At 66.9% G+C, this 56,601-nt stretch carries 57 protein-coding genes (1 of these 57 only partly in view); 34 read left to right on the forward strand and 23 right to left on the reverse strand.

Features of this window, described 5'->3' with window-relative positions; genetic code table 11:
• Nucleotides 1-2: 2 nt before the first annotated feature.
• Nucleotides 3-1,439 carry a DUF2029 domain-containing protein gene (locus tag NLI89_RS10315; RefSeq protein ID WP_254686985.1) on the forward strand — a complete coding sequence of 479 codons (1,437 nt, stop codon included), beginning with the start codon at nt 3-5 and terminating at the stop codon, nt 1,437-1,439.
• Here NLI89_RS10315 and NLI89_RS10320 read toward each other — a convergent pair.
• From NLI89_RS10320 to NLI89_RS10330, 3 genes are read right to left on the reverse strand one after another with little or no spacing between them, the layout of a single operon-like run.
• Complete coding sequence (locus NLI89_RS10320) at nt 1,381-2,565, reverse strand: glycosyltransferase (protein ID WP_254686986.1); 1,185 nt, start codon at nt 2,563-2,565, stop codon at nt 1,381-1,383. The two genes, NLI89_RS10315 and NLI89_RS10320, sit on opposite strands and share 59 nt — an antisense overlap.
• 10 nt (nt 2,566-2,575) lie before the next feature.
• The gene (locus NLI89_RS10325) at nt 2,576-3,085 is read right to left on the reverse strand and encodes a DUF2141 domain-containing protein (protein WP_254686987.1); all 510 of its coding nucleotides are present in this window, start codon (nt 3,083-3,085) and stop codon (nt 2,576-2,578) included.
• A complete protein-coding gene (locus NLI89_RS10330; RefSeq protein ID WP_254686988.1) occupies nt 3,082-4,014 on the reverse strand; it encodes a hypothetical protein in 933 nt (310 codons plus the stop codon). Before NLI89_RS10330 ends, NLI89_RS10325 begins: the two co-directional genes overlap by 4 nt.
• A gap of 160 nt (nt 4,015-4,174) precedes the next feature.
• On the opposite strand from NLI89_RS10330, the gene NLI89_RS10335 reads away from it, so the two are divergent.
• Nucleotides 4,175-5,239 (forward strand): glycosyltransferase, encoded by a 1,065-nt coding sequence (locus NLI89_RS10335; RefSeq protein ID WP_254686989.1) that lies wholly within the window; start codon nt 4,175-4,177, stop codon nt 5,237-5,239.
• Between the two features lie 175 nt (nt 5,240-5,414).
• Here the strand turns inward: NLI89_RS10335 and NLI89_RS10340 are convergent, their stop codons facing one another.
• The 5 genes from NLI89_RS10340 to pyrE all read right to left on the reverse strand — a co-directional run bounded on the left by NLI89_RS10340 (nt 5,415) and on the right by pyrE (nt 9,376).
• Nucleotides 5,415-6,446 carry an AI-2E family transporter gene (locus NLI89_RS10340; RefSeq protein WP_254687068.1) on the reverse strand — a complete coding sequence of 344 codons (1,032 nt, stop codon included), beginning with the start codon at nt 6,444-6,446 and terminating at the stop codon, nt 5,415-5,417.
• A 43-nt stretch (nt 6,447-6,489) separates the two neighbouring features.
• A complete protein-coding gene (lepB, locus tag NLI89_RS10345; protein ID WP_254686990.1) occupies nt 6,490-7,485 on the reverse strand; it encodes a signal peptidase I in 996 nt (331 codons plus the stop codon).
• Nucleotides 7,482-7,916 carry a holo-ACP synthase gene (gene acpS, locus NLI89_RS10350; RefSeq protein WP_254686991.1) on the reverse strand — a complete coding sequence of 145 codons (435 nt, stop codon included), beginning with the start codon at nt 7,914-7,916 and terminating at the stop codon, nt 7,482-7,484. The genes lepB and acpS overlap by 4 nt, the downstream gene beginning before the upstream one ends.
• 138 nt (nt 7,917-8,054) lie before the next feature.
• Nucleotides 8,055-8,795, reverse strand: coding sequence for a pyridoxine 5'-phosphate synthase (locus NLI89_RS10355; RefSeq protein ID WP_187503908.1), 741 nt, complete (start codon nt 8,793-8,795; stop codon nt 8,055-8,057).
• Nucleotides 8,792-9,376, reverse strand: a complete 585-nt coding sequence (gene pyrE / locus NLI89_RS10360) for an orotate phosphoribosyltransferase (RefSeq protein ID WP_254686992.1) — start codon at nt 9,374-9,376, stop codon at nt 8,792-8,794. Before pyrE ends, NLI89_RS10355 begins: the two co-directional genes overlap by 4 nt.
• A gap of 375 nt (nt 9,377-9,751) precedes the next feature.
• On the opposite strand from pyrE, the gene coxB reads away from it, so the two are divergent.
• The 11 genes from coxB (at nt 9,752) to NLI89_RS10415 (ending at nt 20,925) form a co-directional block, all read left to right on the forward strand.
• Complete coding sequence (coxB, locus tag NLI89_RS10365; protein WP_254686993.1) at nt 9,752-10,894, forward strand: cytochrome c oxidase subunit II; 1,143 nt, start codon at nt 9,752-9,754, stop codon at nt 10,892-10,894.
• A 1-nt stretch (nt 10,895) separates the two neighbouring features.
• Nucleotides 10,896-12,560, forward strand: coding sequence for a cytochrome c oxidase subunit I (gene ctaD, locus NLI89_RS10370; protein WP_254686994.1), 1,665 nt, complete (start codon nt 10,896-10,898; stop codon nt 12,558-12,560).
• 495 nt (nt 12,561-13,055) lie between these two features.
• Nucleotides 13,056-14,498: a hypothetical protein gene (locus NLI89_RS10375; protein ID WP_254686995.1), complete on the forward strand. Its 1,443-nt coding sequence runs from the start codon at nt 13,056-13,058 to the stop codon at nt 14,496-14,498.
• A gap of 59 nt (nt 14,499-14,557) precedes the next feature.
• Complete coding sequence (locus NLI89_RS10380; protein ID WP_187503904.1) at nt 14,558-15,457, forward strand: heme o synthase; 900 nt, start codon at nt 14,558-14,560, stop codon at nt 15,455-15,457.
• Nucleotides 15,454-15,603 (forward strand): hypothetical protein, encoded by a 150-nt coding sequence (locus tag NLI89_RS10385; protein ID WP_187503903.1) that lies wholly within the window; start codon nt 15,454-15,456, stop codon nt 15,601-15,603. The genes NLI89_RS10380 and NLI89_RS10385 overlap by 4 nt, the downstream gene beginning before the upstream one ends.
• Nucleotides 15,603-16,154: a cytochrome c oxidase assembly protein gene (locus tag NLI89_RS10390; RefSeq protein WP_254686996.1), complete on the forward strand. Its 552-nt coding sequence runs from the start codon at nt 15,603-15,605 to the stop codon at nt 16,152-16,154. The genes NLI89_RS10385 and NLI89_RS10390 overlap by 1 nt, the downstream gene beginning before the upstream one ends.
• Nucleotides 16,155-16,184: 30 nt before the next feature.
• Nucleotides 16,185-17,111: a cytochrome c oxidase subunit 3 gene (locus tag NLI89_RS10395; RefSeq protein ID WP_248523923.1), complete on the forward strand. Its 927-nt coding sequence runs from the start codon at nt 16,185-16,187 to the stop codon at nt 17,109-17,111.
• Nucleotides 17,112-17,408: 297 nt separating this feature from the next.
• Nucleotides 17,409-17,789: a DUF983 domain-containing protein gene (locus NLI89_RS10400; RefSeq protein ID WP_254686997.1), complete on the forward strand. Its 381-nt coding sequence runs from the start codon at nt 17,409-17,411 to the stop codon at nt 17,787-17,789.
• On the forward strand, nt 17,786-18,388 hold the full coding sequence (locus NLI89_RS10405; RefSeq protein WP_254686998.1) for an SURF1 family cytochrome oxidase biogenesis protein: 603 nt from the start codon (nt 17,786-17,788) through the stop codon (nt 18,386-18,388). Before NLI89_RS10400 ends, NLI89_RS10405 begins: the two co-directional genes overlap by 4 nt.
• Nucleotides 18,389-18,658: 270 nt before the next feature.
• Nucleotides 18,659-20,059 (forward strand): threonine synthase, encoded by a 1,401-nt coding sequence (thrC, locus tag NLI89_RS10410; RefSeq protein ID WP_254686999.1) that lies wholly within the window; start codon nt 18,659-18,661, stop codon nt 20,057-20,059.
• A complete protein-coding gene (locus NLI89_RS10415) occupies nt 20,056-20,925 on the forward strand; it encodes a class I SAM-dependent methyltransferase (protein ID WP_254687000.1) in 870 nt (289 codons plus the stop codon). Before thrC ends, NLI89_RS10415 begins: the two co-directional genes overlap by 4 nt.
• Before the next feature lie 114 nt (nt 20,926-21,039).
• Here the strand turns inward: NLI89_RS10415 and NLI89_RS10420 are convergent, their stop codons facing one another.
• From NLI89_RS10420 to rpsD, 3 genes are all read right to left on the reverse strand, one after another.
• Nucleotides 21,040-22,014 (reverse strand): agmatine deiminase family protein, encoded by a 975-nt coding sequence (locus NLI89_RS10420; protein WP_254687001.1) that lies wholly within the window; start codon nt 22,012-22,014, stop codon nt 21,040-21,042.
• A complete protein-coding gene (locus NLI89_RS10425; protein WP_254687002.1) occupies nt 22,015-23,646 on the reverse strand; it encodes a M28 family peptidase in 1,632 nt (543 codons plus the stop codon). It abuts the gene before it with no gap.
• A 188-nt stretch (nt 23,647-23,834) separates the two neighbouring features.
• Entirely contained in the window at nt 23,835-24,449 is a 615-nt protein-coding gene (gene rpsD / locus NLI89_RS10430; RefSeq protein ID WP_056017869.1) for a 30S ribosomal protein S4, read from the reverse strand.
• A gap of 178 nt (nt 24,450-24,627) precedes the next feature.
• On the opposite strand from rpsD, the gene NLI89_RS10435 reads away from it, so the two are divergent.
• Complete coding sequence (locus tag NLI89_RS10435) at nt 24,628-24,927, forward strand: chorismate mutase (protein ID WP_254687003.1); 300 nt, start codon at nt 24,628-24,630, stop codon at nt 24,925-24,927.
• Between the two features lie 143 nt (nt 24,928-25,070).
• Here NLI89_RS10435 and NLI89_RS10440 read toward each other — a convergent pair whose 3' ends face one another.
• The 5 genes from NLI89_RS10440 to rpiB all read right to left on the reverse strand — a co-directional run bounded on the left by NLI89_RS10440 (nt 25,071) and on the right by rpiB (nt 28,768).
• Nucleotides 25,071-26,156, reverse strand: a complete 1,086-nt coding sequence (locus NLI89_RS10440; RefSeq protein ID WP_254687004.1) for a TrmH family RNA methyltransferase — start codon at nt 26,154-26,156, stop codon at nt 25,071-25,073.
• Nucleotides 26,157-26,365: 209 nt separating this feature from the next.
• Nucleotides 26,366-26,830 carry a transcriptional regulator NrdR gene (gene nrdR, locus NLI89_RS10445; protein ID WP_254687005.1) on the reverse strand — a complete coding sequence of 155 codons (465 nt, stop codon included), beginning with the start codon at nt 26,828-26,830 and terminating at the stop codon, nt 26,366-26,368.
• Complete coding sequence (locus NLI89_RS10450) at nt 26,831-27,010, reverse strand: hypothetical protein (RefSeq protein ID WP_187504643.1); 180 nt, start codon at nt 27,008-27,010, stop codon at nt 26,831-26,833.
• A 4-nt stretch (nt 27,011-27,014) separates the two neighbouring features.
• Entirely contained in the window at nt 27,015-28,337 is a 1,323-nt protein-coding gene (locus NLI89_RS10455; protein ID WP_254687006.1) for a serine hydroxymethyltransferase, read from the reverse strand.
• Nucleotides 28,334-28,768: a ribose 5-phosphate isomerase B gene (rpiB, locus tag NLI89_RS10460; RefSeq protein WP_254687007.1), complete on the reverse strand. Its 435-nt coding sequence runs from the start codon at nt 28,766-28,768 to the stop codon at nt 28,334-28,336. The genes NLI89_RS10455 and rpiB overlap by 4 nt, the downstream gene beginning before the upstream one ends.
• 252 nt (nt 28,769-29,020) lie before the next feature.
• Here rpiB and NLI89_RS10465 point away from each other — a divergent pair, with 252 nt between their 5' ends.
• From NLI89_RS10465 to NLI89_RS10485, 5 genes are read left to right on the forward strand one after another with little or no spacing between them, the layout of a single operon-like run.
• A complete protein-coding gene (locus NLI89_RS10465; RefSeq protein ID WP_254687008.1) occupies nt 29,021-29,437 on the forward strand; it encodes a hypothetical protein in 417 nt (138 codons plus the stop codon).
• Nucleotides 29,438-29,447: 10 nt separating this feature from the next.
• On the forward strand, nt 29,448-30,017 hold the full coding sequence (locus NLI89_RS10470; RefSeq protein WP_187504640.1) for a sigma-70 family RNA polymerase sigma factor: 570 nt from the start codon (nt 29,448-29,450) through the stop codon (nt 30,015-30,017).
• Complete coding sequence (locus NLI89_RS10475) at nt 30,010-30,762, forward strand: anti-sigma factor (protein WP_254687009.1); 753 nt, start codon at nt 30,010-30,012, stop codon at nt 30,760-30,762. Before NLI89_RS10470 ends, NLI89_RS10475 begins: the two co-directional genes overlap by 8 nt.
• Nucleotides 30,762-31,238 carry a DUF3429 domain-containing protein gene (locus NLI89_RS10480; protein WP_254687010.1) on the forward strand — a complete coding sequence of 159 codons (477 nt, stop codon included), beginning with the start codon at nt 30,762-30,764 and terminating at the stop codon, nt 31,236-31,238. Before NLI89_RS10475 ends, NLI89_RS10480 begins: the two co-directional genes overlap by 1 nt.
• A gap of 51 nt (nt 31,239-31,289) precedes the next feature.
• Nucleotides 31,290-31,847, forward strand: coding sequence for a Uma2 family endonuclease (locus NLI89_RS10485; protein WP_254687011.1), 558 nt, complete (start codon nt 31,290-31,292; stop codon nt 31,845-31,847).
• Nucleotides 31,848-31,877: 30 nt separating this feature from the next.
• On the opposite strand, the gene hemA is transcribed toward NLI89_RS10485, so the two are convergent.
• Both hemA and murI read right to left on the reverse strand, forming a co-directional pair.
• Nucleotides 31,878-33,140 carry a 5-aminolevulinate synthase gene (gene hemA / locus NLI89_RS10490; RefSeq protein ID WP_254687069.1) on the reverse strand — a complete coding sequence of 421 codons (1,263 nt, stop codon included), beginning with the start codon at nt 33,138-33,140 and terminating at the stop codon, nt 31,878-31,880.
• Between the two features lie 136 nt (nt 33,141-33,276).
• Complete coding sequence (gene murI, locus NLI89_RS10495; protein WP_254687012.1) at nt 33,277-34,065, reverse strand: glutamate racemase; 789 nt, start codon at nt 34,063-34,065, stop codon at nt 33,277-33,279.
• 270 nt (nt 34,066-34,335) lie between these two features.
• Between murI and plsY the strand changes: the two genes are divergently transcribed.
• Both plsY and dprA read left to right on the forward strand, forming a co-directional pair.
• Complete coding sequence (plsY, locus tag NLI89_RS10500) at nt 34,336-34,953, forward strand: glycerol-3-phosphate 1-O-acyltransferase PlsY (protein ID WP_254687013.1); 618 nt, start codon at nt 34,336-34,338, stop codon at nt 34,951-34,953.
• Complete coding sequence (gene dprA, locus NLI89_RS10505) at nt 34,946-36,037, forward strand: DNA-processing protein DprA (RefSeq protein ID WP_254687014.1); 1,092 nt, start codon at nt 34,946-34,948, stop codon at nt 36,035-36,037. The genes plsY and dprA overlap by 8 nt, the downstream gene beginning before the upstream one ends.
• 27 nt (nt 36,038-36,064) lie before the next feature.
• On the opposite strand, the gene NLI89_RS10510 is transcribed toward dprA, so the two are convergent.
• Complete coding sequence (locus tag NLI89_RS10510; protein ID WP_254687015.1) at nt 36,065-36,331, reverse strand: hypothetical protein; 267 nt, start codon at nt 36,329-36,331, stop codon at nt 36,065-36,067.
• 442 nt (nt 36,332-36,773) lie between these two features.
• Between NLI89_RS10510 and topA the strand changes: the two genes are divergently transcribed.
• Nucleotides 36,774-39,377, forward strand: coding sequence for a type I DNA topoisomerase (topA, locus tag NLI89_RS10515; RefSeq protein WP_254687016.1), 2,604 nt, complete (start codon nt 36,774-36,776; stop codon nt 39,375-39,377).
• Between the two features lie 145 nt (nt 39,378-39,522).
• Here topA and NLI89_RS10520 read toward each other — a convergent pair whose 3' ends face one another.
• Nucleotides 39,523-39,819: a hypothetical protein gene (locus NLI89_RS10520; protein ID WP_254687017.1), complete on the reverse strand. Its 297-nt coding sequence runs from the start codon at nt 39,817-39,819 to the stop codon at nt 39,523-39,525.
• A gap of 77 nt (nt 39,820-39,896) precedes the next feature.
• The gene (gene panC, locus NLI89_RS10525; RefSeq protein WP_254687018.1) at nt 39,897-40,736 is read right to left on the reverse strand and encodes a pantoate--beta-alanine ligase; all 840 of its coding nucleotides are present in this window, start codon (nt 40,734-40,736) and stop codon (nt 39,897-39,899) included.
• 81 nt (nt 40,737-40,817) lie between these two features.
• Between panC and NLI89_RS10530 the strand changes: the two genes are divergently transcribed.
• From NLI89_RS10530 to NLI89_RS10565, 8 genes are all read left to right on the forward strand, one after another.
• On the forward strand, nt 40,818-41,654 hold the full coding sequence (locus NLI89_RS10530; protein ID WP_254687070.1) for a division plane positioning ATPase MipZ: 837 nt from the start codon (nt 40,818-40,820) through the stop codon (nt 41,652-41,654).
• Entirely contained in the window at nt 41,641-41,919 is a 279-nt protein-coding gene (locus NLI89_RS10535; protein ID WP_254687019.1) for a DnaJ domain-containing protein, read from the forward strand. Before NLI89_RS10530 ends, NLI89_RS10535 begins: the two co-directional genes overlap by 14 nt.
• Nucleotides 41,920-42,030: 111 nt before the next feature.
• Nucleotides 42,031-43,410 carry a phosphoglucomutase/phosphomannomutase PgmG gene (pgmG, locus tag NLI89_RS10540; protein ID WP_254687020.1) on the forward strand — a complete coding sequence of 460 codons (1,380 nt, stop codon included), beginning with the start codon at nt 42,031-42,033 and terminating at the stop codon, nt 43,408-43,410.
• A gap of 347 nt (nt 43,411-43,757) precedes the next feature.
• The gene (locus NLI89_RS10545; RefSeq protein WP_254687021.1) at nt 43,758-44,207 is read left to right on the forward strand and encodes a PH domain-containing protein; all 450 of its coding nucleotides are present in this window, start codon (nt 43,758-43,760) and stop codon (nt 44,205-44,207) included.
• A gap of 27 nt (nt 44,208-44,234) precedes the next feature.
• On the forward strand, nt 44,235-45,014 hold the full coding sequence (locus NLI89_RS10550) for an exonuclease domain-containing protein (RefSeq protein ID WP_254687022.1): 780 nt from the start codon (nt 44,235-44,237) through the stop codon (nt 45,012-45,014).
• Nucleotides 45,015-45,223: 209 nt separating this feature from the next.
• Nucleotides 45,224-46,732: a sensor histidine kinase gene (locus NLI89_RS10555; RefSeq protein WP_254687023.1), complete on the forward strand. Its 1,509-nt coding sequence runs from the start codon at nt 45,224-45,226 to the stop codon at nt 46,730-46,732.
• The gene (locus NLI89_RS10560) at nt 46,729-47,169 is read left to right on the forward strand and encodes a response regulator (RefSeq protein WP_254687024.1); all 441 of its coding nucleotides are present in this window, start codon (nt 46,729-46,731) and stop codon (nt 47,167-47,169) included. The genes NLI89_RS10555 and NLI89_RS10560 overlap by 4 nt, the downstream gene beginning before the upstream one ends.
• Nucleotides 47,166-48,197: a sensor histidine kinase gene (locus tag NLI89_RS10565; RefSeq protein ID WP_254687025.1), complete on the forward strand. Its 1,032-nt coding sequence runs from the start codon at nt 47,166-47,168 to the stop codon at nt 48,195-48,197. The genes NLI89_RS10560 and NLI89_RS10565 overlap by 4 nt, the downstream gene beginning before the upstream one ends.
• A gap of 133 nt (nt 48,198-48,330) precedes the next feature.
• On the opposite strand, the gene NLI89_RS10570 is transcribed toward NLI89_RS10565, so the two are convergent.
• Nucleotides 48,331-48,822: a TetR/AcrR family transcriptional regulator gene (locus tag NLI89_RS10570; RefSeq protein ID WP_254687026.1), complete on the reverse strand. Its 492-nt coding sequence runs from the start codon at nt 48,820-48,822 to the stop codon at nt 48,331-48,333.
• A 212-nt stretch (nt 48,823-49,034) separates the two neighbouring features.
• Between NLI89_RS10570 and NLI89_RS10575 the strand changes: the two genes are divergently transcribed.
• The 3 genes from NLI89_RS10575 to NLI89_RS10585 are packed head-to-tail and all read left to right on the forward strand — an operon-like array spanning nt 49,035 to nt 54,978.
• Complete coding sequence (locus NLI89_RS10575) at nt 49,035-50,249, forward strand: efflux RND transporter periplasmic adaptor subunit (protein WP_254687027.1); 1,215 nt, start codon at nt 49,035-49,037, stop codon at nt 50,247-50,249.
• A gap of 6 nt (nt 50,250-50,255) precedes the next feature.
• Nucleotides 50,256-53,468 carry an efflux RND transporter permease subunit gene (locus NLI89_RS10580; RefSeq protein WP_254687028.1) on the forward strand — a complete coding sequence of 1,071 codons (3,213 nt, stop codon included), beginning with the start codon at nt 50,256-50,258 and terminating at the stop codon, nt 53,466-53,468.
• Between the two features lie 4 nt (nt 53,469-53,472).
• A complete protein-coding gene (locus NLI89_RS10585; protein WP_254687029.1) occupies nt 53,473-54,978 on the forward strand; it encodes an efflux transporter outer membrane subunit in 1,506 nt (501 codons plus the stop codon).
• Nucleotides 54,979-55,129: 151 nt separating this feature from the next.
• Here NLI89_RS10585 and NLI89_RS10590 read toward each other — a convergent pair whose 3' ends face one another.
• A complete protein-coding gene (locus NLI89_RS10590; RefSeq protein WP_254687071.1) occupies nt 55,130-55,753 on the reverse strand; it encodes an NADPH-dependent FMN reductase in 624 nt (207 codons plus the stop codon).
• Between the two features lie 247 nt (nt 55,754-56,000).
• On the opposite strand from NLI89_RS10590, the gene NLI89_RS10595 reads away from it, so the two are divergent.
• Nucleotides 56,001-56,601 carry the 5' end (the start) of a transglycosylase domain-containing protein gene (locus NLI89_RS10595; protein WP_254687030.1) on the forward strand. The gene runs 1,559 nt beyond the window's last position, so only the first 601 of its 2,160 coding nucleotides appear in the window; it begins with the start codon at nt 56,001-56,003; its stop codon lies beyond the right edge, outside the window.

Consider the following 56,601-nt stretch of genomic DNA (forward strand, 5'->3'; position numbering starts at 1 on the left):
TGATGTACCCGGCGCTACTCGCAGCGCTAGCCACCCTCTTCGTCACCCTCGCCCTCCTCCGCCCGGTAGACCACGACGAATCCCAATACGTCGCCGCCGCAGCGCTCACCGCACAAGGTCTCATCCCCTACCGGGACTTCGCCTACCTCCAGACCCCGCTCCAGCCCTATCTCTTCGCACCCGTCGCACTCCTCGCCGGCCCTTGGACATGGCCCTCCCTCCGCATCCTCAACGCCCTGCTCGGCGTCGTGACGATAGCCTGCGTCCACACCGCCGCCCGGACCCTCGGCGCGAAACCCAAGGCCGCGCTCGCCTGCGCGGCGCTGTTCGCAACCTGCGACATCCTCCTCTTCAGCATAGGCACCGCGCGCAACGATGCGCTCCCCGCCGCCCTGCTCGCGGCCGCCCTCCCCCTGATCGTCCGCCCCGCCACGACACGCGCCACCGCCGCGCTCGCCGGCCTCCTCCTCGCCAGCGCCGCCGCCGCGAAGATATCCTACGCATTCCCCGCACTCGCCTACGGCGTCTACGCGCTGGTCGACCGCCGCCATCGCCCCGTCGCGGTCCTGCTCGGCACGCTCCCGGTCGTCGCCTTCGTCGCCTGGACCTATGCCACCAGCCCGGCCGGGTTCGTGTTCGGCACTTTCACTTTCCCGGCGCGCGGCCCCGCCGAATATTACGCGCTGCGCCCGTGGAAGATGTCGCTGCCCGCAAAGGCGATCGACACGCTCAAGTTCCTCGCCCTCGGCGCAGCCCTGCCCGCGCTCGCGCTGGTCGCGCGCGACGCATGGCGACGCCGCACGGTGGGGCTGCTCGACTGGCTGATTATCGCCGGGCTGATCGCCGCACTCCTGCCGTTCCCGACCTGGCGGCAATATCTGCTGCCAGCCCTGCCCGCATTGTTCGTCCGCCTGTCGGTGATCCCGCTCCCGAGCCGCGCGTGGCGGATCGCCGTCGCGATCTTCGCCACCGCCGGCCTCGCCCCCTCGGTCGCGGCCTTGGCGGACTCGGACGGCCTCTCGCTGACCCAAGCCCAGCGCGAAGGCCGAGCGGTCGGCCGCACGCTCGACTACCACGGAGTCGAAGGCCCGATCGCGACGCTATCCCCGCAAATCCTACCCGCGGCGAATCGCTTGCCGGACCCCGCCTTCGCCACCGGCCCGTTCTATTTCCGCAGCACGACCCTGCTCGACGCATCCCAGGAAGACGCGCTCCACCTGATCTCGCGAGCACGCGTAAAACTCGACGGATCGACGATCCTCACCGGCGGCGAAGGCCCTGCGACCAGCGGCGACGCCAGCCTCGACCGCGCGCTCGCCACTGCCGCGCGCGACGCCGGCTACGACGCGATCCCGATCCCCGGCACGCGCTTCACTGCGTTCAGGCCGCCAGCCCGCGCCCCTGCTTCGCCGCGACCAGTCCCGCATAATAGTCCATGAGCTCGACCGCATGCTCGCGGTCGCTGCGCACATGCCGCGGCGCCACCGCCGCCGCGCGCCGCAGCATCGCCGGATCCCGCGCGAACAACCGCCCGATCGCCGCCGCCGCACTCTCCGCATCGCGCGCCGCATAAAGCTCGCTGGCGTGGCGGTCCGCGACTTCCGCGCAGCCGCCCGTATCCGGCACGATCAGCGGCAGGCCCGACGCCATCGCCTCCGACGCGACCAGCCCGAACGGCTCCGCCTCCGACCCGTGGATCAGCGCATCGCAGCTCGCCATGATCCGCGCGAGCCGCTCGCGGTCATAGACGGGCGCGAACATCCGGATGTGCGGCGAGCCGCCGATCCGCCGCTGGATCGCCTTGGTCTGCGCACCGGTGCCGATCAGGATCAGCCCGACCGGCAGGGTCGCCCCCGCGCATGCAACCGCATCGACCACCAGCGGCCAGCGCTTTTCGCCGTGATGCCGCCCGAGCCCGAGCAACAGCATGCCGTCCTCGGGCAAGCCGCACTGCCGCAGCAACGCCGCGCGCAGCCGCGTATCGCGCAGGTCGGGCGAGAAATGCCCTCGCTCGATCCCCAGCGGCATCGCCGCATCGATGCGGACGCCGCGCGCGCGCAACCGCTTTTCCAGCGCCGGGCCGTTGGTGACGACGACGTCGTATTTCGCAAGGAAGCGGTTCATGTACCGGCTGTACCAGGCAAACCCACGCTCGATCTGGTCGTGGCTGGCGACCCCCGCGAACCAGCGCTGCGCATAGGCGGCAATGTTGTCGTTGTGCATGAAGAACGCCTTTACCGCGCGTCCCTGCCAGTCGCCGACGAACCACGCCGGCCGCCACGGCGAGCAACACTCGACCACGTCCGGATCGAGTTCGTCGAGCACGCGGTGGATCGCGCGCTCGTCCCAGAACAGCCCGTAGTTCCGATCGAACGGCATCCCCGGCGACTTGAGATAGAGGATCCGCCCGCCGCCCGGCCGCTCCTCGACGCGGTCTTCCCTGCCCGGCGCGACGACGATCAGTTCGTGGCCCATGTCCGCCATGATGCCCATCTTCCGGTCGACATAGGTCCGCACCCCGCCGCCGGTCGGCGAGTAGAACTCGTTGACGTCGACGATCCTCATCGGAGCATCTTCATGGCGTGACAGGCCCGAACCCGCCGAGCCCCCGCAGATATTGCGCGGTGATATGGACGGTCGTCACGCCAGCCCCCACCTCGACCAGCGCCTGCTCGACCTTGGGGCGCGATCGCCCGAGCTTCCGGTTGCTCGCGAACCCGGCGCCGTCGGCCCAGAAGCTGAACTTGTTCTTCCCGTCGCGATTATGCGTCAGCAACAGCGCATAGCGACCCGGCTGCGGCACCCGGATGCACATCGTCGTCGGCCCGGCCGCGGGCGTCGGCACGACCACGCGGCGAAACGTCTTACCCGCGGCGATCAGGACGTGATCGTCCTGGAGGAAACCCGCCTCGTCGCCGGGATAGAGTTCGAGCTTCAGTTCGCCGGTACGATCCTTCAGCCCGGTGATCTCGACCGCGATCGCGGGGCCCCCTCCGGGCCGACACGCGGCCGCATCGCTGCCGAGCAGCTGGGCGCCCGCCGGGCTTGCCAGCAACAATGTTCCGGCAATCGCGTATCGGATCATGCGCGACTCCTATCGGCAATGGCGTGCGCGCCGAACGCGACGATCAGCGCGACATGCACCAGCAGCGTCAGCGCGGCGGTGAACGCGATCAATTCCGACAGCGCCTGATCCTGCCCGATCAACAGGATCGCGGCGTTGGCGAACAGCAGATCCTTGTTCGGGACCAGCGGCAGGCGCGACACCAGCAGGCGACCGGCGGCGAGGAACAGCCACATGCCGACCGGCACGCTCGGCAACGCGAAATGCCAGGCGAACGCGATCAGCACCGATCCGCACAGCAACCGGATGCAGTGGATCCCGAACACCCACCACAATTTCGCGCGCGGCAGGGAGAACACGCGGCGCGAGAAAATCAGGAACGGCAGCGAGATCGCCAGCGTCACGCCCGCCGACGCAAGCACCGTCCGGAACTGGTCGGAGGTCAGCAGATGCCGGCCGAGCGGCAGCGCAATCGCCACCAGCAGCAGGGTGACCGCGTTGCCTGCGATCGCCGACAATATGGTGACGTCCTTCACCGCGCCGAACGGCGACGCCACCATCCGCGCCTTGGCCCGCGCCCAGGCGTAGAAATACGCGTCGCCCGAATAGCCGAACACCACTTCGTTCGCGATCCGCTTCTTGATCAGCGCGACGAGGCCACCGAGCGGGATGCCCCACAGGCGGCGGAAAATCACGTAGTCCCCGGTCGGCGGCGACATGTAGAGCAGGCCGAAGCACAGATAGAAGCGCGGGTCCTGCGGCACCGAGCGCGTAAGTCCGGCGAGGCCGTGCCCGAGCAGTTCGCGCCCCAGCCCGACGATCATCGCGAGCGTCAGCACAGCACCGATGATCGCCGGCCAGCGGCTGCCGATCGTCTTCAGCGGTTCGAGCCCCGCGCGTGCGATATCCGCATAGCCGTCGCGATCGGCAGTTTTCGCACGGAAGTTCAATCGCCGGTCCTCAAACCATTGTCCTCAAGCCATTCCGTCGCCCAACGCTCCTTCGAGGTGGCGCGGTCCAATAGCCGCCCGTCGGCGCGCATGCACGTAAAGTCGGTTTCATTCGATCGCGATCTCCGCTTTACCCATCGCGCATCATGATGACCCCCATATGTCACTCCTGAGCGGACCACCGACCGCGCGGCACATCCTGACCTATGCCGAGGACCTGCGTGGCGGCGGAGTCGAGCGCGCGCAACTACGGCTCGCGCGTGGCTGGCTGGCGGCGGGGCGGCGGGTGACGCTGGCGATCGAGGATATCGCCGGGCCGCTCGCGGCGGAACTGCCGGAGGGGCTGGAGATTATCGCGCCGTCGCGGTTGCTGGCATTGCCGGGGGTGGTGCGGCGTTTATCGCCGGACATCATCTTCTGCCCGGGCAATTTCTATACCGGGATCGCGGCCTGGACCCGGCTGCGGCTCGGCAAGGCCTGTCCGCCGATCGTCGCCAAGATGTCCAACGCGCCCGCCCGGGCGGATCATGGCCGGCTGATGCACGCTGCGCATCAGGTCTGGCTGGCGCGGCACAGGAGTTTCCTCGATCATCTCGTGGCGATGACGCCCGCGACGGCGGAGGCGGCTGCGCGGGCGACGCAGATGGTCGGGCGGACGAGCGTCATTCCGAACCCGCCGGCGGTGGCGATCCCCGGCGCGCTACCTGATCTGCCGGCGCGTTTCATTCTCGGCGTCGGGCGGCTCGAACCGCAGAAGCGCTGGGACCGGCTGATCGCCGCGCTGCCGCTGTTGGCGGACCGGACGATACCGCTGGTTGTCCTCGGCGAAGGGAGCGAGCGGGGGGCGATCGAGGCGCAGATTCTCGCGCTGGGTTTGGGGAACCGTGTTCGCCTGCTCGGCCACAGCACCGACCCGCTGCCGGTCATGGCCCGCGCTAAGGTGGTCGTGCTGACCTCAGACTATGAAGGTGTGCCCGGCGTGTTGCGCGAGGCGCTGTCGGTTGGGACGCCGGTGGTCTCGACCGATTCGAGCGCGGCGGTGGCGGAGATCATCGACCGCCCGGATCGCGGTACGATCGTCGCGCGAGACGATGCGGCGGGACTGATCGCAGCGTTGGATGCATGGCTAGCGCCATCTGCGCCACGGTCGGAGCCGGTACCGCAACCAGGTGCGGACTCGGCGGAGCGCTACCTTGCTCTATTCGACCAGCTGGTACGGCGGTAACTTCCTAGCCTATCTCGGCCCACCCCATTGTGGGTCTCCGCCCTCACGTCCCGTCATCCCCGCGGACGCGGGGACCCATATCCTCAGGGGTTTGCCAGTATGGGTCCCCGCTTCCGCGGGGATGACGGGGGTGGGCGATGAACCTGGATTGAGAGGGAGGGGCCGCTAAATCGAGTCAGGCCGTAGCCTCACCAACCGCCTCGGCCTTCTCCTCTTCCCGCTTCGACCGCCGCTCCAGGGCCGTCTTCAGCATCGCGGTCATCGGATCGGCCAGCGCCAGCCCCAATATCCCGAACAGCGCGCTCGCCAGGATCTGCGCGCCCAACGTCAGCGCCGGGGGCAGATCCACCGTGCGCTTGGCGACCATCGGCACGATCACGTATCCGTCGATCGTCTGCACCACGAGGTACGTGCCAATCGCCCAATACCCGGTATCGACGCCCGCGCTGAACCCGACTGCGACCATCAGCACGCCGGTCACGATCGCGCCGACGTTCGGGATGAACGCCAGGATGCCCGCGATGATGCCGAGCAACATTGCCATCGGCACGCCACCGATCGTCAGCGCGACACCCGTCGCGACACCCTCGACCGCCATGCCCAGCAGGCGCCCGGCGAGCAGCTTGCGCAGCGTGTCGCCCATCTTGACCAGCGTCTTCGCGAACTCGGGGCGCAGGTCGATCGGCACCATCCACTGGAGCCCGCGCGAATAGGTCCCCGGGTCCATCGCGATGAACAGCCCGAGGATCAGGATCATGAACATGCTGGTCAGCGCGCCGATCGCGGTGCCAACCCACGACGTCACCCGCCCGACCGAGCCGAGCGCCTGCTTGACGATGCCGTTCACATCCGACGCGCCCGGCATCAGCCCTTGCGCGGTCAGATAGCCGGTGAAGCGATTGGCCTGCGATTCCAGCGTCGAGCGCAGCTGGGTCACCTGTTCGGTCACCTGCACGCCGGTCAGGACGAAGGTGCCGACCAGGAACGCGAACGTCAGCAGCACGACGATCAGCAACCGCCAGCCGCGCCCGATCGGCAGCACCCGCCCGAGCAGCCGCACGCCCCCGTCGAGCAAAGCCGCGAACACGACGCCGGCAAAGATGATCAGCAACGGCTGGACCAGCACGATCAGCAACGCGATCACGCAGGCGAGCCCGAGCCAGATGACCGCGCGCTTCAGTTCCTTGCGCAGGAACGGATCGCGCATCTCGACCGGACTGCGTTCGGTGACGGCTTTGTCGTCGGCCACCTCAGCTGGCCTTGGCGGGATGCAGCGAGGTGCCGGCGCGATCCGGGCGCAGCGATCCCCACCAGGTCAGCGGATTGAACGTCGCATCGCCGTCGAGGCTGAAGGTGATGAACTCCGCACGCCCGCCGAGATTCTCGTACGGTACCGGCCCGCCGAGGCCGAGCTGGCTCAGCGCGAACCGGCTGTCGGCGGAGCGATCGCGATTGTCGCCCATCAGGAAGACGTGGTTCGCGGGGATCGTGATCTCCGCGAAATTGTCGCCCTGGCTGTCCGATTCGAGATCGATCGTCTCGTAGCGGCGACCGTTCGGCAGAGTCTCGGTATAGGTCGGCAGACGGCACATTGCGCGACCGTCGGGCAGCGTCTCGCGCGCGCCGGGATAGTCGATCTCGCTGCACGGGCTGTTGGTGTCGACCGGGATCAGCGTGTCATGCAAAGGGCCCCGCTTCACCGCCACGCCGTTGAGGAACACGATCCCGCCGCGCACGGCCAGCTTGTCGCCGGGCAGGCCGATGACGCGCTTGATATAGTCGTTGTGCGTGCCCGGCGGCGTCACGATCACCACGTCGCCGCGCGTCGGCAGCGAGCCGAACAACCGGCCGTGGATGAACGGCAGCGACACGCTCCAGCTGTCTTCCTGCTGGCGCAGCACCACGCCCTTGAAGATCGCGACCGGGTTCGGGATCGTCGGCGAGACGAACGACCAGCCATAGGCGAACTTGGTCACCACCAGCCGGTCGCCGATGCGTAGGCCCGGCAGCATCGATTCGCTGGGGATGTAGAAGGGCTTGGCGATGAAGCTGTGGAAGCCGAGCACGACCAGGACCAGCCAGAATATGCCCTTAACCTCGCCCCACCAGTCGGTGCCGCGGCGGCGGGTCGTTTCCGGCGTGGTGCTGGCCGATGGCGCGGGATCGACCGCGCTGGTCTGCGCTAGGGGGGCCTGCGCGAGGGGCTTTTCCTGGAACTCGTTGCCGTCCAACGCCGCGTCCTTCATCGATTCATATCCAGGCTCGTGTCCGGGGATATCAGAGGTATAGCTTCGATGATCACGAAGGCCTGCGCCCACGGATGATCATCCGTCATCGTCAAATGCACGCGCGCGGCGTGGCCTTCGGGGGTCAACGCGTCAAGCCTCGCTTTGGCGCCCCCGGTCAGCGCCAGCGTCGGCGCGCCGCTCGGGGCGTTGACCACGCCGATATCGCGCATGAACACGCCCGCGCGAAACCCCGTGCCGACCGCCTTCGAGAACGCCTCCTTCGCCGCGAACCGCTTCGCCAGCGTGCCGGCCTTAGTGAAAGGCCGCCGCGCCGCCTTCGCCCGCTCGACATCGGTAAACACGCGCTGCTCGAACCGATCCCCGAACCGCTCGACCGACGCGGCAATGCGCTCGATGTTACACAGGTCGGACCCGAGCCCGATAATCATCGCGACGCCTGGAGTCGGAAGACAGAGTTGGTTCTCGCGAAGGCGCAAAGGCGCGAAGAGAACAAGAAGGGAAGCCAACCGGGGGTTCTCTCCTTTCTCTTCGCGCCTTCGCGCCTTCGCGTGAACAAAATCTGAAAGCTACCGCGCCGCATCCATAGCCTCGCGCATCAGCCGAACCGCTTCGCCAAGCCCGACGAACAGCGCCTCGCCGACCAGGAAATGCCCAATGTTCAGTTCCCGAACCTGGCGAATAGCCGCAATCGGGGCGACGTTGTCGTAGGTCAGCCCATGCCCCGCATGCACCTCGATGCCGTTCTTCGCCGCCAGTGCCGCTGCATCGGTCAGTCGGCGCAGTTCCGCCGTCTGCGCCTCGCCCGACAGTTCCGCATACAGCCCGGTGTGCAGTTCGATCACGGGGACCTTGAGCCGCACCGCCGCCTCGATCTGGCGCGCGTCCGGCTCGATGAACAGCGACACGCGGATGCCCGCCCCGGCCAGTGCGTCGACCAGCCGCGCCATCCGGTCGTAATGCCCGGCGACGTCGAGCCCGCCCTCGGTGGTCAGCTCCTCGCGCTTCTCCGGCACGATGCACGCGGCGTGCGGCTTGTGGCGGAGCGCGATGCCGAGCATCTCGTCGGTCGCCGCCATCTCAAGGTTCAGCGGGATCGTCAGCTCGGCCGACAACCGTGCGATATCGTCATCCGTAATGTGCCGGCGATCCTCGCGCAGGTGCGCGGTAATCCCGTCCGCCCCCGCCGCCGCCGCGACCAGCGCCGCGCGCACCGGATCGGGATAGCCAGCCCCGCGCGCATTCCGCACGGTCGCGACATGGTCGATGTTGACGCCAAGGCGCAGGTGGTCGTTGCCAGGGGGGCTCATGCCGCCGCCCTGCTGCCGGGCTTGATCGCCGGGATCGCGGCCAGTTCGGGTGGCAGCGCATCCGCCGGATAGGTCGGCACGTCGAGCCGGATCAGCGGGAAGAATGGCACGCCTAGGTCCGCCGTCCCGTTCGAGCGATCGACCAAAGCCGCCGCCGCGACCGTCACGCCGCCCGCGCGCCCGATCGCCGCGATCGCCTCGCGCGACGACAGCCCGGTGGTGACGACGTCCTCCATCATCAGCACGCGCTGGCCGGGCGCGAGCCGGAACCCGCGGCGCAGTTCGAACACGCCGTCGGGCCGTTCGAGGAATACCGCCTCGACACCAAGCGCGCGGCCCATTTCGTGGCCGGCGATTACGCCGCCCATCGCCGGCGAGACGACGATATCGATCTCCTCCCGCAACTCGGCCGGGATCGCCGCGACCAACGCCTCCGAAAGCCGAGCACCGCGGGCGGGGTCCATCAACACGCGCGCGCATTGCAGGTAGCGCGAACTGCGCAGCCCCGAGGACAGGATGAAATGCCCTTCGAGCAGCGCCTCGGCAGCACGGAATTCGGCGAGCACGTCGTCTTCGGTCATCGCGGGTCATCGCTCCAAAAGGTCTGCCCGCGCTGATACGGGCGCACGAAACCGCGTGCAACGAGAACCGGCGCACAAGTACACCTACGCTCCCCACCCACTCCGTCACCCCGGACTCGTTCCGGGGTCCACCGTTCCGCAAACCCAATCCTCTCGAGCTTGCGGAACGGTGGATGCCGGAACAAGCCCGGCATGACGGAGTGTCTGGATCGGGCCAGCCGGCGCGCGAGGTGAGACAATGCTTGAGGCGAGCCCCCCCGCTGGGTATAGCTCTTCGCAAATGATAAGCAGACATCCGCGCGTCCGTGATATCGGGTTCGCTATAAACCGGGGTCAAGAATAACGATGCGCAAGATGGGGATGAGAGGATTTGCGATGGCAGCGGGGCTCGCACTGGCGAGTCTCGGTGGTGTCGCCGGGCATGCGGCCCAGCCGACGCCAGCAGCACCCGCACCACAGGCCGCCGCCGCTCCGGCCGGCGTGTCCAACACCGCGCCGACCACATCGGCCGCGACGCCGACCGCCAACCCGTCCAGCCCCGAACTCGCGATGGACGGTGCGCCGGCGATGACGGCCAAGCCGATGATCGGCCAGCCGACCGACGGCCTGTTCGGTCTTCAGCCCCAAGTGACCAAGAACGGTCAGTTCGCGCACTGGATGCACAATTCGATCCTGGTGCCGACCATCACGATCATCTCGCTGTTCGTCCTCGCGCTGCTGTTCTGGGTGTCGTTCCGCTACCGCAAGGCACGCAATCCGGTCGCGTCGAAGACGTCGCACAACACCGTCATCGAGATCATCTGGACGCTCGCGCCGGTCGTGATCCTGGTGCTGATCGCGGTCCCCTCGATCGGTCTGCTCCAGGCGCAGTTCAAGCCCGCCCCGTCCGGCGCCGTGACGCTCAAGGCGATCGGCAACCAATGGTATTGGACCTATCAATACCCGGACAATGGCGGCTTCGAGATCACCGCCAACATGCTGAAGGAAAAGGGTGAGGTCGCCGCCGGCGAACGCGCGCGGACCGATGCCGACGGCCCGGCGCTGCTCGCGACCGACAACCGCATCGTCCTGCCCGTGGGCGTGCCGATCCGCCTGATCACCACCTCGAACGACGTGATCCACAGCTGGGCGGTGCCTGCGTTCTGGATCAAGCTCGACGCGATCCCGGGGCGCCTGAACGAGACCAGCTTCACGATCGACAAGCCCGGCCTGTATTTCGGCCAGTGCTCGGAACTGTGCGGCGCGCGCCATGGCTATATGCCGATCGCGGTCGAGGCCGTTCCGCCCGCCGAATACGCGGCCTGGGTCCGCGCCAAGGGCGGCACGATGCCGACCCCCGGCAAGGCATCCGACAAGGTCATCCCGCAGCCCGGCGCCGACGGCTCCGCGGCGAAGGTCGAGGAGGCCGCGGAAACCGCCAACGCCACCGGCCCGGTCGAGAACGTGACCACCGCAGCCCCCGCGACGACGCAGGGCGCCACCTCAAACCCGGCCGGCGCCGGCAACGCGGGACTGTAAGATGACCGACACCGCTCTCAATCCGTCGGCGTTCGTAAGCCACGAAGCGCACGACCATCACCACGATACCGATCACAAGCCGGGCTTCTTCGCGCGTTGGTTCATGTCGACCAACCACAAGGATATCGGCACGCTGTACCTGATCTTCGCGATCGTCGCGGGGATCATCGGCGGCTCGGTCTCGGGGCTCATGCGCGCCGAACTCGCGCATCCCGGCATCCAGTATCTCCAGGGCTGGGCATCGATGCTCCACGGCGGCAGCGCCAGCCTGGACGAATCGCTCCATCTCTGGAACGTGCTGATCACCGCGCACGGCCTGATCATGGTGTTCTTCATGGTCATGCCGGCGATGGTCGGCGGATTCGGCAACTGGTTCGTGCCGATCATGATCGGCGCGCCGGACATGGCGTTCCCGCGCATGAACAACGTGTCGTTCTGGCTGCTGATCCCCGCCTTCACGCTGCTGCTGGCCTCGCCGTTCTTCGGTGGTGCGGGTAATGGCTGGACGCTCTACGCGCCGCTCTCGACATATGGCGAGCCCGGGCCGTCGACCGACATGGCGATCCTCGCGCTGCATCTGGCCGGCGCGTCGTCGATCCTCGGCGCGATCAACTTCATCACGACGATCTTCAACATGCGCGCGCCCGGCATGACGCTGCACAAGATGCCGCTGTTCGTGTGGTCGATGCTCGTCACCGCGTTCCTGCTGCTGCTGGCGCTGCCGGTGCTCGCAGCCGCGATCACCATGCTGCTGACCGATCGTAACTTCCGCACGACGTTCTTCGATCCGGCCGGCGGCGGCGACCCCGTCCTGTACCAGCATCTGTTCTGGTTCTTCGGCCATCCCGAAGTCTACATCATGATCCTGCCGGGCTTCGGCATCGTCAGCCAGATCATCTCGACGTTCAGCCGGAAGCCGGTCTTCGGCTATCTCGGCATGGCGTATGCGATGGTCGCGATCGGCGTGGTCGGGTTCGTCGTGTGGGCGCACCACATGTTCACCACCGGCCTGAGCGTGAACACTAAGATGTACTTCACCGCGGCGACGATGGTTATCGCGGTGCCGACCGGCATCAAGATCTTCTCGTGGATCGCGACGATGTGGGGCGGCTCGCTCACCTTCAAGACGCCAATGGTGTGGTCGATCGGGTTCATCTTCATGTTCACCGTCGGCGGCGTGACCGGCGTGGTGCTCGCCAATGGCGGCATCGACGATTACATGCAGGACACCTACTACGTGGTGGCGCATTTCCACTATGTTCTGTCGCTGGGTGCGGTGTTCTCGCTGTTCGCCGGGTTCTACTATTGGTTCCCGAAGATGTCGGGCAAGATGTACAACGAGTTCCTCGGCCAGCTGCACTTCTGGGTGTTCTTCATCGGCGTGAACGTGATGTTCTTCCCGATGCACTTCCTGGGCCTGCAGGGCATGCCGCGCCGTATCCCGGACTACACGCCGCAGTACGAGCATTGGAACACGGTCGCCTCGGTCGGCTACATGATCATGGCCGCGGGCATGGTGGTGTTCTTCGTCAACCTGATCTGGTCGATGGTCGCGGGCAAGCCGGCGGGCGACAACCCCTGGGGCGACGGCGCGACGACACTGGAGTGGACGATCTCCTCGCCGCCGCCGTACCACCAGTTCGAGACGCTGCCGAAGATCGATTGAGGCGGATCAGGGCTCTCAAGCCCCCGCCCGGCCGGCGCGGCAAAGCCGCGTCCGACGACACGGGATTTACTCCCGTGTCGGGGCCAGCCAGAAACGAAGACGCCTCGGGGAAACCCGGGGCGTTTTTCGTTAAATAGCCGCCTTCAAGTCAGACCCTGTGTCTCCGCGAAGGCGGAGCCACGCCTGGGCTCCCGCCTTCGCGGGAGAACGGGGAGAACGGGGAGCCGGCAGCCCGCACCTGCGTCATTCTACGCCCGTCATCACGCACGCCCGTCATCCCCACCAAACCACCCTACGCCCGTAATCATGCACGCCCGTCACCGCCGCCGTCATCCCAGCTGAAGCTGGGATCTCACCCTGTGACTCCACGCGCTCGCCAAACGGGAGACCCCCGCTTTCGCTGGGGTGACGAAATTGGGTTCGCTCCCATTCACCATTCCAAAGGACAATCGCGTTAACCCCGCCTCCATGCCGAGCGCCACGCCCCCGCCCCCAGTGCGCCCAGACGCGCCACCCGGAATCCCCCGCTCGACCTTCGCCCTCCTCGCCGGCTTCGCCGCGTTCGCATTCACCATCATCGTCCCCACGGCCCTGCGCGACGGCGACACCGGCTGGCACCTCGCGACCGGTGCCTGGATCGTCGCGCATGCCAGCGTCCCGACCGCCGACCCGTTCTCGTTCACCGCCACCGGCCGGCCTTGGGTGGCGCACGAATGGCTGTCCGAACTGGCGATGTATGCGAGTTACCGCGCCGCCGGCTGGAGCGGCCTGATCGTGCTCATAGGCGTCGCGATGGCCGCGCTGTTCGCGCTCGTCGCCTACGAAATCCGCCGCTGGCTAAGCACGCGCGCCAGTATCCTCGCGCTGCTTCTGCTCGTCACCGGCCTGCTCCCGTCGTTGCTGGCACGCCCGCACATCCTCGCGCTGCCGATGTTGGCCGGCTGGCTGATCGTCCTGCTGCGCGCGCGCGAGCGTGACCGACCGCCGCCGTTGGGCTTCGCCTTACTCATGCTGATATGGGCGAACGCGCATGGCAGCTTCGTGTTCGGGCTGGCACTCGTCGGCGTGTTCGCGCTCGAAGCGCTGATCACCGCCGCTCCGTCCCACCGCCGTCGCGTCGTCCTGGGCTGGGGTGCGTTCGGTCTGGCTTGCGCGGTCGCCGCCACCGCGACTCCCGCCAGTTTCGACGGGCTCGTCTTCCCGTTCTACGTCGACCGGCTGAAACTGCTCGCGCATCTCGACGAGTGGCAGCCCGCCGACTTCGCGACATTCTCCGGGTTCGAGGCGATCCTGCTCGCCACCCTCGCCTGCCTGCTCCTCCGGCCGGTGCGCATCCCACCCGTTCGCCTGCTCCTGTTGCTCGGCGTCCTGCACCTCGCCCTGCAACATACCCGCCAGGAAATCGTTCTGGTCGTCGTCGGTATCCTGGTCCTCGCAGAACCGCTCGGCAAAGCCTGGACGACCAAGACAATGCCTTCACCAATGCCCCGTCGCGAGAGCAGATCGATCGGCATCCTGATCCTGCTGCTCGCGATCGGCCTCGCAACCTACCGGATCGCCGTCCCCGTGGTGCGCGACGACAGCGCCGGTATCCCCGCCGCCGCGCTCCGCCATCTGCCGCCGCCGCTCCGCAACCAGCGCGTCTTCAACGAATACAGCTTCGGCGGGTCGCTGATCCTCGCCGGCATCCGGCCCTATATCGACGGCCGGTCGGACATGTACGGAGACCCGTTCACGCTCGACTATTTCAGGATCGCCGGCGGCGACGCCGAACGCTGGCGCGCGGCGAACGCGAGATGGCATTTCGGCTGGACGATCCTGCCGCCACGCTCGCCGCTGGTCGGCTTGCTCGATCACGATCCCGCGTGGCGGCGCGTCTACACGGACGGCACCGCGGTCATCCACCAGCCCGTACCCGCGCATCGGCCAACCCCTTGAGCCGACACGACGCGAAGGGTTTCCGAGGTCCGCCGCAACGCGTATAGCGTACCCGAACCATGACTCCCGTCACCCCTCTCCTGCCACCGGCGCACTGGCGCGATTTTCTTGCGTTGACCAAGCCGCGGGTGATGACGCTCGTCGTCTTCACCGGGCTCTGTGGGATGCTGGCCGCGCCGGTCGGCGTGCATCCGGTGATCGGCTTCACCGCGATCCTCTGCATCGCGCTCGGCGCCGGCGCGGCGGGGGCGCTCAACCAATGGTACGAGTCGGACATCGACGCGGTCATGCGCCGGACGCAGAAGCGCCCGCTGCCCGATGGCCGGATGGACCGCCAGGCCGCGCTCCATTTCGGCGTCGGGCTCGGTGCGTTCTCGGTCCTGTTCATGGGGTTCGCGGTCAACGCCGTTGCCGCCGCGATCCTGACCGTCTCGATCCTGTTCTACGTGCTCGTCTACACCGTCTGGCTGAAGCGCCGCACGCCGCAGAACATCGTCATCGGTGGTGCGGCCGGCGCGTTTCCGCCGCTGATCGGCTGGGCCGCGGCGACCGGCGACATTGCGCTGCTCCCGGTCCTGCTGTTCCTGTTCGTGTTCCTGTGGACGCCCCCGCATTTTTGGGCGCTCGCGCTGTTCATGAAGAGCGATTACGCGGCCGCGGGCGTGCCGATGCTTCCCGTCGTGTCGGGCGAGCGCACCACACGCACGCAGATCGGGCTCTACACGATCCCGATGGCAGCGGTCGCGATCCTGCCCTGGCCGCTCGGGCTGACGGGTGCGATCTACGGCATCGCTGCCGTCCTGCTCACCGGCTGGTTCGCGCTGCTCGCCGTCCGTGTCGCCAAGCGCACCACGCATGCCGACGATGCGATGAAACCGGAGAAGGCCTTGTTCAAATACTCGATCCTGTATCTGTTCGTGATGTTCGGCGCGCTGGTCGTCGACCGGTGGTTCGCATGAGCATCCCCGATCCCCTCCGCGAGGAAGACCTGATCCGCAGCCGCCAGCGCGGTCGTGCGCGCGTCATGGCCGTCCTGCTCGGCGCGTTCGTCATCCTCGTCTTCGCGATCTCGATCGCCAAGATCCGCGCGGGGATGCCGCACTGATGACCGGATGGAAGGCGATGTCGCGCACCAACCGCACCGCGGCGCTGGCCGTGCTCTTCATCTGCTTCATGACCGGGCTCGCCTGGGCCAGCGTGCCGCTCTACCGCCTGTTCTGCTCGGTCACCGGCCTCAACGGCACGACGCAGCGCGGGCTCGTCGCCCCCGGCGCGGTCGACCACAAGATCACCGTCGACTTCGACACCAACGTCAGCCCCAAGCTGCCGTGGAAGTTCGCGCCCGAGAATCGCTCCGACACGATCGACATCGGCGCGCGCGACATGGCGTTCTTCAAGGCCACCAACACCTCGACCAAGCCGCTGACCGGCACCGCGACCTTCAACGTCCAGCCCGCACAGGCCGGCAAGTATTTCACCAAGATCCAGTGTTTCTGCTTCACGCAGCAGACGTTGAAGCCCGGCGAGACCGTGCGGATGCCGGTGATTTTCTTCGTCGATCCGAAGATCCTGACGGACCCGGATGCGGCCGATATCCAGACGATCACGCTGAGCTACACGTTTTACCCGGTGGATTCTGCCAAAACAGCCAGCTAGAACGCTGCGAAAGAACATAGGGGAGTACCGATGGCCGGCGCCAAGAACCATGATTACCATATCCTGCCGCCGAGCGTGTGGCCGCTGGTCGGCTCGTTCTCGGCGCTGATCATGGCGGTGGGCGGCATCATGTGGATGCACGGCGGGCATATCGACAAGCCCAATGGTGGCGGCTGGATCTTCTTCATCGGCCTCGCCGGGCTGCTCTTCACCTTCTACAGCTGGTGGGCGCAGGTCATCCAGGAGGCCCGCGCGGGCGATCATACGCCGGTCGTCCAGCTCCATTTCCGCTACGGCATGATCCTGTTCATCGCCTCCGAGGTGATGTTCTTCGTCGGCTGGTTCTGGGCGTTCTTCGACTTCTCGCTGTTCCCGACCGCGATGACCTATGCCGACGGCAGCGTCACGCGCGCGGTCGAGGGCGGTGCGGCGATCGTCGCGCAGTGGCCGCCGAAGGGCCTGACGGTCATCAACCCGTTCGAACTGCCGCTGCTCAACACGCTGATCCTGCTGACGTCCGGCACCACGGTGACGTGGGCGCATCACGCGCTGATCCACAACCAGCGCGGCGGCGAGAAGACGGGGGCTTGGGGCCTGATCGGCGTCGGCAATCGCGACGGCGTGCTCAAGGGCCTGTGGCTGACGGTGATCCTCGGCGCGCTGTTCAGCGCGATCCAGGCGTATGAGTACGTCCACGCGCCGTTCCCGTTCAAGGGCATCAACTACGGCGCGGCGTTCTTCATGGCGACCGGGTTCCATGGTTTCCACGTGCTGATCGGCACGATCTTCCTGATCGTCTGCCTGGTCCGCGCGTATCGCGGCGACTTCACCCCGAAGCAGCATTTCGGCTTCGAGGCAGCGGCATGGTACTGGCATTTCGTCGACGTCGTGTGGCTGTTCCTGTTCGTCACCGTCTATGTCTGGGGCGGCTGGGGCGCACCCGTCCACGGCGGTTGAGGGTCGATAGGCTAGTTTACGGGCACCACCCCGGCCTCGGCAACCACCCCGGCGGAGGCCGGGGCCCAATTGGGAAGGCTGCAGTAACGAAGCGCTGTCCGCAGTTGGCAACGTCCCCCAATTGGGCCCCGGCCTCCGCCGGGGTGGTGGTGTTTTCGGATGCTGCAGTGACACGAGCGGACGCTCCCACCCTCCCCTTGTTCTCCCGCGAAGGCGGGAGCCCAGTCTGGATCCCCGCCTTCGCGGGGAAACACGCTTCTGGCGTGCTCGGGTCTGACGGACGAGGGAGCTAACCCCATGACCGAAAAATACCCCCTCGCCACCGCCCCCACGATCGCCCAAGTCGCGCTGAAAGGCCTCTGCCCCCGCTGCGGCAAGCCCACGCTCTTCGCCAAATGGTCCAACTTCGCCGATCGCTGCCCGAACTGCGGCCTCGACTTCTCCAAGTTCAACGTCGGCGACGGCCCCGCCGCCTTTCTCACCCTGATCCTCGGCGCGCTCGTCGTGACCCTCGCGATCACGCTGGAACTCAAAGTCCACCCCCCGCTGTGGCTGCACATGCTGATCTGGATCCCCTTCACCGCCGCCGGAGTCGTGCTGTCGCTTCGAGCGGCCAAAGGCGCGCTCATGTCCGCCGAATACCGCAACGCAGCCCGCGAAGGCCGAATCGACCCGTGACCAAGCGCATACCCGTCATTCCGACCATCCTCGTCACGCTCGCGGTCGCGGCGATGATCGGCCTCGGCCTGTGGCAACTGCTCGACCGCCTCCCGAAAAAGGAAGCGTTCCTCGCCCAGCTCGCCGCCAACCCCGCCAAGCCGACCATGGCCTTCCCGCGGCTCCCCGACGAGACGCTCCTGTTCCGCCGCGCGTCGGGCCTCTGTCTCCAGCCGACCGAGATCAAGCTGGCCGGCGCCGGCAAGTCCGGCTTCCGCGCGATCGCCGAGTGCCGCACGGGCGCAGAAGGCCCCGGGATGATCGTCCAGCTCGGTACCTCGCGCGATCCGATGACCAAGGTGAACTGGGCCGGCGGCGAAGTCTCCGGCTATATCAGCCACGCCCCCGACGGCCGCTCGCTGATCGGATCGCTGTTCGATCACACCCCGCAGCGCCTGATGCTCGTCGCGGACACGCCCCAAGCTGGCCTCTCACCAAACGGCAAGCCCGACATCGCCTCGGTCCCAAACAACCACCTCGCCTACGCAGGCCAATGGTTCTTCTTCGCCGCCATAGCCGCGATCATCTACACCATCGCGCTGCGCAGAAGGCCGCGCTGACTCGATCCTCCCCCGCCAGGGGGAGGTGGCTGGCACTTGCCAGACGGAGGGGGAGGTAAGGGTAACCGAGGTTCCGTATCCTCCCCCTCCGTCCCCTTGGGTGCCACCCCCCCCTTGCGGGGGAGGATTGAAATAGGCCGTTCTCCTGCGAACGCAGGAGCCCAGGGTACCGCGCGCATCACTTCGCAACCCTGGATTCCTGCATTCGCAGGAAAACGGAAAGCGCGCGCAGCTTGTCGCCTTCCGCCCCATTCGCTAACCGGCTTGGCCATGCGTTACATCAGCACCCGCGGCTCGGCGCCCATCCTCGATTTTGAAGCGGCGACGCTCGCCGGCCTAGCGTCCGATGGCGGCCTCTACCTTCCCGAGGCGTGGCCGACGATGACCCGCGACGAGATCGCCGCGCTCGCCGGGCTGTCGTACGTCGATACCGCGATCGCAGTGATGGCCCCGTTCGTCGGTGACGCGATGACCCGCGAGGAACTCAAGGCGCTCTGCGACCAGGCCTATGGCCGCTTCTCGCACGCTGCCGTGACACCGCTGGTCCAGCTCGACCATGACCAGTGGCTGCTCGAACTCTTCCACGGCCCGACGCTCGCGTTCAAGGACGTCGCGCTCCAGCTGCTGGGGCTCTTCTTCGAACGCTTCCTCGCCGGCACGGACAAGCGCCTGACGATCGTCGGCGCGACCAGCGGCGACACCGGCTCGGCGGCGATCGACGCGGTCGCGGGGCGCGCGGGCATCGACATCTTCATGCTCCACCCGGTCGGCCGCATCTCCGACGTGCAGCGCCGCCAGATGACGACGGTGCTGAGCCCCAACGTCTACAACATCGCCATCGAAGGGAGCTTCGACGATGCCCAGGCGCTGGTGAAGGCGATGTTCAACGACCCCGCATTCTCGGACCGGTTCGCGCTGTCCGCGGTCAATTCGATCAACTGGGCGCGGCTGATGGCGCAGGTGGTGTACTTCTTCTACGCCGCCGTCCGCCTCGGCGCGCCTGACCGCGAGGTCGCGTTCGCGGTGCCGACCGGCAATTTCGGCGACGTGTTCGCCGGCTATGTCGCGGCGAAGATGGGGCTGCCCGTCGCCAAGCTGGTCGTCGCGACCAACGTCAACGACATCCTCCACCGCGCGCTCAGCACCGGCGACTATTCGAAGGGCGGCGTCCAGCAGACCCCGACCCCGTCGATGGATATCCAGGTCAGCTCGAACTTCGAGCGCCTGTTGTTCGACCTCGGCGACCGCGACGGCGCCGCACTGGCCGCGCAGATGGCAGGCTTCGAATCCTCGGGGGCGATGCGCCTCACCAACGCGCAATCGCAGGGCGCCGCCGCACTGTTCCAGAGCGAGCGCGTCGACCTCGACGACATGACGCTGGCGATGCGCTGGGCGCACGAGCGCGCCGGGCAGGTGATCGACCCGCATACCGCGATCGGCCTTGCCGCCGCCCTGCGCACCGACGTCCCCGCCGGCGTGCCGATCGTGACCTTGGCCACCGCGCACCCCGCCAAGTTCGGCGACGCGGTCGAGCGCGCCACGGGCGTTCGTCCCTCGCTTCCCGCGCGCGTCGGCGACCTGTTCGACCGCGAGGAGCGCTACGCGACTCTGCCGGCGACGTTCGATGCGATCACGGCGTACATCGCCGAGCGCGCGAAGCCGTCGGCATGAATTTGCATACCCTCATCGGCGAACCCTGGGCGGATTACGGCCTGATCGATTCCGGCCACGGCAAGAAGCTCGAACGCTATGGCCGTTTCCGCTTCATCCGCCCCGAGCCGCAGGCGATGTGGGCGCCCGCCTCGACCGACTGGCAGGCGCAGGGCGAGTTCGTCCCCGGCTCCGACGAGGACGGCGGCGGTCGCTGGGAGTTTTCCGAACCCGTCCCCCGCGAAGGCTGGACGCTCAGGTGGAACGAGGTGTCGTACACCGCGCAGACCACCCCGTTCCGCCACCTCGGCTTCTTCCCCGACATGGCGCCGGTGTGGAGCTGGATGCGCGAGCGCGTCGCGGGGCTCGATTCGCCCGAATGCATGAACCTGTTCGGCTATACCGGCGTCGGCACGCTGGCGATGGCGACCAAGGGCGTCCGCATGGTGCACGTCGATGCGTCCAAGAAATCGGTCGAGGCGGCCAAGGCCAACGCGAAATTGTCGGGCATGGCCGACGCGCCGATCCGCTGGATGACCGACGATGCGGCGAAGTTCGTTGCGCGCGAGGTGCGCCGCGGGCGGCGGTATGACGGGATCCTGCTCGATCCGCCGAAATACGGGCGTGGGCCGGAGGGCGAGGTCTGGCGGCTCGAGGAAGACCTCCCCAAGCTGATCGCCGACTGCCGCAAGCTGCTCGACGAGAATTCGCGCTTCCTCTTCCTCACAGTCTACGCAGTGCGGATGTCCGCGCTGGCGATCGGCGAATTGCTGAACCAGGTGTTCGCGGATCTGCCGGGCAAGGTCGAAGTCGGCGAACTCGGCGTCCGCGAAGAGGCGCGCGGCCTGACGCTCCCGACGGCAATCTGGGCCCGCTGGAGCCGGTGATACAGGCATCCCCCTCCCTGGAAGGGAGGGGGTAGGGGTAGGTCGGCCCATTGGCTGATCCAGGCACCCGCCCCAGGCCGACCCACCCCCGACCCCTCCCTTCTAGGGGGGGAATCAGCCCGGAATCTGCTGCGAGATGCAGTGGAAGCTCCCGCCCCCCGTCAGGATATGGTCCGCGCGCTGCCCGACCACCTCGCGGTCCGGGAACAGCGCCTGAATCGCCTCCACCGCCGCCTGGTCGTTCTCCGCGCCATATAACGGCACCACCACCGCCGCATTGCCGATATAGAAGTTCATATAGCTCGCCGGGACGACCTCCTCGTCGCGCAGCACGCGCCCCGGCGACGGGATCGTGACCACCTCCAGCCCGGCCGCCTGCGCATCGCGCGCCGCGTTCTGGTACACCTGCCAGTTCGGATCGTTGTCGGTCGCCTTCGGGATCGCCACGCGCCCCTCGCCGACGAACCGCGCGAGGTTGTCGACATGCCCGTCGGTATGATCGTTGACCAGACCGTCGCCCAGCCACACCACGCGGGTATAGCCTAGATCGGACGCTAGCCGCGCCTCGATCTCCGCCTTGCTCAGCGACGGATTACGGTTGCGGTTGAGCAGGCACTGCTGCGTCGTCACGACCGTCCCGGTGCCATCCCCATCGATCGCACCGCCCTCGAGCACCCAGTCGCACGCCTCGACCCGCTTGTGCCGGCTCGCCGCGAGCCGCTGCCCGATCGTGTCGTCGCCGGGCAGGTCGTACTTCCCGCCCCAGCCGTTGAACCGGAAGTCCCGCGCGCTGCCGTCGCCGACGATGATCGGCGCGGTATCGCGCAGCCAGATGTCACCGAACGGCTCCATCACCACCTGCGCGAACGGGGCCAGCCGCTTGGCCGTCGTCGCCGAGCCGACGTCCGCCGCAATCAGGATCACCGTCTCGCCCCTGCCATCGGCATGCACAGCCTTGGCGAACGCGACGACCTCGTCCCGCGCCGGCTCCAGATCCTCCAGCCACAGGTCGGCATGGCTCGGGAAACCGATCCAGACGGCCTTGTGGTGCGCCCATTCGGCGGGGGTCGAGACGGCGGATGTGGTCACTTACTTGGCTCCTGCGCGATCGCGGTCACGGATGCCGCGGAATTCGGCGGTCTTATACCAGTTCGGCCACAGACTGGTATCGTCCGCGAGCTTGCGCCCCAGCCCGTAATAGATCGTCAGGTCGTCGACCGCGCCCGACCAGTCCCACTTCGCGTCATATTCGTCCGCCGGCTTGTGATAGCGGTGTGCGACATAATCCTCGCGCGCCGCATGACCCGCCGCGGTGCCACCGACGACCAGATTCTCGCCGCTGCCGCCATCGAGCATCGGTACGCCCAGCTTGGCGAAGCTGAAGTGATCCGACCGGTAATAGCCGCCGCGCTCCGGGTTCGCCTCGACGCCGATCACGCGGCCCTCGGCGGCGACGAACGGCTTCACCAGATCCTCGATCTCCGACTTGCCCGCACCAGCCAGCACGAAGTCCTTCGCCCGGCCATCGGTGTTGAGCACGTCCATGTTAACGCCGCCGACCGTATGCGCGAGCGGATAGATCGGATGCTCGGCATAATAGCGCGACCCGAGCAGCCCGGACTCCTCCGCCGTCACCGCCAGGAACGCGATCGAGCGCTTGGCCGGCCCCGCCTTCGCCTGCGCCTCGGCCAGCGCGATCAGTCCGGCGACACCGGTCGCATTGTCCGCCGCGCCGTTGCAGATGTCATCGCCATCGACCGCGTCGCAGCGCCCGAGATGATCCCAATGCGCCGAATACATAACGTAATCGTTCGGAGCGGCCGTGCCCGGCAGCACGCCGATCACGTTCTTCGACGCCTGCCGCTTGATCGTGTTGTCGAACCCGCCCGACAGCTTCAGCCCAAGCGGCACCGCCTTGAACCCCTTCACCTTCGCCGCCGCCGCCAGCGTCGCGTAGTCCTTGCCCGCGCTCGCAAACACGCGCTCCGCCGCCGCGCGCTGCATCCAGCCGACGATCTGCGACTGATCGAGATGATCGCCCTTTTCGTCCAGCTCGAGCTGCGGCCCGGTCCAGGACGACTGCACCACCGCCCAAGGATACGCCGCCGGCTCGGTATCATGGACGATGATCGCCGCCGCCGCGCCGTGCTTCGCCGCATTCTCGAACTTGTATGGCCAGCGCCCGTACCACGTCATCGCGCGGCCCTCGAAAGGCCCCTCACGCGACATCGTCTGCCAGTCGGCGTCGTTGATCAGGATGACCACGGTCTTCCCCTTCACATCGACGCCGGCATAATCGTCCCAGCCCTTTTCGGGTGCGGTGATGCCGTAGCCGACGAACACCACGTCGCTGTTCGCCACTGCGGACTTCGGCGCGACGCGGTAGGTGCCCGCGACCATGTCGGTGCGATAGGCGAGACTGACAGGCGCCTTGCCCCCGGTGAACACATAGGGCTGTACGTTGGTAGCGGTGATCTCGACCATCGGCACGTCCTGCGTCCACTGGCCGTTGTTGCCGGGCTTGAGACCTGCCGCCTTCATCCGCTCGACGATATACGCGACCGTCTTCGCCTCGGCGGGGGTGGTCGGCGCACGGCCTTCATATGCGTCGGATGACAGCACCTGCGTAACGGTCCTCAACGTCTCGACCGAAATCGCCGGCGAGGTCTGCGCGGACGCGGCGGTCCCGAGCAGCAACAGAGACAGGATGGCAGCGCGCATGGTCATTCCCCCGATGAGTTGCGCGCGTTCTGGCAAAGCCGGGCGCGCATGTCCACGAGGCGACAAGGGGCAACGAAAAAGGGCGGCCCCATCGGGACCGCCCTTTTCTGTTCCAAACCGCGCCGTGGCAAAGCCACGTCGTCGGACGTCGCTTGAGCGACGCCGGCCGGTCGACGAATTTACTCGGCTTAACGCGAGTAGAATTCGACGACGAGGTTCGGCTCCATCTTCACCGGGTAAGGCACTTCGTCGAGCGTCGGGACGCGCGTGAAGGTGACCTTGGCCGCACCGTCGGGAGCGACGTAATCGGGGATCTCGCGCTCGGCGAGGCTCTGGGCTTCCATGACCAGCGCCATTTCCTGCGCCTTCGAACCCAGCGTGATCTCGTCGCCGACGAAGCAGCGACGCGAGGCGATGTTGCACTTCACGCCGTTGACGCGGATGTGGCCGTGCGAGACGATCTGGCGTGCCGCGAAGATCGTCGGCGCGAACTTGGCGCGGTAGACGATCATGTCGAGGCGCTGCTCTAGCAGGCCGATCAGGTTCTGCGAGGTATCGCCCTTCAGACGCGCAGCCTCATGGTAGCACGCACGGAACTGCTTCTCGGTCACGTCGCCATAATAGCCCTTGAGCTTCTGCTTGGCGCGCAGCTGGATACCGAAATCGCTGACCTTGCCCTTGCGGCGCTGGCCGTGCTGGCCCGGGCCGTATTCGCGCTTGTTGACCGGCGACTTGGGACGACCCCAGATGTTCTCGCCCATACGGCGATCGAGTTTGTACTTCGCGCTTTGACGCTTCGACATGGTAAGTCCTTGGCAATTCGAACAACGTTGGTCCCGGTATCGCTCTGCTTGCTGTACTGGACAGGGCAGGGCCACCGCTTCACCGGGGTGCAGGGCCATTGCGAAGGCGGGCGCTTAGACGGAGGGGGCGTGAGAGTCAAGCTGGACAGGCTGGATGGGGCTCGGCAAGAGGCGGCGCATGACCATTCTCCCCGGACCAGACTGCACGACCATGACTGAGGTCCGCGCAGGCGTCGACGCGCTCGACCGCGAACTCGTCGCGCTGCTGGCTAGGCGCTTCGCCTATATGGATGCCGCCGCGCGCATCAAGCCGGATCGTGGACATGTGCGGGACGAGGCGCGAAAGACGCAGGTGATCGACAACGCGCGAGCCGAAGCGGTCAGGCTCGGTCTCCCCGACGCAGTGATCGCGGACCTGTGGGAAAGCCTGGTCGAAGCGTCGATCGCGTATGAACTGGCCGCGTTCGACCGCCGCTAGGGTAACGCACCCCCCTCCCTGGAAGGGAGGGGTTGGGGGTGGGTCGGCCCCGTAACCGCCGCCCCGCCCGCCAAGCAGCCGACCCACCCCCGGCCCCTCCCTTCCAGGGAGGGGGGAAGAACACGGCCCACTTGGGAAGGGACTCAGCCCCGCGGCTTCTTCCCCGCCAGCGACGACAGTACGCCGCGCATCGTCCGGACTTCCTGGCTCGACCAGCCCGGTTTCGTCAGCAACGTCCGCAGCGTCCGCCGCGTCGACTGCATCTTGTCGGGCAGATGGAAGAACCCCGCCGCCATCAGCATCGCATCGAGCTGCCCGATCATCCCGTCGAGCTCCTCCTGCGGCGCAGGTGGCATGATCGGGTTGATCGACGGCTGCGACAGCTCGCGCTCGGCGGTCAGCCCCTTCGACCATTCATACGCGACCAGGATCACCGCCTGGGCGAGGTTGAGCGACCCGAACTCCGGATTGATCGGCACCGTGATGATCGTCCGCGCGACCGCGACATCGTCGGTTTCGAGGCCGGAACGCTCGGGCCCGAACAGGATCGCGGAGCGGCCGGGGGCGGCGTGGATCTCGGTCGCGGCCTGTTCGGGGGTGACGACCGGCTTGGTCACGCCGCGTTTCCGCACCGTTGTCGCGTACACCTGCGCGCAGTCGGCGGTGGCGGCGGCGACGCTATCGTAGACCTTCGCGTTTTGCAGGACGATGTCGGCGCCGCTGGCGGCCGGGCCGGCGGAGGGGTTGGGCCAGCCATCCCTGGGGGACACGAGGCGCATTTCGGTGAGCCCGAAATTGAGCATCGCGCGCGCGGCCTTGCCGATGTTTTCGCCGAGTTGGGGGCGGACGAGGATTATGACGGGAGGTGGAGCACCCTCCCCCCCATTCCGTTCGTCCCGAGTAGAGGTCGAGCTTGTCGAGACCTCGTATCGAGGGACAGGGTCGGAATGCACGGGCTTGCGCGCTGCCGCCGAAACTGCCGCCCAGTCATCGCGGAACAGTGCCTCCTTCTTCTTCCGCGACCAGTCCTTCACCTGAAACTCCGCCGCCAGCGCTTCCTGTCGCGAGGGGAATTCCTGGCTCCACATCAACTCGACCGGTCGCCGCGTCTGCGTGTAGCCGGGGATCTCGCCGAGATTGTGCTGACCGATCCGGCGCTCGAGATCGTCGGTGTGTCCGGTGTAATAACTGTCGTCGGCGCAACGCACCACATAAGCCCAGAATGTCATGGATGGGGCTTATCCCTCGATACGCCGTCTCGACAAGCTCGACGTCTACTCGGGACGAACGGGGGTGGGTGACGGGCGTGATGATTTAGCGGGAAATCGGCGCGCGGACTTGTCCACGGGGTGGACCTCCCCGATCCACTCACCCGCCCCGTTCGTCATGAGTAGCGATCGAGCGAAGTCGAGAGCGCGTATCGAAGGACAAAACCCAATCACCCCTCGCGCCCAACCTCCTCAACACTCCCGGCAAAAGCCTCGAAGTCCCGCGCCTCGTTAAAATCCCGATACACACTCGCAAACCGGATATACGCCACCGAATCGAGCCCCTTGAGCCCGTCCATCACCATCTCGCCGATCCGCTTCGACGTCACGTCGTTCTCGCCGAGCGTCTCCAGCCGGCGCTGGATCCCGCTCACCAGCTTCTCGATCCGCCCCGCCTCGATCGCCCGCTTCCGCGTCGCGATCGACAGCGACCGGAGCAGCTTCTCCCGATCGAACGGCTCGCGCCTGCCCTCGCTCTTCAACACAAACAGTTCGCGCAATTGTATGCGCTCGAACGTCGTGAAACGCGCGGCGCACCCCTCGCATTGGCGCCGGCGTCGGATCGCCGCCCCGTCTTCGGTGGGGCGGCTGTCCTTTACCTGGCTGTCTTCATGTCCGCAGAAGGGGCAGCGCATTCAGACCTTCTTCTTGCCCTTGTAATAGGCGTAGCCCGCGCCCGCGAGTGCGCCGAAGATCGGGCCGACCACCGGCACCGGGATCGCCACGACTGCGCCAAGTGCGCTCCACTTGGCCATGCTCTTGCCGAGGCCGGGGGTGCTCTTCACGTCGTTCTGCAGGTCATCGAACTTCGACATGCTCTTATCCTTGATAGATCGGGAAGCGCGCGCACAGGGCCCGCACGCGGGTCCGAACGTCCGCCTCGACTTCCGGGTCCCCATGCTCGCCCTTTTTCGCCAGGCCGTCCAGCACGTCGGCGACCATGTTGCCGATCTCGCGGAACTCGGCAGGCCCGAAGCCGCGCGTCGTGCCTGCGGGCGAACCGACGCGGATGCCGCTGGTCTTGACCGGCGGCAGCGGATCGTTGGGGATGCCGTTCTTGTTGCAGGTGATCCCCGCGCGCTCCAGCGCCTCGTCCGCATCGCGCCCGGTGATCCCGAGCGGGGTGAGGTCGATCAGCGCGAGATGCGTGTCGGTGCCGCCCGAGACGACGTCCGAGCCACGCTCCTTGAGCGTCGCCGCCAGCACTTTCGCGTTCTCGACGACCGCGGCGATATAGCTCTTGAAATCGGGCTGCAACGCTTCGCCGAACGCGACGGCCTTCGCCGCGATCACATGCATCAGCGGCCCGCCCTGGAGGCCCGGGAACACCGCCGAGTTGAACTTCTTCGCCAGCGCCTCGTCGTTGGTCATGATCATGCCGCCGCGCGGACCGCGCAGCGTCTTGTGCGTGGTGGTCGTCACGACATGCGCATGACCGAACGGCGTCGGGTGCAGGCCGGCCGCGACGATCCCCGCGAAATGCGCCATGTCGACCATGAAATACGCACCGACCTTGTCCGCGATCGCCCGGAAGCGCGCGAAATCGATCGTCCGTGGGTAGGCCGAACCGCCCGCGATGATGAGTTTGGGCTGATGCTCGACCGCCAGCGCCTCGACCTGGTCGTAATCGATCAGGTGCGTGGTCGCGTCGACGCCGTACTGGATCGCGTTGAACCACTTGCCCGACATCGCCGGCTTCGCGCCATGCGTCAGGTGACCGCCCGCATCCAGGCTCATGCCGAGGATCGTGTCGCCGGGCTTCACCAGCGCGAGCATCACCGCGCCGTTCGCCTGCGCGCCCGAATGCGGCTGCACGTTGACGAACCCGCAGCCGAAGATCTGCTTGGCGCGCTCGATCGCGAGCGTCTCGACCGTGTCCGACGGCGCGCAGCCCTGGTAGTAACGCTTGCCCGGGTAGCCCTCGGCGTACTTGTTCGTGAACACCGAGCCCTGCGCCTCGAGCACCGCCTTCGACACGATGTTCTCGGACGCGATCAACTCGATCTGCGTCTGCTCGCGTTCGAGTTCGGCCTCGACGCCGGCGAACACGGCGGCATCCGCATCGGCCAGAGTGCGCGTAAAGAAGCCGTCCGGCTGGACGTCGTGGAGTTCGCGCTGAAGGGTTTCGGGCTGGGTGCTCATGCGGGGACCTTTAACTTGTCGACACGGAGTTGATGACGGCCGCCGGCAAAATCGGCGGTGAGAAACGCTTCGACGCACGCCTTGGCCATTTCCTCGCCGATCAGGCGCGCGCCCATCGCGATGGCGTTGGCGTCGTTATGCACGCGGGCGAGGCTCGCCGACAGCGGTTCGGACACGAGCGCGCAGCGGCAGGCGGGATTGCGATTGGCGGCGATCGAGATGCCGATGCCCGATCCGCACAGCGCGATGCCGCGGTCCGCGCGACCATCAGCGATCGCCGACGCGAGCTTGTAACCATAATCGGGATAATCGACGCTGGCGGTGCCCTCGGGCCCGAGATCGAGCACGTCATGCCCCGCCTCGCGCAGCCAAGCGGCGAGCACCGCTTTCAACGAAACGGCGGCGTGATCGGACGCGATGGCGATGCGCACCTGGCGTGTTCCTGTGACGGGGGATCGGGTGCCCAGCCCCTTACCGGCACGGGGCCGGATTTGCCACACCTGTTCGCGAGTCTAAGTGATCCTACCCCGCCAGGGGGAGGTGGCTGGCGCTTGCCAGACGGAGGGGGAGGAAAGCGAAACCTCTGTTGCGTATCCTCCCCCTCCGTCACCTTCGGTGCCACCTCCCCCTTGCGGGGGAGGATCGCATGATTGATTGTCGACTTTGCCCTCAAGGAGACATCCATGAAAGCCCTCACCCTGCTCGCAACCGTGGCGCTCGCCGCCTGCTCGGGCCCCGCACCCGACACCAGCAGCGACGGCAACATGACGTCGGTGGGGTCGGTCGAGCGCAAGGCGACCGCACCGGCACCACGCGACTATGCCGGCCGCTGGGTCGGGGTGGAGGGCATGGTCCTCGATATTGCCCACGCCGGCGCGCCCGGTCACTACGACCTCACGATGCAATGGGACCTCGACCACAAGGGCAATTTCGACGGCACCGCGAACGGCAGGTCCATCACGTTCATCCGCAACGACATTCCCGAAACCCTGCGACCGACCGACGGCGATGCGACCGGACTGAAATATCTGGCGGGCAAAACCGACTGCCTCACGGTAAAGCCCGGCGAAGGCTATTGCCGCGACGGACTTAGCCGCTAGGTTCGCTGTCGTGACCCGAGCCTATCCAGACGCAGACGCCGCCCGCGCGCATCTCTCCGAGGTGCTGCTGCGTACCGGTCAGGAAGACCGCGACGCGTTTCGCGAGCTCTATACGCTGACCAGCGCGAAGCTTTTCGGCATCACCCATCGTATCTGCGGTAACGCCCAAGCCGCGGAGGATGTGCTGCACGAGGTCTATCTCACAATCTGGAAACGCGCCGGTGCCTGGGAACCCGGCCGCGCGAGCCCGATAACCTGGTTGGCGACGATCGCGCGCAACCGCGCCATCGACTGGCAGCGCGCGCAGGGCGTCCGCCGTACCAGCCCGCTCGACGACGCGCCCGACATCGCCGATCCCGGCGAGGGTGCCGAAGCGACGTTGCTCGCCAGCGAATCGTCGCGCGAACTGATCGAATGCCTGAACGGCCTCGAACCGCAGCAACGCGACGCGATCCGCACTGCGTTCTTCGACGGCATCACCTATGCCGAACTCGCGATCAAACGCGCCGTGCCGCTGGGCACGATGAAGAGCTGGGTACGCCGCGGCCTCGCGCGCCTGAAGGATTGTCTCGATGGCTGATCCGACCATCGATACCGACCTCCCCGAAGACGTCACCGCCGCCGAACTCGCCCTCGGGCTGCTCGAAGGCGAGGAGCGCAGCGTTGTGCTACGCCGCGTGCTCGCCGAGCCCGGTTTCGCCGCGCAGGTCGAATGGTGGCGATCGCGGCTGGCCGTGTTGTTCGACCTGTGGCCCGAACGCGCCGCGCCGTCTCACATCGCCGCGCGGATCGAAGCGAGCCTCGATGGCGTGGCGACCGGCACGGCGACGAACGTCACGGCGGCGATCGGCACGGCGGGACCTGCCAAGGTCAGCCGTTTCCCGTGGCCGGCGCTTGCCGCCTTCACCAGCGCGATCGCGGCGTGCCTGCTGCTGTTCGTCATGCTCCGTCCCGAGCCGACCGTGCCGGTATCGCAACCGACCCCGGTTTCCCGGCCGACCAGCGTGCTCGTCGCGATGCTCGGCGATGCGAAGTCGCCCGTAGCTGCTGTCTATGATCCCGCCAACGGCGCGCTCCGCGTCGCGGCAGGCCCTGGCGTTCCGCACGCGCACGTCGCGGAGCTTTGGGTGATCGGCGGCGACGGCGTACCGCATTCGCTCGGCCTGCTCTCCGCCCAGCCGACCTCGCTCGCACCGAAGGGCGTCGACCGCGGTCGCATCGCCCCGGGCGCCACGCTTGCGATCTCGGTCGAACCCCGCGGCGGCTCGCCGACCGGCCTGCCGACCGGACCGGTCGTCGCCACCGGTGTCGTCGCGCGCGTCTGATGACCGCGCGACCGCCGTATGGTGAGCCCGCGACCGGCGGCATCCCGCCGATCGCGCGGCTGCTGGGGCTGAGCGGGCTTCTCCCGCAACTGGCCGCAGTCGCGCTGTTGCTGAGCGGCGATCCGCAAAGCCGCTATTCCGCGCTGGCGATCGCCTACGCCTATGCCGCGCTGATCCTGAGCTTTCTTGGCGGCCTCTGGTGGGGTCTCGCCGCGCGCAGCGACTCACCGCCCCGCTGGCTCTGGTTCGCGAGCGTCGCCCCCTCGCTGATCGCGCTGGCGACCGCCTGGCCCTGGATGGTCGGTCTGCGCTGGCCCGGCCCTTCGCTGGTGGTGCTTGGGGTGAGCCTGATCGCCGCACTGCTTGTCGACCGCGCCCTCGTCCGCGCTGGCATCGCCCCACCCGGCTGGATGGCGCTGCGCGTGCCTTTGTCCCTTGGCCTCGGCATCCTGACGATGCTAGCTGCCGCGCTTTAGCGATTGGCTGGGCGACTCGTAGGAGCGTCGGATTCGTGGTACGACTCGGCCATGAATAAATCCGCCGTTATTCTCCGCACCGATCAGCAGACCAGGGCGCGTTTTACGACCGCCGAGTTCCTGCGCATGGGTGAGTCCGGCGCGTTCGACGACATCAAGGTCGAACTGGTCGATGGGGAACTCGAACGGATGAACCCGCCTTTGACCGCACATGCCGCACGCCAGATGCAGATTGGCATCCGTCTTTCGCGCCTGCTACCCGAAGCTCGGATTATGGGCGAAATTGGCGTCGATCTCGGCAACGACACCGTGCTCGGCTGTGACGTTGCCGTGTTGCGCGAACCAGCCGAGGGTAATTGCCTGCTTATCGCCGACGCATTCTTACTCGTCATCGAAGTCGCGGAGACGTCCGTCGCTCGCGACACGACGATGAAGCGCTTCGCCTATGCCGGCGGCGGCATCCCCAACTACTGGGTTGTCGACGGCAACCGCTCAATCGTCCATGTCTACGCCGAACCCGTGGAAGGCGATTACACGCGGTTCCATTCGGTGGGGTTCGGCGAACCTCTCGCCGTTCCCGGTACTGACGGAACCATCACGATCGACTGAAATAGGCTCGCCTGTCGCGCGCGCCTGACCTCAGGCGGCCTTGCGCAAATCCAGCCGGCTCCAGATCTCTACCAGCGCATCGGTCAGTTCGCGCATCATCGCCTCGGTATGCGCAGGGCCCGGCGTGAACCGCAGCCGCTCGGTGCCGCGCGGCACGGTCGGGTAATTGATCGGCTGCACGTACACACCGTATTCGGCGAGCAGCACGTCGCTGATCTTCTTCGCCTTCACCGGATCGCCGACCATCAGCGGCACGATATGCGTATCGCCGATCATCACCGGCAGCCCGGCGTCCTTCAGCATCGCCTTGAGCATCGCCGCCGACGCCTGCTGCCCCTCGCGCTCGACGCTCGAGCTTTTCAGATGCCGCACGCTCGCCAGCACGCCCGCGACCAGCACCGGCGACAGCGAGGTCGTGAAGATGAATCCCGGCGCATAGCTGCGGATCACGTCGACGATCGTGCGATCGGCAGCGATATAGCCCCCCATCACGCCGAACGCCTTGCCGAGCGTCCCCTCGAGGATCGTGATCCGGTGCGCGACCTCGTCTCGCTCCGAGATGCCGCCGCCACGCGCGCCGTACATCCCGACCGCATGGACTTCGTCGCAATAGGTCAGTGCGTTGTACCGGTCGGCGAGATCGCACACCGCGGAGATCGGCGCGATGTCGCCCTCCATCGAATACACGCTCTCGAACGCGATCAGCTTCGGCGCGGCAGGATCCTCCGCGGCCAGCAACTCTTCGAGGTGCGCGAGGTCGTTGTGGCGGAATACCCGCTTCTCGCAGCCCGAATTGCGAATCCCCGCGATCATCGACGCGTGGTTCAGCTCGTCCGAAAAGATGATGCAGCCCGGCAGCACCTTCGCCAAGGTCGCCAGAGTCGCCTCGTTCGAGACATAGCCGCTGGTGAACAGCAGAGCCGCTTCCTTGCCGTGCAGATCGGCGAGTTCGCCCTCAAGGTCGACATGGTAATGCGTGTTGCCGCCGATGTTGCGCGTGCCGCCGGACCCTGCGCCGACGTCGTGCAGCGCTTCCTCCATCGCCGCGATCACCTTCGGATGTTGCCCCATTGCGAGGTAATCGTTCGAGCACCAGACCGTGATCGGCTTCGGCCCGTTATGCCCCGCGAAACAGCGCGCGTTGGGGAACGCACCCTTGTTGCGGAGGATGTCGATGAACACGCGGTAACGCCCTTCGGCATGCAACCGGTCGATCGCCTGCGTGAACACGCGCGAATAATCGACTCGCGGACCACTAATGCCGTCCGTTGCCGTTTTGCCGTCGATAATCATGGCCTTGGGCACTACGCCTCACTTTCACTCAGTTCCAGCGTAATACCGCTCTTACGGTGATCGCTTTCCTCGTCCTGGCAGCACATTGCCACGATGCGCCCGCGAAGCAAGGTGCCACATTGTCCCAGGTTAACGCCTAAAGCTGCTCGATCCGCGCGAATCCTCGCGCCGCCAACGCGCGTCCCAGCGCGCATTCGTCGTCGCCCAACCGGGTGAAGACGGAGATTCCCTCGCCCGCGCCCGACCAGGATTCGCCCTGCATCAGGTGAACGATCCGCCGCGCGATCCCGGGGCCGCCGTCGACGAACCGCACGCCGGGCGCCGCCGTCGCCAGTTCCGCTTCGACCAGCGGAAAATGCGTGCAGGCGTTGACGATCACGTCGATACGCTCGCCGCCGGTTTGGGAGAACAGCCCGTCGAGCACCGCCGTATAGCGCTCCGGCGAAACCGCCCGCCCATGCAGCTTGGCCTCCGCCATCTCGACCAACGCCGCCGAACCGTAGCGCAGCACCGTGCAATCGCCCGCAAACTTCGCGGCGAGATCATCGACATAGGCCTGCCGCACGGTCGCCTCGGTCCCCAACACGCCGATCGTACGCGTCTTCGACAGCAGCGCGGCAGGCTTGATCGCCGGCACCGTCCCGACCACCGGCAGGTCGAGCGCGGCGCGCACCACCGGTAGCGCGATCGTCGAGGCGGTATTGCACGCGATCACGATCAGCCGCGGCCGATACCGCTCCGCCAGCCGCCCCAGCAACACCGGCACCCGCGCCGCGATCTCCGCCTCGCTCTTTGTCCCATACGGAAACCCGGCCGAGTCGGCGGCGTAGACGAACGGCGCATCCGGAAGCGCCGCGCGCGCCGGACCGACGATCGACAGCCCGCCGACGCCGGAATCGAAGAACAGGATAGGGCGCGTGTCCATGTCCGGCCTTTAGGACGAACTGCCCCCCGTAAACCAGAGCGACATATCCCCCCTCCCTGGAAGGGAGGGGTCGGGGGTGGGTCGGTTTCCGCATGTTCAGACGGTCGCAGCACGAGCGGGCCTACCCACCCCCAGCCCCTCCCTTCCAGGGAGGGGAGCGCGTCGACCGTGGGTCCAAGCGCCCGCGTCTCATCAAACTGTCCCTTAAACTCACGCCATTTGCCGTCCGCCCCGCGTCGTTTATAAGCACCGCCAGAACGGGGGACATACTTGCAGACGGAAATTCTCTGGGTCGCGCCCACGCTATCGCTCGTGCTCAGCTATCTGCTCGGCTCGATCCCGTTCGGCGTCATCCTCACGCGGCTCGGCGGCGCGGGCGATCTGCGGACGATAGGCTCGGGGAACATCGGCGCGACCAACGTCCTGCGCACCGGGCGGAAGGGTCTCGCCGCCGCCACGTTGCTGCTCGACATGGCCAAGGGCGCGGTCGCCGTCCTGCTGGTCGCGCACCTGTTCCCCGGCAATGCGCTCCTGGCAGCCGCCGCTGCGTTCATCGGCCATTGCTACCCGATCTGGCTGAAGTTCAAGGGCGGCAAGGGCGTCGCCACCCTCATGGGCATCGTCGTCGCGCTCCATTGGCCGCTCGGGCTGGTCTATGCGGTCGTCTGGCTGGGCCTGCTCGCGGGGCTGCGCATCTCTTCGGTCGCGGGCATGGCCGCCGCACTCAGCGCGCCGTTCGCCGCCGCCTTGTTCGGCCGCTTCGACCTCGTCCTGCTGCTGCTCGCACTCGCGCTGATCGTCTTCTGGAAACACCGCGAGAACGTCGAGCGCCTGTTCTCCGGCACCGAACCGCGCATCGGCCGCTCAAAACGACCACCGGGTGACTGACCCGACGGTCTCACGTCTTCGGCTCATCCGCACGACCGGGATCGGACCGGTCACCTATCGCCAGCTCATCGCCCGCTTCGGCAGCGCGGACGCCGCGATCGACGCGCTCCCCATGCTCGCCCAACGCGGTGGCGGCCGCAGCCCCCGGATCGCCGACGCCGCGTTGGCCGAACGCGAGATCGCCGCCACCGCGAAGCTCGGCGCGCGCTATCTCTTCCTCGACGACCCGGACTATCCCCGCCTGCTCGCCGAGATCGAGACCGCACCCCCTGCGCTCATCCTCCGCGGCGACATCGCCCACGCCAGCCGCCCCTGCATCGCAATGGTCGGCGCACGCAACGCCTCCGCCGCCGCCTGCCGCTTCGCCCGCCAGCTCGCGCTGCAACTCGCCGAGGAAGGCACGACGGTCGTCTCAGGCCTCGCCCGCGGGATCGACACAGCGGCGCATATCGGCGCGCTCGGCGCAGGCTCCACCGGCGCCACGATCGGCGTCATCGCCAGCGGCATCGACATCGCCTACCCGCCCGACAACACCGCGCTCCAGGAACGCATCGCCACCGAAGGCCTCCTGCTAGCCGAACAGCCCCCCGGCACCGAGCCCAAGGCGCGCAACTTCCCCTCGCGCAACCGCATCATCGCCGGCCTCGCGATCGGCACCGTGGTGGTCGAAGCCGTCCCAAAGTCAGGCTCGCTGATCACCGCGCGCCTCGCCAACGAATCCGGCCGCGAAGTCATGGCCGTCCCCGGCAGCCCGCTCGATCCCCGCGCGCAAGGCTGCAATCTGCTGATCCGCGAAGGCGCCACGCTGGTGCAATCCGCCGCCGACATCCTCGAACAGATCCGCCCATTCGACCCGCGCTCCGTGCGCTCCCCGATCGACGCCTACGCCGCGTCGCCGCCCGAGGACGCAACCGACACCGACCGCCAGAGGATCGCCGACCTGCTCGGTCCCGTCCCCGTCGCGATCGACGAACTCATCCGCCAGTCGCATCTGAGCCCGTCGGTCGTCCACACGGTGTTGCTCGAACTCGAACTCGGCGGCCGGCTGGAGCGCCACGCCGGCGGCCGTGCGAGCATGCTCTAGTCCGGCGGAAATCGCTTCAGGTTCGCATCATCCGACAAAGTCCTGACCTGACTTCAACGCGCCACTACAAGCTTGGCGGTCGTCGGAGCGCGTATCCCCGTCTCCCCAGCCGGCTACCCAATCCTTGGCCTCATGCGAGGTTGCGATCGCCGCGAGCACAACATCCAGTTCGGTCTGATGCAAGGTGATCAAGCGGAGGATATGGGGCTCCGGCGCCGAATCGCGTAGGATCACGATCTGCTTCGCGAGGAACGAACACTTCCATTTCGCAACGGCGAGATCATGTCGGGTCACGCTAGATCATCCTTACCTGATTCCATGCCCTCGCCCGCACCTTCCGGCGGAAAAGCATGATGATACCGCCGCACCACGAGGCCCTGTCGAAAAGATGTTTCACGCATCGGAAGCCACGGAGCCGGATGAAAATTTCGATGGCAGTCCAACGGATCGGTCGATGAATTGGTTCGGTCGTCGGCCTCGATTGTAACGATCTTTGCAGCAATTCTAACCGAAGGCGGTCGGATGGGCTGTTTTACTGTCATCATGGCGACATCGATACTGAGCCAGCAGTGGCGGCATAATCCGGGAAATACCCCGCCCTCTGCCAGGCCCCTCTGGAAAACCCGCACCGACGGTCGCATCTGGCGTCGGTCGATCTTGAGCCCTCTCCGGGTTGACGGCACTACCCCGACGCCGCCACCCTCGTACGCGTACACGTAAGGACCCCGGTTTCCCCATGCAGCTTGTCATCGTCGAATCGCCCGCCAAGGCCAAAACCATCGAGAAGTATCTGGGCAGCGATTACCGCGTCCTGGCCAGCTACGGCCATGTCCGCGACCTGCCGCCGAAGGACGGCTCGGTCGATCCCGACGATGCGTTCGCGATGACGTGGGAGAATTACGCGGACAAGTCGAAGCAGCTGAAGGCGATCACCGATCTCGCCAAGCTCGCCGACCGCCTGATCCTCGCGACCGATCCGGATCGCGAGGGCGAGGCGATCTCGTGGCACGTCCGCGAGGTGCTGCGCGCGCGCAAAGCGCTGCCCAAGGAGGTCGAGCGGGTCACCTTCAACGCGATCACCAAGGCGACGGTGACCGAGGCGATGAAGAACCCGCGCGAGTTGGACGACGACCTGATCGACGCCTACCGCGCCCGCCGCGCGCTCGATTATCTGGTCGGCTTCACGCTCTCGCCGGTGCTGTGGCGCAAGCTGCCCGGTGCCAAGTCCGCCGGCCGCGTGCAGTCCGTGTCGCTTCGCCTGATCGTCCAGCGCGAGCGCGAGATCGACGTCTTCAAGCCCCAGGAATACTGGTCCGTCACGGCCGACATGGAGCATGACGGCACCGCGTTCACGTCGCGGCTGACGCAGTTCGAGGGCAACAAGCTCGACCGCCTCTCGATCGGCAACGAAGGCGATGCCCTGCGCGCCAAGCAGGCGGTGCTCGACGGCAATTTCTCGGTCCAGTCGGTCGAGACCAAGCCCGCCGGTCGCAACCCGCCGCCGCCGTTCACGACGTCGACCTTGCAGCAGGAAGCCTCGCGGAAACTCGGTTTCTCGGCGGATCACACGATGCGGATCGCGCAGGGCCTCTACGAGGACGGCGCGATCACCTACATGCGTACCGACGGCGTGCAGATGGATAGCAGCGCGATTTCGGCCGCGCGTCTGGCCGTCGCAAACCGCTTCGACGCGAGCTATGTCCCCGACAAGCCGCGCCAATACCAGTCGAAGGCGAAGAACGCACAGGAAGCGCATGAAGCGATCCGCCCGACCGACTTCGGCAAGGACAAGGCCGGCGGCGGCGATCATGCGCGCCTCTACGACCTGATCTTCAAGCGCGCGCTCGCCAGCCAGATGGCCTCCGCCCGCATGGAGCGCACGACGGTCGAGATGGCCGACGGCACCGGCCGCAACATCCTGCGCACCACCGGGCAGGTCGTGCTCTTCCCCGGCTACCTCGCGCTGTACGAGGAGGGATCGGATGATTCCGCCGACGAGGACGCGCGTCGCCTGCCGCGGATGCGCGAAGGCGATGCGCCGGCCAAGAAGAAGGTCGACGCCGAGCAGCACTTCACCCAGCCGCCGCCGCGCTTTTCCGAGGCCTCGCTGGTCAAGCGGATGGAGGAACTCGGCATCGGCCGCCCCTCCACCTACGCGTCGATCATCAAGACGCTGAAGGACCGCGCGTACGTCCGGATCGAGAAGAACCGCTTCTTCGCCGAGGAATCCGGGCGGCTGGTGACAGCGTTCCTGGAACGCTTTTTCGAGAAGTATGTCGGCTACGACTATACCGCCGAGCTGGAGGAGGAACTCGACGACGTTTCCGGCGGCCGTGCGCAGTGGCAGTCGGTGCTCGACGCGTTCTGGCGCGATTTCAAGCCGCGCACCAACGAGGTGATGGAGCAGCAGCCCTCGGCGATCACCGCCGAGCTCGACACCTTCCTCGCGCCGTACCTGTTCCCGGCCAAGGCGGACGGTGGCGATCCGCGGCTGTGCCCGAACTGCGGTGAGGGACAGCTCGCGCTGCGTGGCGGCAAGTTTGGCGCGTTCATTGCCTGCTCGAACTATCCCGAGTGCAAATACACGCGCCGCTTCGCACAGCCCGGCGGCGACGCCGAGGCGGATGCCGGCCCGTCGACGCTCGGCACGCACCCTGACACCGGCCAGCCGATCGAGCGCAAATCGGGACGCTTCGGCCCGTATCTGCAGATCGGCGAAGGCGAAGACCGCAAGATGGCGTCCATCCCGAAGGATATCGGTGAGCTCAATCTGGAGTGGGCGGTCAAACTTCTGTCGCTCCCGCGGACGGTGGGCAATCATCCCGAAACCGGCGAACCGATCATCGCCACGATCGGCAAGTTCGGGCCGTATCTGAAGCACGCAGGCAAATACGCGCGACTCCAGACGACCGCGGACGTGTTCGAAACGGGCATGAACGCGGCGGTCGTGAAGCTCGCCGAAGCGGCAGCCGGCGGCGGACGGACCGCGCGGGGCGCGCAGGCGCCGCTCAAGGTGCTGGGCAACCACCCGCGCACCGAGGCCGAGATCAAGCTGATGGAGGGGCGCTATGGCCCGTACGTCACCGACGGCACGACCAATGCGACGCTGCCCAAGTCGATCGAGAAGGACCAGCTGACACTCGAGGAAGCGGCGTCGCTGATCGACGCGCGCGCTGCGGCGGCGCCGGCGACGAAGAAGAAGAAGGCGCCCGCCAAGAAGCCGGCGGCGAAGAAGGCTCCTGCGAAGGACGCGGCCGAGGCGAAGGCTCCTGCCAAGAAGGCTGCGGCTAAAAAGGCCCCCGCCAAGAAAGCCGCCCCGAAAAAGAAGGCCGAAGCCTGAACGCTCGATCCTCCCCCGCCAGGGGGAGGTGGCGCCTTTAGGCGACGGAGGGGGAGGACACGGAACAGAGGTCGTCGCTTACCTCCCCCTCCGTCTGGCAAGTGCCAGCCACCTCCCCCTCGCGGGGGAGGATCGAGAGGCTAGCTCAAGCAGCCCGCCGCTGCGTCAGCTGCATCCAGTCCCGCGCGGCGCGCTGCGCCACCGAGATTTCCCGTGCGGTCATGTCCTCGGCGATTTCCGCGCGGCACTCCTGCGCGGCGATGTTCCCCGACACCGCCGCCAGGTTGAACCATTTATGCGCTTCGATCAGGTCGAGCACGACGCCCGACGTTCCCGTCGAATACACCATCCCGAGTTCGTAACACGCCCGGTCGTCGCCGCGTGCGGCATCCGCCAGACGGCGTTCGATCGTAAAATTCGCGCTCTTGAGATTGCTACGCATGGTTTGCCCCCAATATTCGTGAGGACAGACTGCGGCGATTCCTGCTACGAAATGGTTAATGGGTTAACGTCTGCTTTTTACAACTCTATCGCGATGTTATCGATCAGCCGCGTCGCGCCCATCCGCGCCGCCGCCAGCAACCGCCGCGGGCGATCCGCCGCCGGGTTCTCCGCCAGCGTCTCGGCATCCGCCAACGCGACATAGTCGATCGTGAACCCCGCTCCGATCAAGGTCGTCCGCGCGTCGTACAGCACCGAGTCGACGTCCTCGCCCTTCGCGATCGCCCGCGCGGCGACGCCCAGCGCGCGCGGCAGCGCCACCGCCTGCTTGCGCTGCTCGTCGTCGAGATAGATGTTGCGCGACGACATCGCCAAGCCGTCGTCGTCGCGCTGCGTCGGCACCCCGACGATATCGATCGCGAAGTCGAGATCGGCAACGAACCGCCGGACGACGGCGAGTTGCTGGTAATCCTTCTCGCCGAAATAGGCCGCATCGGGCCCGACCTGATTGAAAAGCTTCGACACGACCGTCGCGACGCCGTCGAAATGGCCGGGCCGCGAGGCGCCATCGAAGCCATCGCTCACGCCTGAGACGCGGACCGTCGTCGCGAAACCGTCGGGATACATCGTCTCGACCGACGGCAGCCAGAGCAGGTCGCACCCGGCTTCGTTGAGCATCCGGACATCCGCCATCTCGCGCCGCGGATAGCGCGACAGATCCTCGTTCGGGCCGAACTGCGTCGGATTGACGAAGATCGACGCGACGACTTTCGTCCCCGGCCGCTTCGCCGCCTCGATCAGCGCGACATGGCCGGCGTGGAGCGCGCCCATCGTCGGGACGAGCGCGACGCGCTGCCCCGCCGCACGAAAGGCGGCGACGCTTTCGCGCAACGCATTAAGGTCCCGGACGGTGTCCACGTGAAACTCCTACTCGATAAGTGCGGTCGCGGCTTCTATGAAGGGTGACAGTCTCGATCAATAAGGAAACGCGCGTTGGCCATGGGCCCTGACTCACCCCTAGCTTCGCCGCACGTTGCCCCGTCGGTATCGACGCACGTCATCGTGTTCGCCAACGAGAAGGGCGGCACGGGCAAGTCGACGACTGCGGTCCACGTCGCGATCGCGCTCGCCGCGAAGGGTGCGCGCGTCGCGTGTCTCGATCTGGACCACCGCCAGCGCACCGTCGGCCGCTATCTCGACAACCGCGCCGAGACGATGAAGCGCAACGGCTCGGTGCTGCCGATGCCGCGCCACGCGACGCTGTCGGAGCAGAGCGAGGATCAGTTCGAGGACCTGTGGCATTCGCTGTGCGCGGGGTCGGACTTCCTGGTCGTCGACACGCCCGGCCGCGACGATCCGTTCGCGCGCACGGCGGCGGCGCTGGCGAACACGCTGGTCACGCCGATGAACGACAGCTTCGTCGACTTCGACCTGATCGGCCAGGTCGATCCGGAGACGTATCAGGTGACTCGCCCGAGCTTTTATTCCGAACTGATCTGGGACGCGCGGAAACAGCGCGCGCGCGCCGACGGCACGACGATCGACTGGGTCGTGCTGCGCAACCGCCTCCAGCATATCGAGGCGCGCAACATGCGCCGCGTGTCGGACGCGCTCGCGCAACTCGCCAAACGCGTCGGCTTCCGGATCATCCCGGGCCTCGGCGAGCGCGTGATCTACCGCGAGATGTTCCCCGCCGGCTTGACGATGATCGATTCGAAGGCGTTCGGCAGCATGGGCCTCGCGCATGTCGCCGCGCGCCAGGAACTCCGCGAGATGATGGCGGCGTTGCAACTGCCCGAGGTGCTCGCCGAGCGCGCACCGGATGTGGCTGCGTGAGCACGGTGGCGTGAAGTGGATCGTCGCGGCGCTCTTCATCTGGCTGGCATGGCATTACCTCCGGCCGAAGCCGAAACAGCGCGTCGTAACCGATGAAGCGGAAGCGCGCTCGATCCTCGGCATCGACAGCGGCGCGGACGCCGAGGCGATCCGCAGCGCGCACCGCCGCTTGATCGCGTCGGTCCACCCCGACCGCGGTGGCTCCACCGACCTGACCCGCCGGGTAAACGCCGCGCGCGACCTGCTGCTGAAACGCGCGCGCTAAACCGTTCTCCTGCGAACGCAGGAGCCCAGGGTTACTAACGCTGTCGCTCTTGGCTCCTGGGCCCCCGCTTTCGCGGGGGAACCGCAGTGAGACATAATCGTCGAGAGGCTCATGACGCACCAGTTCGACCCGACCTCGCTCCGCGAATACGACATCCGCGGGATCGTCGGCAAAGCGCTCGGCCCCGCCGACGCCGTCGCGATCGGCCGCGGCTTCGCCACCCGCATCCGCGCCGTCGGCGGAACGCGCGTGGCCGTGGGGTATGACGGCCGCACCTCCTCGCCGGACCTCGAAACCGCGCTCGTCGCCGGCCTTGTCGCCGGCGGCGTCGACGTCGTCCGCATCGGCCTCAGCACCTCGCCGATGCTCTATTACGCCGAGGCGACGCTAGAGGTGGATGGCGGCATCCAGGTAACCGGCAGCCACAATCCCCCCGAGTATAACGGCTTCAAGATGGTGCACGCGCACGCGCCATTTTTCGGCGACGACATCCAGGACCTGGCCGCTCTCGCCGCGTCGGGCGCCTGGAGCGAGGGCGCGGGCGAAGTCTTCACGGCCGACGTGCTCGACGCCTATGTCGAGCGGCTGATGGCGGGCTATGCGGGCGGTGCGTACCGGATCGGCTGGGATACCGGCAACGGCGCCGCCGGCCCGGTGATCGATAAGCTCGTTCAGTTGCTGCCGGGTGAGCATCATGTGATCTTCGCCGAAGTCGACGGCAATTTTCCCAACCATCATCCTGATCCTACCGAAGAGTCGAACCTCGCCGATCTGAAGAGCCTGGTCGCGGAGAAGAACCTCGATTTCGGACTGGCCTTCGACGGCGATGGCGACCGGATCGGGGCGATCGACGGTTCGGGCCGGGTGATCTGGGGGGACCAGATTCTCTCCATTTTGGTCGAACCTGCACTGCGCGAGCACCCCGGCGCGCCGATCGTCGCCGACGTGAAGTCCTCGCAGGCGCTGTTCGACCGAATCGCCGAGCTTGGCGGCGAGCCGGTGATGGCCCCGACCGGCCACAGCCTGATGAAGCAGGCGATGACTCGCACCGGTGCGCCCCTGGGCGGTGAACTGAGCGGGCATCTGTTCTTCGCGGGCGAATATTACGGGTTCGACGACGCGCAATACGCAGCGGTGCGACTGATCCGCGCGGTGCATCTGTCGGGGCGGTCGTTGACGGAATTGCGCGACGCGATGCCGGCGCTGGTGGCGACTCCCGACCTGCGATTTCCGGTCGAGGACACGCGGAAGTTCGCGGTGGTCGACGAGGTGATCGCGCGGCTTCGGTCGGAGGGCGCGGAGATGGACCTCACCGATGGCGCGCGGGTCACGACTACTGACGGGTGGTGGCTGCTGCGCGCGTCGAATACGCAGGCGATGCTGACGGTGCGCGCGGAGGCCAGGGATCAGGCGGCGCTCGAGGCGCTTTTGGCGGAGGTGGATGCGCAGCTCGCGGTGAGCGGTGTGACGCGCAACGGACAGCAAAAATAGATCACCATCCGACCCACCTGCACCACCCCGGCGAAGGCCGGGGCCCAAGTGGAAAGGTGGTAGCAACAGCACGCTGCCCTCCGTTAGCAACGTCCCCCAATTGGGCCCCGGCCTCCGCCGGGGTGGTGCGCATGGATGGGATGCTCGCCGAATTTGACGTCTGACGAGCGACGGACTCGCGCAAACCGCGCAACGCGAACCTGACCGTTCCCCCGCGAAGGCGGGGGTCCAGGACCACGAACGCCACCGCCTGAAACCCGGTTCTCCCGCCTTCGCGGGAGAACCGGGGCGATTGACACGCCACCACCCACGCCTACCGTCCCGCCACCACCCCAAGGAGTCCCCAAGTGGAGCGCCCAGTCGACGAATTCCGCTCCAGTACGCGCCGTTGGCTGCTCGGCAGCTTTGCCGGTTGGGGAACGCTGCTGACCTGCCTCGCCGGTGTCGGCTTCGTCATCATCGGCGTCCGCTGGCTCAAGAATCGCAGCGCCTCCTACGAGATCACCGACCAGCGATTGATCATCCGCCGCGGCATCCTGTTCAAGACGATCGACGAAATCGAGCTCTACCGGATCAAGTACGTCCGGCTCGGCTATTCGCTGCTCAACCAGATGACCGACATCGGCACCATCATCCTCACCTCCAGCGACCGCACGACGGCGGGCGGCGAGTTCATCCTCCGCGATATCCCGATGGCGCGCGACCGTCGCGAAGGCCTGCGCAAACTCGTCGACCGCGCGCGCCAGCGCCGCGGCGTCCGCGAACTCGACGTGGAAGACGCATACGCGCTGGATTAAGCGCGCTTTTGTCCCCACATGGCGGGCATGGCGCCCCCCTATCCCAAGCCCAAACCACAACCGCAGATAATCCGGGTCGTCGACCTGGAGACCACCGGCTCGGCCCCGCCCGCGCACGGCGTCTGCGAGATCGGCTGGCAGGACGTCGCGCTCGGCGAGGATGGCCGCTGGGAGATCTACGGCGAAGGCGGCAGCCTGCTGGTCAATCCCGGCCGGCTGATCCCGCCGATCACCCAGGCGATCCACCATATCCTCGACGAACATGTCGCCGACGCGCCGTATTGGCACGATTGCGCGCGCCAAGTGCTCGACCCCTGGCCTCGCCGACTCGCGCTGGCCGCGCACCGGGCGGATTTCGAACAGAAATTCTGCACCCCCGCGCTCACCCGCGACGCCGAGTGGATCTGCACCTGGAAATGCGCGCTCAGGCTCTGGCCCGACTCGCCGAGTTTCTCGAACCAGGTGCTGCGCTACTGGCGCAAGCCGCACGGCATGGAGCATGAGCGCGGCCTGCCCGCGCACCGCGCCTTCCCCGACGCCTATGTCACCGCGTTCCACCTGCGCGACATGCTCAACGAGGCGAGCTTCGCGCAGCTCGTCGAATGGTCGCGCGATCCGGGCCTCATCCCGCGCGTCCGCTACGGCCCCGATCGTGGCAAGGAATGGTCCGAGCTCGACCACGAGACGCTGATGGCGTTCATGACCGACCGCGATCCCGACATCCGCTTCACCGCCAACCACGAGATGGACCGGCGCAGCGGCGGCGGCAGGGTCGGCAAGGCGAGTGCGCAGGATTTGCTGCTGTAGTGCCATTTCGATCCTCCCCCGCCAGGGGGAGGTGGCGCCGAAGGCGTCGGAGGGGGCGGACACGGAACAGATGTTTCGTCCACCTCCCCCTCCGTCTGGCAAGCGCCAGCCACCTCCCCCTGGCGGGGGAGGATCAGGAAACCCCGGATTGCTCTGCGGCAAGCCAGTATCGCTGGTGTAACGATCGGCACTCCCTTACAGCGCGATCCATGGTCCGCGTACGCTTGAATTTGCCCTCGTCCGAAGGTCGGGTCGCGCGGTGGCTGGTCGCCTTCATGACGCTCGGCTTCGTCGCGCTGGCCGCCGCGGCGATCGCGATCGGCTGGATCACGGTCCGCAACCGGACCTACACCGCCGAGATCCTCCACACCCAGGATGTCCGCCAAGCGGTCGCCACGCTTCATAGCCAGATGGAGCAGTCGGAGACGGCACGGCGCGGCTATATCCTGACCGGGATGCCGCTGTTCTCCGCCGCTTACGCCCGGAGCGCAGGCAATCTCGCACCATCGATCGCCACGCTTCGTCGCCTCACCGCCGACAATCCGGCGCAGATCGCACGGCTCGACCTGATCGAGCCGCGCTTCGTCCGGTTGCGCGCGCTCAGGGCGCAGTCGATGGCGCTCGCCGCCAGCGGCCGGATAGCCGAGGCACAGCGCCGGTTCGCGGTCGATGCCAGCGTGCCGCTGATGCGCGGCATCCGCTACCGCCTCCAGGCGATGGCTGCCGACGAGGTCCGCCTGCTCGCGATCCGCAGCGCCCGCCAGCAACAGACCAGCGCACTGTTCCTCTCGGTCGCAGGGCTCGCTGCCGCGCTGCTGCTGGTGGTCGCGATCCTCGCGATCCTGGTGATCCGCCGCTACACCGCCGATCTCGCCACCTCGCGCGACAGCCTGCGCGATCTCAACGAGACGCTCGAGGAGCAGGTGACGGAGCGCACCGCCGATCTCAGCCGCGCGAACGAGGAAATTCAGCGCTTCGCCTATATCGTCAGCCATGACCTGCGCTCGCCGCTGGTCAACGTGATGGGCTTCACCGCCGAACTCTCCACCGCCGCCGGGCCGCTCGCCGAACTGGTCGACCGTGCCGAGGCCGAGGCGCCGCACATCCTGACCGAGGACGCCCGGCTGGCGGCGCGCGAGGACCTGCCCGAAGCGATCGGCTTCATCCGCACCTCGACGCAGAAGATGGACCGGCTGATCAACGCGATCCTCAAGCTGTCGCGCGAAGGCCGGCGGACGATCGCGCCCGAGCCTGTCGACCTCGCGCAGATGGTCGACACGATCATCGGATCGATCCAGCACGTCATTGACGATCGCGGCGCAGTCGTGCGCGTCGAGCGGCCGATCCCGGCGGTCGTCACGGATCGTCTCGCACTCGAACAGATCCTGTCGAACCTGATCGAGAACGCGACCAAGTATCTGAAGCCCGGCCGCCCCGGCGAGATCGTCGTGACCGGGCACAAGGAACGCAACCGCGTGATCCTGTCGGTGATCGACAATGGCCGCGGCATCGATCCGCGCGATCACCAGCGGGTGTTCGACCTGTTCCGCCGATCGGGCGCGCAGGACCAGCCCGGCGAAGGCATCGGACTCGCGCATGTCCGCGCACTCGCCTATCGTCTCGGCGGGACGATCGACGTGCAGTCGACGCTCGGCGACGGCGCCACCTTCCGCCTCAATCTTCCCACCGAATTGTCGATTCAGGATATCAAGGCATGAACCAGCACCAGACCGTCGGGATCGTCATGATCGAGGACGACGAGGGCCATGCCCGGCTGATCGAGAAGAACATCCGGCGCGCCGGTATCCTCAACGACATCAAGCACTTCACCGACGGCACCACCGCGCTGGATTTCCTGTTCAACGCGGTCGACGGCCCGGCCAAGAGCGGCCCGGCGATGATCCTGCTCGATCTCAACCTTCCGGATATGAGCGGCACCGACATCCTGGCGCGGATCAAGGCCGAGGGCAGCCCGCTCAAGCGCACGCCGGTCGTCGTGCTGACCACCACCGACGACAAGGTCGAGATCGAGCGCTGCTACGATCTCGGCTGCAACGTCTACATCACCAAGCCGGTGAACTATGAGAGCTTCGCGCAGGCGATCCGCCAGCTCGGGCTGTTCCTGTCGGTGATCCAGGTTCCAGACGCCGAGTGAGCGGGCCAAGCGTCCTCTACATCGACGACGACGCCGGTATCCGGCGGCTGGCGGCGCGTGCGCTCGAACGCCGCGGCTACCGCATGACCGTCGCCGAGACCGGCGCGGAGGGTGTGGTCAAGGCCGCCGCCGAGCGCTTCGACCTGATCGCGGTCGATCACTACATGCCCGGCATGGACGGCCTGGAGACGCTCGAAGCGCTCCGCCGCCTGCCCGATCATCCGCCGATCGTGTACGTGACCGGCTCAGAGGAAGGCCGCATCGCCGTCGCCGCGCTGAAGGCCGGCGCCGCCGATTACGTCGTGAAGACGGTCGGCGAGGATTTCTTCGACCTGCTCGCTGCCTCGTTCGAACAGGTCCGCGCCCGGTCGGTACTGGAACAGCAAAAGGCGTCCGCCGAGGCCGATCTCCGCGCCAGCAACGCGCGACTCGAGGCTTTGCTCGGCGAGGTCAACCACCGCGTCGCGAACTCGCTGCAACTCGTCTCGGCGATGGTCCGCCTCCAGGCGACCGCGCTGACCGATCCGTCCGCTCGCGAGGCGCTGGAGGATACGCAGCGCCGCATCCAGGCGATCGCGCAGGTCCACCGCCGGCTCTACACCAGCAACGACGTCGAGAGCGTCGACATGCAGGAATATCTCGGCGCGCTGGTCGACGAACTCGCCGAAACCTGGTCGACCGACGCCCTCCCGCGCGCGCTCAGCCTCGCCGCGGAGCCGATCCGCCTGCCGACCGACCGCGCGGTGTCGCTCGGCGTGATCGTCACCGAACTCGTCACCAACGCGTGCAAATACGCCTACCCCGCCGGCGGCGGCGAAGTCAGGGTCGCGCTGCGCCGAATCGACGACGACATCTTCCTGCTGGCGGTCGAAGACGATGGCTGCGGCATCCCCGAAGACGCGACGCCGCGCGGCACCGGCCTCGGCACGAAGCTGATCAAGGCGATGGCGCAAAGCCTTCAGACGATCGTCGAATACGACCCGGCCCACACCGGCGTCCGCGCCACCCTGCGCGCGGCCGTAAAATAGCCTCCTGATCCTTCCCCGCCAGGGGGAGGTGGCGCCGTAGGCGGCGGAGGGGGAGGCACACGCAACCGAGGTTTTCCCTTACCTCCCCCTCCGTCTGGCAAGCGCCAGCCACCTCCCCCTGGCGGGGGAGGAATCAGAGTGCGCGCACAGCGGCCAAAATCATTCGCCCCGTCAACCGCGCCGTCTCGTCCTCCGACAAACGAGGCCGCGACAAAGTACGGTGGCCAAGGCCGAACATGAAGGCGAGGATCAGTTCCTCCGCGCCTTCCAGGTCGTTGTCGGACAGGTCGGGGTTGGCGACACAGGCCAGGTCGCGGATCATGCTGCGGAACCCGCTGCACAGGTCGGCGATCGTATCGGCTACGTCGCTGTTGCGGTGCGCCTCCGCCATGATCTCGAACGACAGCGCCTCGTCGCCCTTCGACAAAGCCCGACGGGACAATTCGACAAAACCCTCCTCGATCGAAATCCCACCCGATTTCACCGAGTCGTTCATGCCCTCCATTTCGACCATCCTGGCCGCCGTATCCTCCATCACGATCGCCTGGATCACCGCATTCTTGCCGGTGAACAGACGATAGATCTGGCCGACCGACACCTCGGCCGCCTGGGCCAGTTCGGACATCGGCGTCTGGTGAAAGCCTTGAGTCGCAAACAGATGCCGAGCCGTGGCGATAATACGCTCCCGGCTGCACTTCTCATGTTGCACTGCACTCAAAACAGAATTCCCGATGCGTTTTTTGATTGACCCGCCGCTCGCACAATCCTAGCGGGCAGGCAAGCGGAATGAACGTTCATTCCGGTAAACCTATCTGCACGGACGTCGGGATGCTCAACATGCAGCGATTGAACCTCAAGGGATCGGCGGCGTTCGCCGCGCTCGCCCTGCTGTCGGCTTGTGGCAAGGAGCAGGCGCCCCCGCCGCCACCCACGCCCACGGTCGGCGTCGTCACCGTCGGCGAAGAGTCGGTGGTGCTTACCTCCGAGCTTCCCGGCCGTATTGCCGCGGTAGAGACCTCGGAAGTGCGTCCGCAGGTCAGCGGCGTCGTCCGCGATCGCCTGTTCACCGAGGGCGCCATGGTCAGCAAGGGCCAGGTTCTCTACGCGATCGAGGATGCGCCCTATCGTGCGTCGCTGGCCAGCGCACAGGGCCAGCTGGCCGCTGCCCAGTCGCAGATCAACGCGACCCGCCTCCAGGCCCAGCGCTATGGCCAGCTCGTCGCGCTGAACGCGGTCAGCAAGCAGGAAGCGGACAACGCCACGGCGTCCGCACAACAGGCTCGCGCCAATGTTGCAGCGCAGCAGGCAGCGGTCCAGTCGGCGCGCGTCAACCTCGGTTTCACGCGTATCAAGGCGCCGATCTCGGGCCGCATCGGGCGCTCGCTCGTGACCGTCGGCGCGCTGGTCCAGACCGGCCAGACCGACCCGCTCGCGACGATCCAGCGCACCAACACCGTCTATGTCGACGTCGTGCAGTCGGCGGCACAGCTGCTCGATCTGAAGCAGGCGATGGCGACCGGCGGCGTGACGCGCGGCGACGGCAGCGCGCGCGTCCAGCTGATCCTTCCGAACGGCACGATCTACCCGATCGAAGGTCGCCTCCAGTTCGCCGAAGTCACCGTCGACCAGACCACCGGCGCGGTGACGTTGCGTGCGACCTTCCCCAATCCCAACGGTCTGTTGCTACCGGGCATGTATGTCCGCGCCAAGCTGGTCGAGGGGACTCGCCGCCAGGCGATCATGGCGCCGACCGCGGGGATCACCCGCGATCCGCGCGGCGGTGCGACGGCGCTGGTCGTCAACGCGCAGAACAAGGTCGAACAGCGTAACGTCACCACCGATCGCGTGATCGGCGACAAGTGGATCGTCACCAGCGGCCTGAAGCCCGGCGACAAGCTGATCGTCGAGGGGCTGCTCAACCTGCGCCCCGGCTCGACCGTCAAGCCCGCTGCCCCGCAGCAGGTCGGCAAGCCAGCCGGGGGCGCCCCCGGTGGCGCCGCGGCGGGGGGAGATCCCGCAGCCGGCAACACCTCCGCGCAGGCCGGGAAGTAACCGCCCATGTCACGCTATTTCATCGATCGACCCATCTTCGCATGGGTCATCGCGATCATCCTGATGCTGGCCGGTATCCTGGCGATCCGTCAGCTGCCGATCGCGCAGTTCCCTGAGATCGCCGCCCCCAAGGTGACGGTCGCGACGTCCTATCCGGGCGCCGACGCGCAGACGCTCGAGAACACGACGACGCAGATCATCGAGCAGCAGATGAAGGGCATCGACAACCTTCGCTACTTCGCCTCGACGTCGGACGGCTCGGGCAATCTCGCGATCACGCTCACCTTCGAGCAGGGGACCGACCCCGACATCGCGCAGGTCCAGGTGCAGAACAAGCTGCAACAGGCGACGCCGCTCCTGCCGCAGGAAGTGCAGCAGGCCGGTCTCCGCGTGACCAAGGCGACCGCCAACTTCCTGCTCGTGATCGCCGCCTATTCGGAGAATGGCGCGCACGACCAAGTCGACCTCGGCGATCTGATCGCCTCGAAGCTCCAGGATCCACTCAGCCGCATCAAGGGCGTCGGCGACACGCAGGTGTTCGGCGCGCAATATGCGATGCGGATCTGGGTCGACCCCTTCAAGATGTCGAACCTGGGCGTCACCGTCGCCGATATCACCTCGGCGCTGACCGCGCAGAACGCGCAGGTTTCGGCGGGTCAGGTCGGCAGCCTGCCGGCGGTGAAGGGCCAGTCGCTCAACGCCACCGTCACCGCGCAATCGCGGTTGCAGACGCCCGAACAGTTCCGCGCGATCATCGTCCGCTCGGCGACCAGCGGCGCGACCGTCAAGCTGTCGGATGTCGCCCGTGTCGAGATGGGCTCGGAGAATTACAGCTTCCAGGCGCGCTACAACGGCAAGCAGGCGGCCGGCTTCGGCGTGAAGCTGGCACCGGGCGCCAACGCGCTCGATACCGTCAAGCTGGTCAAGGCCGAGGTCGAACGGGTCGCCAAGCAGTTCCCGTCGGACGTCAAGATCGCCTATCCGGTCGATAACTCGACCTTCGTGCGGCTGTCGGTCGAGCAGGTCGTCCATACGCTGGTCGAGGCGATCGTCCTCGTCTTCCTCGTGATGTTCCTGTTCCTCCAGAATTTCCGGGCCACGCTGATCCCGACGATCGCGGTGCCGGTCGTTCTGCTCGGCTCGCTCGCCGTGCTGTACGCGGCGGGGTTCACGATCAACACGCTCACCCTGTTCGGCATGGTGCTGGCGATCGGCCTGCTCGTCGATGACGCGATCGTCGTCGTCGAGAACGTCGAACGCCTGATCCAGGAAGAGGGCCTGAGCCCCAAGGAAGCCGCCAAGAAGTCGATGGACGAGATCAGCGGCGCGCTGGTCGGCATCGGTCTGGTCCTGTCTGCCGTGTTCCTGCCGATGGCGTTCTTCAGCGGTTCGACGGGCGTGATCTTCCGCCAGTTCTCGATCACCATCGTGTCGTCGATGGTGCTCTCGGTGCTGGTCGCGTTGATCCTCACGCCGGCACTCTGCGCGACGATCCTGAAGCCGTCGAAGCAGGATCACGGCGAGAAGAAGGGCTTTTTCGGCTGGTTCAACCGCACCTTCGACAAGGGCGTCGGCAAGTACGGCAACGGCTTGCGCCGCGTCGAGAAGGGCTGGCTGCGGACCATGCTGGTCTATGCCGCGATCGTCGTCGCGATGGCCTTCGTCTTCCTGCGCCTGCCGTCGGGCTTCCTGCCCGAGGAAGATCAGGGGCTGATGTTCGCCCAGGTCTCGATGCCCACCGGCACGCCGATGGAGGAAACCGCGCGGACGATGGACAAGCTGCGCGATCACTTCCTGATCGACGAGAAGGCCAACATCTCGGGCATCTTCACGATCAGCGGCTTCGGCTTCGTCGGCCAGGGCCAGAATGTCGGCCTCGCCTTCATCCAGCTCAAGCCGTGGGAAGATCGTAGCGGCGCCGAAAACACCGTCGCTGCGGTCGCCGCGCGCGCCAACCAGGCACTCGCCGGGATCCGCGCGGGCATGGTCATCGGCTTCGTGCCGCCAGCCGTGCAGGAACTCGGTAACGCCAACGGCTTCGACTTCATGCTGAAGGACAATGCCGGCGTCGGTCACGAGAAACTGCTCGAGGCGCGCAACATGCTGCTCGGCATGGCCAGCCAGGACAAGCGCCTGATGCAGGTCCGCCCGAACGGCCTGGAGGATGCGCCCCAGCTGAAACTCAACGTCGACCAGGCACAGGCGGGGGCACTCGGCCTCAGCCAGGCGGATATCAACACCACCGTCAGCACCGCGTTCGGTGGCGCGTACATCAACGACTTCATCGACCGCGGTCGGGTGAAGAAGGTGTATGTCCAGGCCGACGCGCCGTTCCGCACGACGCCCGCCGATCTCGGCAACTTCTACGTCCGCGGCACGACCAGCAACGCGATGGCACCGTTCTCGTCCTTCTCGACGACCGAGTGGAAATACGGGCCCTCACGACTCGAACGGTATAACGGCGTAGCCTCGTTCGAGATCATGGGCTCGCCGGCGCCGGGCGTCAGCAGCGGTACCGCGATCAAGGCGATGGAGGAGATGGCGGCCAAGCTGCCCCCCGGCATTGGTTATGAATGGACCGGCCTCAGCTATGAGGAAAACCTGTCCGCCGGCCAGTCGACCACGGTCTACGCGCTGTCGCTGCTGATCGTCTTCCTCTGCCTCGCCGCGCTGTACGAGAGCTGGTCGATCCCGATCGCCGTGCTCCTCGTGGTGCCGCTCGGCGTGCTCGGCGCGGTGCTCGCGGCGATGATCGCAGGGCTGAACAACGACATCTACCTCCAGGTCGGGCTGATCACGACGATCGGCGTGGCGGCGAAGAACGCGATCCTGATCGTGGAGTTCGCCGAGGAGAAGATGGGCGACGGGATGAACGCGGCCGATGCCGCGGTCGAGGCGGCGAAACTCCGCCTTCGCCCGATCCTGATGACGTCGTTCGCGTTCATCTTCGGCGTGTTGCCGCTCGCCCTGTCGAGCGGTGCCGGCGCCGGCGGCCAGAACGCGATCGGCTGGGCGGTGGTCGGCGGCATGCTGTCCGCGACCGTCCTCGCGATCTTCTTCGTGCCGCTGTTCTTCCTGCTCGTGAAGCGCGTCTTCAAGCAGGACAAGGCAGGCTCGGGCCAAGACCGCGACCAGGTACGCAATGACGACGAAAACCGTGACGGCGGTCATGACGACACCCGTCGTCCGCCCCACGACCAGCGGCCGCAGGAGGCCTGATCCGATGTTGACCCCCATGCTTTCGCGCAAGACCGCGCTCATGTTCGCCGCCGGGCTCACGCTCGCCGGCTGCAACCTCGCCCCGAAATACGTCCGGCCCGAATTGTCGGTGCCGGCGGCAACGCCCGCCGGTCCTGCCTATGCAGCGACCGACGCGGCCGGCGCGATCATGCCGGCGGATACCGCGTGGGAGGCGTTCTTTACCGACGATCGCCTGCGCCGCGTGATCCGCACCGCGCTGGAGAACAACCGCGACCTGCGCGTCTCGGTCGCCAACGTCGCGCAGGCCCGCGCGCAATACCGCGTCCAGCGCGCAGACCTGTTCCCGACGCTCGCCGCCAACGGCAGTGCGACCTATCAGAAGTCGCCGTTCGGCGTGGTCGGTGGCGGTACCGGCGGTGGAACGGGCGGTACTGGCGGCGGTGCGGGCGGCGCGGTGTCCAGCGGCCGTGCCGATATCTATTCGGCCAATGTCGGCGTCTCGGCCTGGGAAATCGACCTGTTCGGCCGCGTCCGCAACCTGACCCAGGCGCAGCAGGAACAGTATTTCGCCGCAGAGGAAAACCGCAACGCAGCCCAGGTCTCGCTGATCGCCGAGATCGCGACGCAGTGGTTGACGATGGCGGCCGACCAGGATCGCCTCAAGATTGCTCAGGATACCGCAAAGGCGTACGGCCAGACGGTCAAGCTGACGCAGGACCGCTTCCGGATCGGCATCGCGTCCGAACTCGAAGTACGCCAGGCGAGCACCAGCTACGACCAGGCCCGCTCGGATATTGCCGAGGCGACGACACTGATCGCACAGGACCAGAACGCGCTGAACCTGCTCGCCGGCACGACGCTGACCGCGGACTTGCTTCCCGCGCGGCTGGAGGAAACCAGCCCGACGCTGGAGAACTTGCCCTCGAACCTGCCGTCGGAGGTGCTGTTGCGCCGCCCCGACATCGCCTCGGCCGAGCATCAGCTGATCGCGGCCAACGCCAATATCGGCGCAGCACGTGCGGCGTTCTTCCCGAACATCTCGCTGACCGCGGCGTTCGGTACGATCAGCCTCGGCCTGTCGAACCTGTTCGGCAGCGGCACGCAGAACTGGTCGGTCGCGCCGTCGGTCAGCCAGACGCTGTTCGACTTCGGCAAGAACAAGGGCAATCTCCGCTACGCCCAGGCGACGCGCGACGCGGCAGTCGCGACGTACGAGAAGAGCATCCAGACCGGCTTCCGCGAAGTCGCGGACGCCCTCGCCCGCCGCGGCACGATCGGCGCGCAGTTGAAGGCGCAAACCTCGCTGCGCGACAATGCGGCAGGTGCGTTCAAGCTGTCGGAACTGCGCTTCCGTGCGGGCATCGACACGTTCCTGAACACGCTCGACTCGCAGCGTTCGCTCTACACCGCACAACAGAGCCTGCTCGCCGCGCGCCTGACCCGCGACAGCAACTCGGTGGAACTCTACCGCGCGCTGGGTGGCGGGGTCACGACCACCGCGCCTTCAGGCACTCGGCCGCAAAACTAACCGAAAAATCCTCCCCCGCCAGGGGGAGGTGGCGCCGAAGGCGTCGGAGGGGGAGGACACGGAACCGCAGTCATCGCTTACCTCCCCCTCCGTCTGGCAAGCGCCAGCCACCTCCCCCTGGCGGGGGAGGATTCAGGGATCGAGAGTCACCCTAGTTCGCCGGCTCCGACAACGGCGCGAACCGCGCGACCTGCCGCCCGACCAGACGCAGTTGCTCGACCACCGCAGGATCGCTCGCGCCACCCTCGTCGTCGAACTTCGTCACCTGCGTATTGATCGCCGCGGCAAACGGCGTCGGCCACCCGCGCAGCGCATGAACGATCGAGCGAAGCGCTGCGATCGTGCTCCCGGTCGCCTGCCAGCCATAGGCGGTGGCGATCAGCCCGACCGGCATGTCCGCCAGATACGGGCGCTCGGGATCCCGCGCGGTTTCCTCCAAAAGGTCGAGCGCGTTCTTCACGACGCCCGAGATGCTGCCATGATACCCCGGACTCGCGATGATCACCGCCGACGCCTCGCGCACCGCGGCCACGAACGCCTGTTCGTCGGGCGTCCGCGTCGTCGCTTTCGGATCGTACAGCGGTAGCCGCGCCATGTCCGCGCCACCGAACATCTGCGTGCGATAGCCCTGCTTCTCGACCGCATCGAGCGCGATCCTGAGCGCGCGCTCGGTCGACGAGACGCCGCCGATCGTGCCGCCGATACCGACGACCAGCGGCAGAACGGCGGGAAGAGTATCGGGAGCGGCCACGGTTTCATCCTGTTCGAACGTCATCGACACGCTATTCCCCGTTTCGCCGCACGATGACAACAGCGCTTCGGTCCGTTCTCGCTCCCCGACCACCGCAAGCCCGACCACCGCAAGCCCGGCTACCGCGAGCCCGACTACCGCTAGTGCTGTCGCTAAGCCCCCGTACACGTTAAGCATGGGCATACGCCTCGCACGCTCAGGCTTGCCCGAGCTGTCGTAGAACGATAACACACTCGATGTCCGCCGCTTGGCCGACCCGCTGGAACGACCGATGCGCCCCGATCCCTTCGACACCTCCCGTTCCAGCGCCGACTCGCAGGGTGACCGCGAGCCCTATGCCTATGAGCGCGAGCGGCTGATCACCGAACGCGAACGCCTGCGCCAGAAATACGAGGCGGAGCGGGGCGGCGAGGATCCGTACCCCTATGATCGCGAGCCGACCGCCGGCCATGTCCCGCCCCGCACGCCGCGCCCGCGCCGCCCGATCGGTCGCTGGATCCTGCGCGGCTTCGGCATCGGCATCGTCCTGCTGGTGATCGCGATCATCTGGCTGGCGATCACCGCGCCCTTGTCGAAGTCGCTCCAGCCGCCGACGCCACCCTCGATCACGCTCACCGCGGACGATGGCACGCCGATCGCGCGACGCGGCGCGATCATCGGCAAGTCGGTCGATGCTTCGAAGCTTCCGCCACACGTTACGCAGGCTTTCCTCGCGATCGAGGACCGGCGCTTCTATTCGCACTGGGGCGTCGATCCGCGCGGCATCGCGCGGGCGGCCTGGGCGAACATGGGTTCGGGCGGCGTGCGCCAGGGCGGCTCGACGATCACGCAACAGCTCGCGAAGAATGCCTTCCTCGATTCGGATCGCACCG

It is taken from the genome of Sphingomonas faeni, from assembly GCF_024273235.1.
GTDB lineage: Bacteria > Pseudomonadota > Alphaproteobacteria > Sphingomonadales > Sphingomonadaceae > Sphingomonas > Sphingomonas faeni_A.

Coding starts and splice junctions, on each gene's coding strand:
- NLI89_RS10450 (WP_187504643.1), bottom strand. CDS start 27,010: ATGTCGAAGTTCGATGACCTGCAGAACGACGTGAAGAGCACCCCCGGC.
- rpsD (WP_056017869.1), bottom strand. CDS start 24,449: ATGTCGAAGCGTCAAAGCGCGAAGTACAAACTCGATCGCCGTATGGGC.
- NLI89_RS10395 (WP_248523923.1), top strand. CDS start 16,185: ATGGCCGGCGCCAAGAACCATGATTACCATATCCTGCCGCCGAGCGTG.
- NLI89_RS10555 (WP_254687023.1), top strand. CDS start 45,224: ATGGTCCGCGTACGCTTGAATTTGCCCTCGTCCGAAGGTCGGGTCGCG.
- NLI89_RS10400 (WP_254686997.1), top strand. CDS start 17,409: ATGACCGAAAAATACCCCCTCGCCACCGCCCCCACGATCGCCCAAGTC.
- NLI89_RS10535 (WP_254687019.1), top strand. CDS start 41,641: ATGTGGCTGCGTGAGCACGGTGGCGTGAAGTGGATCGTCGCGGCGCTC.
- NLI89_RS10520 (WP_254687017.1), bottom strand. CDS start 39,819: ATGCGTAGCAATCTCAAGAGCGCGAATTTTACGATCGAACGCCGTCTG.
- NLI89_RS10480 (WP_254687010.1), top strand. CDS start 30,762: ATGACCGCGCGACCGCCGTATGGTGAGCCCGCGACCGGCGGCATCCCG.
- NLI89_RS10530 (WP_254687070.1), top strand. CDS start 40,818: ATGGGCCCTGACTCACCCCTAGCTTCGCCGCACGTTGCCCCGTCGGTA.
- NLI89_RS10475 (WP_254687009.1), top strand. CDS start 30,010: ATGGCTGATCCGACCATCGATACCGACCTCCCCGAAGACGTCACCGCC.
- NLI89_RS10465 (WP_254687008.1), top strand. CDS start 29,021: ATGAAAGCCCTCACCCTGCTCGCAACCGTGGCGCTCGCCGCCTGCTCG.
- NLI89_RS10590 (WP_254687071.1), bottom strand. CDS start 55,753: ATGACGTTCGAACAGGATGAAACCGTGGCCGCTCCCGATACTCTTCCC.
- murI (WP_254687012.1), bottom strand. CDS start 34,065: ATGGACACGCGCCCTATCCTGTTCTTCGATTCCGGCGTCGGCGGGCTG.
- topA (WP_254687016.1), top strand. CDS start 36,774: ATGCAGCTTGTCATCGTCGAATCGCCCGCCAAGGCCAAAACCATCGAG.
- acpS (WP_254686991.1), bottom strand. CDS start 7,916: ATGATTATCGGGCTCGGGTCCGACCTGTGTAACATCGAGCGCATTGCC.
- ctaD (WP_254686994.1), top strand. CDS start 10,896: ATGACCGACACCGCTCTCAATCCGTCGGCGTTCGTAAGCCACGAAGCG.
- NLI89_RS10425 (WP_254687002.1), bottom strand. CDS start 23,646: ATGCGCGCTGCCATCCTGTCTCTGTTGCTGCTCGGGACCGCCGCGTCC.
- pyrE (WP_254686992.1), bottom strand. CDS start 9,376: ATGACCGAAGACGACGTGCTCGCCGAATTCCGTGCTGCCGAGGCGCTG.
- NLI89_RS10440 (WP_254687004.1), bottom strand. CDS start 26,156: ATGACATTCTGGGCTTATGTGGTGCGTTGCGCCGACGACAGTTATTAC.
- NLI89_RS10325 (WP_254686987.1), bottom strand. CDS start 3,085: ATGATCCGATACGCGATTGCCGGAACATTGTTGCTGGCAAGCCCGGCG.
- NLI89_RS10560 (WP_254687024.1), top strand. CDS start 46,729: ATGAACCAGCACCAGACCGTCGGGATCGTCATGATCGAGGACGACGAG.
- lepB (WP_254686990.1), bottom strand. CDS start 7,485: ATGAAGGACGCGGCGTTGGACGGCAACGAGTTCCAGGAAAAGCCCCTC.
- NLI89_RS10335 (WP_254686989.1), top strand. CDS start 4,175: ATGTCACTCCTGAGCGGACCACCGACCGCGCGGCACATCCTGACCTAT.
- nrdR (WP_254687005.1), bottom strand. CDS start 26,830: ATGCGCTGCCCCTTCTGCGGACATGAAGACAGCCAGGTAAAGGACAGC.
- NLI89_RS10385 (WP_187503903.1), top strand. CDS start 15,454: ATGAGCATCCCCGATCCCCTCCGCGAGGAAGACCTGATCCGCAGCCGC.
- NLI89_RS10580 (WP_254687028.1), top strand. CDS start 50,256: ATGTCACGCTATTTCATCGATCGACCCATCTTCGCATGGGTCATCGCG.
- NLI89_RS10435 (WP_254687003.1), top strand. CDS start 24,628: ATGACCATTCTCCCCGGACCAGACTGCACGACCATGACTGAGGTCCGC.
- NLI89_RS10320 (WP_254686986.1), bottom strand. CDS start 2,565: ATGAGGATCGTCGACGTCAACGAGTTCTACTCGCCGACCGGCGGCGGG.
- pgmG (WP_254687020.1), top strand. CDS start 42,031: ATGACGCACCAGTTCGACCCGACCTCGCTCCGCGAATACGACATCCGC.
- NLI89_RS10415 (WP_254687000.1), top strand. CDS start 20,056: ATGAATTTGCATACCCTCATCGGCGAACCCTGGGCGGATTACGGCCTG.
- NLI89_RS10570 (WP_254687026.1), bottom strand. CDS start 48,822: ATGTCCGAACTGGCCCAGGCGGCCGAGGTGTCGGTCGGCCAGATCTAT.
- NLI89_RS10550 (WP_254687022.1), top strand. CDS start 44,235: ATGGCGCCCCCCTATCCCAAGCCCAAACCACAACCGCAGATAATCCGG.
- coxB (WP_254686993.1), top strand. CDS start 9,752: ATGGCAGCGGGGCTCGCACTGGCGAGTCTCGGTGGTGTCGCCGGGCAT.
- NLI89_RS10340 (WP_254687068.1), bottom strand. CDS start 6,446: ATGCGCGATCCGTTCCTGCGCAAGGAACTGAAGCGCGCGGTCATCTGG.
- NLI89_RS10585 (WP_254687029.1), top strand. CDS start 53,473: ATGTTGACCCCCATGCTTTCGCGCAAGACCGCGCTCATGTTCGCCGCC.
- NLI89_RS10575 (WP_254687027.1), top strand. CDS start 49,035: ATGCAGCGATTGAACCTCAAGGGATCGGCGGCGTTCGCCGCGCTCGCC.
- NLI89_RS10485 (WP_254687011.1), top strand. CDS start 31,290: ATGAATAAATCCGCCGTTATTCTCCGCACCGATCAGCAGACCAGGGCG.
- NLI89_RS10380 (WP_187503904.1), top strand. CDS start 14,558: ATGACTCCCGTCACCCCTCTCCTGCCACCGGCGCACTGGCGCGATTTT.
- NLI89_RS10390 (WP_254686996.1), top strand. CDS start 15,603: ATGACCGGATGGAAGGCGATGTCGCGCACCAACCGCACCGCGGCGCTG.
- NLI89_RS10315 (WP_254686985.1), top strand. CDS start 3: ATGTACCCGGCGCTACTCGCAGCGCTAGCCACCCTCTTCGTCACCCTC.
- NLI89_RS10455 (WP_254687006.1), bottom strand. CDS start 28,337: ATGAGCACCCAGCCCGAAACCCTTCAGCGCGAACTCCACGACGTCCAG.
- NLI89_RS10355 (WP_187503908.1), bottom strand. CDS start 8,795: ATGAGCCCCCCTGGCAACGACCACCTGCGCCTTGGCGTCAACATCGAC.
- thrC (WP_254686999.1), top strand. CDS start 18,659: ATGCGTTACATCAGCACCCGCGGCTCGGCGCCCATCCTCGATTTTGAA.
- hemA (WP_254687069.1), bottom strand. CDS start 33,140: ATGATTATCGACGGCAAAACGGCAACGGACGGCATTAGTGGTCCGCGA.